Source organism: Lysinibacillus sphaericus (assembly GCF_005217585.1).
GTDB classification, from domain to species: Bacteria; Bacillota; Bacilli; order Bacillales_A; family Planococcaceae; genus Lysinibacillus; species Lysinibacillus sphaericus.
In genome coordinates, this window is record NZ_SZPT01000006.1 from 57,672 (window position 1) to 115,342 (window position 57,671).

Genomic DNA, 57,671 nt, shown 5'->3' on the forward strand with positions numbered 1-57,671 from the left:
CTTCATACTATGTTATAAATCAAGCCCTGAAAGAATGGAGGGAAGGCTATCAACATTTTAGATAAAGTGAAGAGCTATCGCGAAGAAGAAAATCGACTGAAGTGGGAAGGTACATTTGCAGATTATTTACGCATCATAAAGGAAAGACCTGAAGTTGCTCAAACAGCCCATTCTCGCGTCTACAATATGATTAAAAGCGCAGGTGTAGAGGAACGCGATGGGCAAAAGATGTATCAATTTTTCGGAAAAGAAATTTTTGGGCTTGAATCAGCAATTGAAAGACTGGTGGAGGAATATTTCCATCCGGCAGCAAGAAGATTAGATGTTAGAAAACGGATTTTATTATTGATGGGGCCTGTAAGTGGAGGAAAGTCAACGATCGTAACATTGTTAAAGCGAGGACTTGAACAATTCTCGCGCACGGAAGAGGGAGCAGTTTATGCAATTAAGGGATGTCCAATGCATGAGGACCCTCTGCATTTAATTCCACATCATTTACGTAATGACTTTTTTGAAGAGTATGGAATACGAATTGAGGGCAGCTTATCGCCTTTAAATACGATGCGTCTTGAAAAAGAATACGAAGGACGTATTGAAAATGTCATTATTGAGCGTATCACTTTTTCTGAAGACAAACGTGTGGGCATAGGAACCTTCACACCTTCTGACCCAAAATCTCAAGATATTGCAGATTTAACGGGGAGCATTGATTTCTCGACTATTGGCGTATTTGGCTCAGAGTCGGACCCTCGTGCTTATCGCTTTGATGGAGAGTTAAATAAGGCGAACCGAGGAATGATGGAATTCCAAGAAATGTTGAAATTAGACGAAAAGTTTTTATGGAATCTGTTGTCACTGACGCAGGAAGGGAATTTTAAGGCAGGAAGATTCGCTTTAATAAGTGCCGATGAATTAATTGTTGCCCATACAAATGAAACGGAATATCGTTCCTTTATTTCGAACAAAAAGAACGAAGCGTTACATTCCCGTATTATTGTGATGCCAATTCCATATAACCTAAAAGTGAGCGAGGAAGAACACATTTATGAAAAAATGATTAATGAAAGTGATATGGCTCATGTTCATATTGCACCACATGCATTGAAGGCCGCAGCAATCTTTTCGGTCCTAACAAGGCTAGAAGTTCCGAAAAAACAAGGTGTGGATCTTATTAAAAAAATGCGCTTGTACGACGGAGAAAATGTGGAGGGATTTAATTCCGTTGACTTAGAGGAACTGAAAAAAGAGTTTCCTAACGAAGGCATGAACGGTATTGATCCACGGTATATTATAAACCGTATTTCATCAGCAATCATTCGCAAAGAAATACCATCTATTAATGCATTGGATGTGTTGCGAGCACTGAAAGATGGTCTTGATCAGCATGCTTCTATATCTCAAGAAGATCGAGAAAAATATATGAACTATATTGCTGTTGCAAGAAGAGAGTACGATGAAATTGCGAAAAATGAAGTGCAAAAAGCGTTTGTCTACTCGTACGAAGAATCTGCCAAAACATTAATGAATAATTATCTCGATAATGTAGAGGCATTTTGTAATAAAAACAAAATATTTGATCGCTTAACTGGCGAAGAAATGAATCCAGATGAAAAACTAATGCGTTCCATTGAAGAGCAAATTGGCATTTCTGAAAATGCGAAAAAAGCGTTCCGTGAGGAAATATTAATTCGCATTTCAGCTTACGCAAGAAATGGCAAGCGTTTTGACTATAATTCTCATGAAAGATTACGAGAAGCAATCCAAAAGAAACTGTTTGCTGATTTGAAAGACATCGTAAAAATTACAACGTCTTCCAAAATGCCTGATGAGTCACAACTGAAGAAAATCAATGAAGTTGTAGCAAGGCTTGTTGATGAGCATGGCTATAACACAACATCGGCGAATGAATTATTACAATATGTAGGTAGTTTGTTAAACCGTTAACCAATGCCAGTGACAATTATGCAGGGGCGTAATGAATCGTCGGAATAGGAGTGTCCCATTTTTTAGGGCACTCCTTTTATTTCTCTAAAAAAGTTCAAGAAAGCTGACTGCTAGCATAGGATAGAAAAAGCGAATTTGATAGATGGGTGAGGATAAAAATGACTGAAAACGAAAATAAGCGATTTGTCATCTCTCAGGAAAATTGGTCCCTCCATCGTAAAGGGCACCAAGACCAACAACGTCATATGGAAAAGGTTAAAGATGCGATAAAAAACAATTTACCCGATTTAGTAAGTGAGGAAAGTATTGTTATGTCAAATGGCCGAGATGTTATCAAAATACCTATACGCTCCCTCGATGAATATAAAATTCGATATAACTATGATAATTCAAAGCATGTCGGTCAAGGACAAGGTGATAGTAGCGTGGGGGATGTTGTCGCACGCGACGGTAGCAAGAGCAATCAAGGCAATGGCAATGGAAAAGAAGCTGGTGACAAGCCTGGTCAAGATTATTATGAAGCAGAAGTCAGCATGGAAGAAGTTCAAAATGTGTTGTTTAAAGAGCTAGAACTCCCTAATTTACAGCAAAAAGAAAAAGCAGATATTAAAACCGAAAAAATCGAATTCAATGATATAAGGAAAAAAGGGCTTATGGGCAATGTTGATAAGAAGCGTACCATTTTAAATGCGATCAAACGCAATGCCATGGAAGGGAATGCTCAAATTACGCCCATTCATAACGATGATTTACGCTTTAAAACATGGGATGAAGTGGAGAGGCCTGAATCGAAGGCAGTCGTACTTGCAATGATGGATACAAGTGGTTCCATGGGCACTTTTGAAAAATATTGTGCAAGAAGCTTTTTCTTTTGGATGACGAGATTTTTACGTTCGAAATATGAGACAGTGGAAATTGAATTTATTGCACATCATACAGAGGCAAAAGTGGTGACAGAAGAAGAATTTTTCACAAAGGGAGAAAGTGGCGGAACGATTTGTTCATCTGCGTATATAAAAGCGTTAGAGTTAATACGCGATAAATATAACCCAAGCCGTTACAATATTTACCCAGTTCATTTTTCGGATGGCGAGAACATTTCGATGGACAATGAGAAATGTTTAAAACTAGTGAGTGAATTGATGGAAGTATCGAGTATGTTTGGCTATGGAGAAGTAAATCAGCATAATCGTTTCTCGACGCTAATGTATACGTATAAAAAAATTGATGATCCAAAATTTAGGTATCATATTTTAAAGAAAAAAGGCGATGTCTACGATGCCTTAAAAAGCTTTTTCCAAAAAACTGAATTGCAAAATGAAAATTAAATTGGAAGGTGTTAAGCCATTCATTTCCGAAAGGAGGAGGCTGAAAAATGGAGAAGGAGCTTCACCGTGCGATTGATGAAATAACAGAGATTGCAACAGGATTTGGTTTAGATTTTTTCCCGATGCGTTATGAAATATGTCCTGCAGATATTATTTATACATTTGGCGCATATGGTATGCCTACTCGTTTTTCCCACTGGAGCTTTGGAAAGCAATTTCATAAGATGAAGCTGCAATATGATTTGGGATTAAGTCAAATTTATGAGCTCGTTATTAACTCCAATCCGTGCTATGCATTTTTACTTGATACGAATTCACTTACACAAAATAAGCTAATTATTGCGCATGTATTAGCACACTGTGACTTCTTTAAAAATAATGTGCGATTTTCAAATACAAGACGCGATATGGTTGAGAGTATGACAGCGACAGCAGAACGTATTGCCAGTTATGAAAGAGAATATGGAAAAGAAGAGGTGGAACAGTTTTTAGATGCAATTTTAGCCATTCAAGAACATATCGACCCTTCCTTATTAAGGCCAAAGCTGTCATCCGAAGATGAGGAACAAGATGAAGAAGACGTGATTACTTCCAAATCACCGTACGATGATCTTTGGAATTTAGATACGAAAGAAAAAGAGCAGAGACCTGTACGTAGAAAAATTAAACAGTTTCCATTAAAACCGGAAAAAGATTTATTACTGTTTATAGAGGAGCATAGTCGGGAGCTTGAGGACTGGCAGCGAGATATTTTAACGATGATGCGTGAGGAAATGCTATATTTTTGGCCGCAATTAGAAACCAAAATAATGAACGAAGGATGGGCTTCTTATTGGCATCAACGCATTATGCGTGAACTGAATTTAACAACAGTGGAGACAATTGAATATGCCAAATTAAACGCAGGTGTTGTGCAACCATCAAAAACATCGATTAATCCTTATTATTTAGGTTTGAAAATATTTGAGGATATTGAAAAACGCTATAATAACCCAAGTGAAGAGATGCGCAGATTAGGCGTTCTACCGAACACGGGGCGTGAAAAGATGTTTGAGGTGCGAGAAATTGAATCGGATATTTCCTTTATTCGCAACTATTTAACAAAGGATTTAGCAAAGCAAGAGGATTTGTATTTGTTTCAAAAAAAGGGCAATGAATATCGTATAACAGATAAAGATCATGAAATGGTGCGGGACCAGCTTGTATCGATGCGCGTCAATGGAGGATTCCCATATATCGTTGTGAAAAATGGCGATTACCTACGAAATGGTGAATTATATTTGGTTCATGGTTATGAAGGAATGGAACTAGATCCACATTATTTAGAAAATGTCTTGCCGTATATTTATCAATTGTGGGGGCGTCCGGTGCATTTAGAGACGTATGTTGATGGAAAGCCCATGCTTTATTCGTATGATGGTACAAAAAATTATAAGCGTTCTGTTTAAAGCAAAGCTTCTATCAGGTAGGATGAAACAACCTACAGATAGAAGTTTTACTTTTTTAGGCAATGAATTTGAAATTTTATTCATTGTGGTCGCTGTTAGATCGTTCTTCTTCAGGTACTGTATCTAGTAGTCCTTCTTCAATATCTTGAGACTGACTAGCGTGTGAATGGATATCACTATCGATAACTAAACTATCCCGCACCTTGATACCTTGTTGTCCACCCGCCTCATCGTTATCATCTCCAGCAATTCCACTTCTGCCATTACCATCCGCAAATTGAGAATTAAGATTTCTTGTTTGACTGTGATTTAGCGCGTTTTGCCCACCTTGGTTAGCATTTGTTCCAACATCTTTATTAATTTGACCGCCACCTTCAGCCCTTTGTTCAAAGTGGTTTTCGGTATTGCCAATATTAAATGTAATATTAATTGTGATGTTATTTTTCGCTTGTTTATTAGAACTTTCTCTTTCAGGTTCCTCCGAGTGATTCGAGTGTTTTGGAGAATTATAAAAACCTGTCATAGTTTCCACTCCTTTCTTTTAAGTATTATTATTAAAGTATTAAATTATTAAAAGTTTACTTGTACGTGTAGCCTTATATTGACAGAGAATATGAAGAAAATTATTTGTTGCCATGTGTGAAAGTAGTAAAAAGTCATGAGAGCAACATTACATTTAGGGTATCCAACATGAATTTCTGCGCGCTATCACGAAAATTTGTTAAAATGAATAAGATTATATGAATATCTATGGAACTGGAACGGTGAATAAACGTTGAAAACATTTAAAAAGGTTTATATAGAAATAACAAGTGTTTGTAATTTAGCTTGTAGTTTCTGCCCGCCAACTGAGCGTGCTAAGGGACTTATTAAAGTTGAACAATTTAATAAAATATTGGATGAAATACGCCCACATACGAAATACATTTACTTGCATGTAAAGGGTGAACCACTTTTACATCCACGTATTCATCAGCTTTTGGATGCGGCTCATGACAAGGGCTTTAAGGTCAATATTACAACGAATGGTACGCTGATTAAAAAAAATCGCGAAAAGCTATTAGGTAAGCCTGCATTACGCCAAATCAATTTTTCATTACACAGCTTTGATGGGCATGAGGGTTCTGAAAATCGTGAAAAATATTTAGGGGATATTTTAGAATTTGTGCGTGAAGCAAGTAAATTTAATACGATTATTTCGTATCGTTTGTGGAATTTACAACAGGATCATGTTACAGATTTGGCCGCAAGAAGAAACCGTGAGACGCTTGAAATTATAGAAAATGAATATAATCTCGATTTTCGAATCGAAGAAAAAGTACAGCCTGGTAAGGGTGTAAAAATTGCGAATAATATTTATTTAAATCAAGACCATGAATTTAGATGGCCAAGTCTACTTGCTCCAGAGGATGAAGGAAAAGGCTTTTGCCATGCGTTACGCAGCCAAGCAGCTATTCTGGTAGATGGCACTGTTGTACCTTGCTGTCTTGATGGAGAAGGTGTTATTAACTTAGGCAATGTTCATGAGCAATCCTTTAGTGAAATTGTAGAAGGTGAGCGTGCCAATAATATAGTAGAAGGCTTTTCAAGACGAGAAGCGGTCGAAGAGCTATGTAGAAAATGTGGCTATCGACAGAAGTTTGGGATGGAAGGAGAATAGGGGAGGGATTAGAGTACTGTGACCGTTGCTGTCCCCTACTGACGGTAGTTTTCCGCGGGCACGACTTGAGCTAATTTTTGCTGCTCGTGCTGTTCATGCTGGAGTGTCGCGCCTTCCACTCCTTTCCGCGGGCACGACGTAAGCCGCAACCCTCGCTAACGCGCGGAATGCCAGCGTCTTACGTTCTGTGCGTTCCCGCAGGAGTCTACGTGGATTTTTACTTAGTAAAATTGTGTGAGTGACTGGCACCCAGATGCAAACTTTGCGATTGTAGTGAAGGGTTGCTCGACTCCTGCGGGATAAGCGTGAGACTTAAGACCCCGCACGTAGCGAAGCGGAGGAGGAGGCTTAAGCCACGCCCGCAAAAAAGCGAGCAACCCGTAGCGGAAATCAATCAACACTTTAAATCTTGGCAACCCGCGTTTACAGTCAAACAGCTCTAATGTTATTCAACATTAGAGCTGTTTTTCTTTGTTTGCGCATCGATGGTATTTAGAAAATCTCTGGTGATGCGTACTACATATTTTACTTCGTCTAAATTGCGCTCTCTTAATAATGAGCGATGAATGTCGAGCATAAGATTTTTCTCTTCAATATCAGTAACACCCGATAATCGTTGGAAATTAAAGAGTTCTTCAGGTGCAATATCTAACGCCTTCATAAGCATTTCCAATGTACTTAACGTAATATTAGATTGCCCATGCTCAATATTTGAAATGCGACCTTTACTAAAACCTAACTTCCCCGTTCTCTCTGCAACTTCTTCTTGACTAAGCCCTTTGGAAACTCTAATGATACGGAGTTGTTCACCTACTAGCTTTAAAAAGTCTGACATATCATTCACCTCTATGTAAAAAGCTAGTGAAAAACAATGAAAATGCATATACCATTAAAGTTATACAATGTAGATAATATTACATTAAAATGGTACAATAATCACTATATGAATGCTAAGTGAGAAAATATCTACCATTTGACTCACTAAAATCAGGCGTTAACAATTATTTATGTGAGGATGGCATATTGTGAAGAATGGAGGATCTAAATGTGTTGAAGCGTTATAGACTAGATGAAATAGCTCTTATTGTTGCTAGTTTAACAACACCTCATATTCCAAATTTCTCAAAAGTAGATCAACCACTTATTACCGCAGAAAATTTAAAATGGTTGTCTCTTGGCGAAGATATTCGTCGATTCTCTCAATTGGATAGTGCGATAAATCAATGGAAATGGGCGAAGGTTCCCGCAAAAACAATTGTATTTGAAAAAAATAGCCTAGATGGTGCTAACAAGCATATATTTCAATGTGAAAGTGTTGCGTATATAGCACATGACGTTGTCGCGATTATTCCAAATGAGTCCATTATTTTAAGCGATTATTTATACTATTTTTTTAGTTGGTATCAACCAAATATAGACTGGAGACAGTTGCATCATATTCTAATAGATATACCTTCACTTGACATGCAAACGAGCATTGTCAAACTATTAAAAACAAGTCAACAACTGTTGAAAAATAAAAAATCCTTACTAACTGCTGTAGAGGAGTTACCACTGCATATTCGTAATATTGCGCAGCAAACAGAACAACATACTAGACAGTTAAATTACGGCTTTGACCAACTTCAAATGTATTATAATTTCACACTGCATAAAATTTTTACTGGAGAGCTATTTCAGTTAAACAATAAATCCTGATTGGCAAATAAAATAAAATACAAAGTCGGTGTAATCGCAAAAGAAGTGAAGCTTACACCGACTTTTAAATAGTTAAATTTCAATAATAATAGGCAAAATCATTGGTTTACGTTTCGTTTGTGAAAAAAGATATTGGCCGACAGCCTTTTTAATTTCTCGTTTTAAAACAAACAGTTGCTGCTTGCTTTCCTCTTGTAATTCACTAATGGTTGCTTTTACGAGGACATTTACTTTGAGGAGAAGATCCTCTGATTCTTTCGCATAAACAAATCCCCGTGAAATGGTATCAGGTTCTAAAATAATCGACCCATCTGCTTTACTAAGCGTTAATACGATAACGAGCATCCCATCCTCTGATAGTTGTTTACGGTCACGTAATACAATTCCTTCAACTTCTCCAATACCAATGCCATCTACATACGTATCGCCAGATGGAATTTTTCGCGTTTGCCTCGCTTTAGCATTTTCAATATCGACAACGTCTCCGTTTTTGATAATAAAGGTATGCCCTCTTTTGACACCAACAGATTCTGCTAGCAAACGGTGTTGGTGTAACATGCGAAATTCACCATGAATCGGAATAAAAAACTTCGGTTTCATTAATGTCAGCATTAGTTTTAAATCTTCTTGATAACCATGTCCAGAAACATGCATGCCAGTGTTACTGGATGAACCATAAATCACTTTAGCCCCAAGCTGAAATAAATTATCGACAATTCGAGAAACACCTTTTTCATTTCCTGGTATGGGAGAGGCGGCTAAAATAACAGTATCCTCTGGTAAAATCTTTACTTCTCGATGGTTGCCACTAGCTAAACGGGCAAGAGCTGCTAATGGTTCCCCTTGACTACCTGTACATAAAACAACGACGTCTTCTGGTGGGAGGTACTTCACTTCACGGGCATCTATTAACAAATCTTCCGGGATTGTTAAATATCCACGCTCTAAAGCGACATCTACAACATTTACCATGCTGCGACCTAATAGTGCTAGTTTACGATTCGTTACGATTGTGGCATCTACAATTTGTTGAATACGATTCACATTGGAGGCAAAGGTAGAAATAATAACTTTGCGTTCAGCATGTAGAAAGGCTTCTTCAATATGATGACCTACCAGTTTTTCTGATGGTGTTAAGCCGGGTCTTTCAGCATTGGTACTTTCAGAAATTAATACTAATACACCTTGTGTACCAACCTCAGCCATCTTATGAATATCTGCAAATTGATTATTTACAGGTGTTAAATCAAACTTGAAATCACCCGTGTGTACAACATTTCCTTCGGGAGTTTGAAAAACGATTCCTAGACAGTCAGGTATACTATGATTTGTTCTGAAAAAACTAACGTCAATCTGACCGAAATGTAAAGCTGAATCAGAGCCAATCTCAATTAATTCCGTCTCTCTTAAAAGTTTATGTTCTTTTAGTTTTAGTTCGATTAAGCCTAATGTAAAGCGAGTACCATAAATAGGAACATTTATTTTTTTTAAGAGGTATGGAATGCCACCTATATGATCTTCGTGTCCATGAGTAACAATCAACCCTTTTATTTTTTCTTTATGCTCCTGTAAATAAGTGATATCTGGAATGATTAGATCAATACCAAGTAGGCTTTCATCCGGAAACTTCGCACCGCAATCGACAATTAACAAATCGTCAGCGTATTGTATAACATACATGTTTTTACCGATTTCGTTGATGCCACCAAGAGCAAAAATAGATAATGCATTTTTTGTTACAGTCAATGTGATTACCTCCATATAAACGTATTACGATAATTTTTAGTATTGCTTAAGTCTCCAATCTTATACTTTTGTAGGTATTCAAACTCGTCAGTAAAAGCTGACAGACAGAGGATGACGCATTCGAGATTGGATATGATAAGTGCATGAATGAAGGAGTTGTTTATAATGAAAGAATTTAAAATAACCTATTTCTTTGATGAGCTGCATTATGTAAGACGATTTATCCATATAGAGTCACAGGAAAAAGCGCAACAAATGGTTGAAAGTGAGCGCGATCAATATATTACCTTTACGGATAGCAGAGGGATTTATCATGAATTGCATACAAGGGATGTTCGGGTCGTTCAAATTTCCGAATATTATCGTGTAGATAAAACAGTCAAAATATAAAACGCATAATCTTTGCATGTTTACACACATTAATGGAAAAGGAGTGAGCAAACATGGACAAAGAAAATGTGCCACATGAGAAGAGAATATTTATGAATTTATCAAGTAAGGACAAGCCAGATATGGTTGATTCGGATACAATTAGCATTTTTGACTTGCATGAAGATATGCAAACGGTTGATATTATCCCAATTGAAGAACTCAATAAAAGAGTGAAAAGAGAGGGAGACGAACTGATTGAAATGCAGCCTGATGAATTATAGGAAGGATGGGTTTACTTGCATAATATAAATGAAGAACAGCTTACGGTGTCCGGTACAAATAGTAGTGATGTAAAACGTAAAAATGCTCAAGCGGGTTTATCTTATAACGAAGTAAAAGAGAGATTAGCTAAAAACGGTGGGTTTGGTACTGCCATATATAGTGATACAAACAGTGAAGAAGTAAAGGCGGAAATAAATCAATCTATGCGTAAGTAATGATAATAAAGGGAGTGCGAACAAAAAATGTATGTCGCACTCCTTTTCTTGTACAGTACAATGGAATGGAAAGGAGTGTGTTGAAGTGCAATATGAAGAACAGCGCTGCCCAATATGTGGGAAAGAAAATCATTGTGGAGTAGTAGAAGGTCAAAAGACATGCTGGTGTATGACGGAAAAATTCCCAGAAGGTATCATAAAGGCAATCTCTGAGGAACCTAAAAACTAAAAAGTGCATTTGTCAAAATTGTTTACATACATATAAAGAGATATAGATAATCCTTGGCATTATTACCGATTTTGGTGGTACAAATGTCTATCACACAACAACCTATTTGGCATACATTACTCTGAAAGGAGTGTGTCTAATGACCAAACCAATTCCACTTAGTAATGTAACACAGGCATATTTAGAGGAAAACAAAAGAATAATCAACAAGATGATGCAAGGGATGACGTATGTCACGATAACATGTAGCATATCCGAAAACTTCATTAAACAAATTATTCCATATCAAGTAGCCGCTATTAAAATGTCCGAAAATGTTTTGCAATATACAACGAATATCCCCGTTCAAAATTTCGCATTAGAAGTGATCAAAACGCATACTGAAATAGTAGATAGTTTAGAAGCAATACAAAACAGATGCTGTATCGTCCAAAATTCAGAATATGAATTATATGAATATATGTGTACATTTAAAGATATTGCTGAAACAATGTTCCAAGCATTATGCTCACCACCAACTTCTAATAGCATCAATGTAAATTATCTACAAGATATGATTGTTCACCATCAAGCAGGTGTACGACTTGCCCAAAATGTTTTAAGATTTTGCATATGCCAAGAGTTAATACCAATACTTCAATGCATGATTCAAACACTATGTTGTCAAATTGATGAAATGCAAAAATTACTTGATGGGCTACAAGATTGCTAAATATTAAAACGCTAAAATTGTTTGCAATTTTAGCGTTTTAAAATATTATAAATTTCTAAAATAAACTAGAAAAGAAATTCTTCGCAGTATTGGCAATCGACTTGAAAGAAGAAGCGATATAATCAATAGCTTTACTAATAGCTTTAGTTACAGTTGCTATTACACTAGTGAAAACTTCCATAATTTTATTCATAATCTCATTCATAAATTCCCCAACTTTTTGTGCAACTAAAAGAATTACTGTTTGTTGATTAGGGTTTTTATTTCCTATATCTTCTATTTTGTCATAATATTTATCAATCATTGCATTTGCATTTTCTTTCGCTTTTGCTCGGTTTTCATTCATTTTACGCATAAACGATGATTGATCTTTATCATTTTCTAATGATTGAACATTTGTTAACAAATCTGCTTCTTGTTGTAGATGAAAATTATTCAAATTTTGCTCATGGTTTTTTGTTGCTTCGATTATTTCTGCAGATGCATCTGATAATGAAATAGATTGAAGTCCAATAAACTCTGCTAAAGAAAAATCTTTTAGTGTATCTCCTTTATAATTGTCTCTCATTTGATTTAGAATACTACTAAAATTATTTACTGCAACTGACATAAAAAAATCCTCCTAAAAGTATGTTTTATTTTTTGAATGAACTATGACTTTACTAATAACTTAAGCTAGGTTATAACATCAAGTTTTTACATGACGATTTCCCAATTTTTTTGATTTTAAGTTATCCTGCTCACTTCCTACTATAAAACAGAAAAAATATTTGCAATATTGATAAATGTTAATATCTTGAAATTAACATTTGTTGATATATTACATTTACTAATAAGCGGCAAATAGATTCCTTTTTGATTTAATTTCAGTAGACGTTTTTCGCAAAGCAATGAAAGCACTTGTTGTTTCTATCTAGTTCTAAACAAACGAAAAAATCATACGTCGAAGAATATTCTGTGACATCTCTTACATATTTTGAATGTGTAGAAAATTGCTTCAACGTCACCAGCTTGTTAAAATAGTTTGTGTAATCTAAATTTTCTGAATTTTGTTAGTGTAATTTTCTGAATTTTGTTAGTGTAATTTTCTTTTATTACTTGTGAGGGAATGGACAAGATTAGTAACGAAAAATAATGAGGGGGTTTATGATGACGATGTTTATGACGGATATTTTACAACATTATGCTACACAGCAACCAGATGCTATTGCGACAATTTATGCACAACAAAAAGTAACGTATAGTGAGTTTTATAAGCATACAGAAAGATTTGCTGCGTATTTGCAACAACAGGGCTTTGAAAAAGACGATGTCATTGCATTATATACACTTAATTCTGATTTATTTTTAATTGCTTACATGGGTATTCAGTTAGCCGGTTTTGTTGTAATGCCTATTAATACGAAGTTAGCAGCACGGGAAGTAGACTTTATTGTCAAACACTCTGAAGCAAAAGGGCTTATTTATGATGAGCGCATAGCCGAAGTATTAGCAGATGTTAGCTATTCATTTCAACATATAATCGGTTTAAAGGAAATGAAAGAGGTTATCGAAAACTGTCAGGGACAAAGAACGATTACCCCATTACATGCGAATGATACGGCAGTTGTTATGTATACGTCCGGTACGACAGGCAAGCCGAAAGGTGTCATGCTAACGCATCAAAATATAGCATCGACGGCGGCTATTTGGTCAGCATCGATGACTATGACAGCTCAAGATAGGATGTTTATTTGTACGCCATTGTTTCATTGTGCGGGACTGCATGTATTTGCGATGCCGATGTTTTATAAAGGTGGAACCGTAATGATAGAGGAAAGCTTTTCACCTATAAATACATTAGAGCAACTTGCTAAAACGCAGGCGACAATATTCTTTGGTGTCCCTTCCATGTATACAATCCTATTAAATACACCTGCATTTAAGAATCATAGCTTTAACGATTTACGTCTATTATGTTATGGGGCGGCTCCGATGCCATATGAACTTGTCAAGCAAGTGAAAGAGGCATTACCAAATGTAAACGTGCAAAATTTATATGGACAAACTGAAAATTCACCAGCTGCTACATCACTGTTAGACGCTGATGCATTGACGAAAATCGGTTCAGTCGGCAAACCGTTAGCACAGACAGAAGTTCGTGTAGTTGATAGTTTGGGAGAAACTGTACCAGCAGGCGAGGTTGGTGAAATTTGCGTGAGAGGGCCACAGGTGATGAAAGGGTATTTACGCAATGAGGAAGAAACGGCTCGAACAATTCGAGATGGCTGGCTCTATTCAGGTGATTTAGGAAGGTTCGATGAAGAAGGTTACTTATATATAGTGGATCGCAAAAAAGATATGATTATTCGTGGTGGGGAAAATATTTATCCAATTGAAATTGAAGAAGTTTTATATCAACTGCCAGAAATTTTAGAAGCAGCAGTTGTCGGATTACCACATGAAGTATACGGGGAAGTACCAAAAGCCTTTGTTGTATTAAAGGAAGGAAAGGTGTTAGAGGAGGCTACGATTTTAGCCTATTGTCAAACACAGCTTGCCAAATATAAAGTACCTTTTGACATTGAATTTTTAGCGCAGCTACCGCGCAATGCATCTGGAAAGGTGTTAAAACACACACTACGACCTAAAATAGCAACTACTTAAAGTAGCAGTAAGTGCACTAGTTTTGTCTAATCATTGAAAAGTAGCAGGATAAAATATGAACACCTACTAAATTAGCGTATAATGAGACTACGACAAATAGTAAAAATAGTATAGAAGATTGACTAATTCTTCGAAAGATAGGAGCGGAATTTGTCTTGTGGAGGGATTATAAACGTCTTTTAATCGTAGGGATTATGATTATCATGCTACTTTCTGGTTGTAATCAATTTACAAAGCAGAGTCGACCTAAAAATGAATTAACAGTTTTGACGGTAGAATTTAATAGTGGTGCACCGATTCCTAATTTATATATAAAACTGACAGATGTGGAGTCTGGTAAGAAAATCGAAGAAGCGATGGGCTCTGATGAGGGAGAAGCTACTTTTACAAACCTTGTAGAAGGTAGGGAATATACGATTACTGCAACAACGCTCAATAACGTAGGTGACAATGATGGCTATACGACAATCGAAAAATTCACGTATGACGTGACCAAGCCCTATTACCGATTGCCAGCACATTCATCTAGAGCAGAACAGGAGCTAGCAGTTCCAGTCATTATGCAAAAGCCAGAACTTCCCCAAGGTTGTGAAATTACCTCACTAACAGCTGTTTTAAATTATTATGGTATGGATGTGACCAAGCTTGAAATGGCTGATACCTATTTGCCTAAACAGAATATTTATACAGCAGGTGGTCAGCGATATGGGCCGAATCCAGCTGTTGCCTACGCAGGAAATCCGCGTGATAAGGCCAATGGTATGTATGTCTTTGCTGCACCAATTGTGAAAGCGGCAGAAGCGGCGATTGCAGATAAGCAATCCAACTTGCGGGTAACGAATATGAGTGGTGCATCACAAAGTGATATTTTAGAGCTTGTTGAGGAGGGGGTACCGGTTGTTGTATGGGTAACGCTTGATTTATCGACACCTAAAACAACTGGCAATAAAGGATGGGTTTATGAAGGAGAAACGTTGAAACGTGATGCGTACATAAATTTACATGCTGTCGTATTAACCGGTTATTCAAATAAACAAGTTGTCGTAATGGATCCATTGCAGGGCAATGTTTCATACAATGTAGATGAATTTTTTAAGAGCTATCAGGAGCTAAATATGCAAGCGGTAGCGGTTCATAAATAATGTTTTGAGGAGTGCTATAGAGCGCAGCTTGGATTGCACAAAAGTATGTTACACTAATAAATAAAAAGCTAAAGTGAGTTGAGTAGCATGGCCATTGAGCACACTTTTTTACCAGTTTTATTAGGCGATGAAATGAATGCTTACGGCATGGCACGAGCATTTTACGAGTCCTATGGCGTTAAACCACTTGCATTAAATCATACGAATATGGAAAAAATTCACCAAAGTGATTTATTAACTTTTCGTGAAGTACCAAGATTACATATTGAAGAGCGCTTTGTTGTTGCTTTACAAGCCATTGCAGAAGAATTTTCCGAAAAGAAGTTATTGCTTTTAGCCTGTGATGAGTTTTACGTAAAGAAAATCGTGCAGCATAAAGAGGAGCTATGTGATGATTATGTAATTCCCTATGTCGATGCACCGCTTGCCAATCAATTATTAACACGAGAAAGCATGTATCAGTTGTGCGAACAGTATGGTTTCCATTATCCTGATATGCATGTATGTACGGTAAATGATTACGAGGAATTGAAGACACTTGACTATCCAGTTGTCATTAAGCCAATGAATATGACGAAATACGCAAGTTGTATTTTCCCTGGTAAGAAAAAGGTATATATTGCACAAAATGAAGAAGAAAAAGATGCTATTTTCCAAGCAATCTATAAGGAGTCAGCATATCGCGATGACTTAATGGTTCAGCAATATATTCCAGGCGAAGATGCTAATATGCGTGTTGTGAATGCTTATGTTGGACAAGATCACAAAGTCAAGCTACTATCTGTAGGGAACCCCATTTTAGAAGAGCATTCACCGGATGGTATTGGGCGTTATGTCGCCATTATGACCACTTACGACAAAGAACTAATGGAGTGTGTGAAAACATTTCTAGAGGCGCTAAAATTTCAAGGCTTTGCTACATTCGATATGAAATTTGATGAACGAGATGGGTTGTACAAATTGTTAAGTATAGAATTACATAATGAACTATCGAATTATTATGTGACAGCAAGCGGCTATAATTTAATGCAGTATGTAGCGGATGATTTTATTCGAGGGAGTAAACAACAGCTTACATATGTGCAGAACAAGCACCTCTGGACGATTGTGCCAAATGGTATATTATTTAAATACGTATTAAATGAAAAGCTTGTGATGGAAGCAAAGAGTTTAATTCGCCAAGGTTTAGCAACGGATTCTATTTTTAATTATAAAGATATGAATGCGAAACGTTGGTTAAATGTAACGCTTGAAAACTTAAGCTTTTATCGCAAATATAAGAAATATTTTAACAACAAAGGTCTGTCTAACTCATGAAAAAACAAACTCTAGGTATAATTGGTGGCGTTGGTCCACTTGCAACAATGTTTATTGGCGAAATGATTGTAAGACGTACAAAGGCAACAAAAGATCAGGAGCATGTCCATACTATTATTGACAATGATACAAATATTCCAGATCGCACGGCCTTTATTTTGGATAATACAAAGGAAAACCCTGTTCCAGTATTAGTTGAGGACGCAAAAAAACTAGCTTCTGTCGGAGCGAATTTAATTGCGATTCCGTGTAATACGGCGCATACCTTTTATGATGAATTAGCGCAAGGCTCTCCAGTTCCTGTGTTGCATATGATTCGTGAAACGGCGAAACGTGCGCATGATTTAGGGGCAAAGCGCGTTGGTATTTTAGCGACAACCGGTACGTTAACTTCAGGTATGTATCAAAGCGCTTTAGAGGAATATGGTATTACACCAGTTATACCAGATAATCCTATGAAAGAAAAAGTGATGTCAATCATTTACGATTATGTGAAAGCTGGCAAAGATGTAACAAAAGAAGATTGGCTGCCTATCGAAGAGGCAATGTTGGCTTTAAATTGTGATCGTATCGTACTAGGATGTACAGAGTTATCTATCGTCAATCGAGATTTAAAATTATGTGATAAATATATAGATTCATTAATCGTTTTAGCGGAATGTGCTATTGTAGCATGTGGTTATGAATTAGTGGATTAACATGTGGCTCACCTGTTGAAAAAGGGTGAGCCTTTTCCATACAGGTGTTACATAAAAATAACGCGAACAATCTATTTAGCAGGAAAATGCTTGTGCACAGTTAGTGTGTTAAACTAGTGTCAAGCAGGATAATAAGGTGGGAATTAACATGTCAGTAATTAATTTATTAAAAGAAGAATTGCAAGCAAAATGGAACTTTGAAGAAGCGATGAAAATTCAAGAAGAAATGATTCCAGCAATGCTTGAAGGCAAAGATATTGTAGCAGAATCACCGACAGGCTCAGGTAAGACATTGGCCTATGTGTTGCCATTACTAAATAAAGTAAATGGGGCGAAAAAGCAAACACAAGGACTGATTGTTGCGCCGTCTCAAGAATTAGCAATGCAAATTGTCGAGGTTATCCGTGAATGGATTGTAGGTACTGATATTACAGTACAACAACTAATTGGTGGAGCAAACTCTGCAAGACAAATCGAGAAGTTAAAGAAGAAACCGACAATCGTAGTTGGTACACCCGGTCGCCTAAACGAATTAGTGCGTTCAGGGAAATTAAAGTTAAAAGAAATTGAAACAGTTATTTTAGATGAATGCGATCAGCTATTGAGCCGCGAGTATCGCGTTGTCGTAAAATCTTTTATCGAAGGTGCTGCTTACGGGCGCCAAGTAGTTGTGGTTTCTGCGACAATTACGGAGGAAATTGAATTAGTCGCTAGCCGCATGATGTTTGAACCTTTACGTTTCAAAATTAAACCTGAAGATATGGTGAAGGTTGGCAAAGTTGTCCATTCATTTGTGAAAGTAGAAGAACGTGATAAAACAGACTTATTACGTAGAATGGCGCATACAGAAGGGTTACGTGCGCTTGCTTTCGTCAATAATATCGATCAATTATTAATGAAAGAAACGAAGTTACAATATCGTTCAGCGCCAATTGTTACTTTACATTCTGACATGAAAAAAGAAGAGCGTAAAAAAGCATTAGATGCATTTCGTAAAGGTGAAGCGCGTATTTTAATCGCCACTGATATAGCTGCACGTGGTTTAGATATTGCCGGTTTAACACATGTTATTCATGTCGATGTACCACGTACAATTGAACAGTATTTGCATCGTTCAGGCCGTACTGGTCGAGCGGGAGCAGATGGTGAAGTCCTTACGTTGTTATCATACAACGATGAAAAAACATATAAAAAGTGGACGCGTGAAGTTCCTGGCAAACCTGTGCAAAAAATATGGCACGATGGCAAGCTAGTAGAAGGTAATTCAAAAACAATTGGACAAAAGCGAGGGAAATAATATGACATTTGAAGAAAAATTACAAGCATATGCCGAACTTGCGGTGAAGGTTGGTGTTAATATTCAACCTGGGCAATACTTATTAGTTAATACTTCGGTGGAAGCAATAGACTTTGCGCGTTTAGTAGTGAAAGAGGCATACAAGGCTGGAGCTGGTCGTGTTCATGTGAATTTTTCAGATGATGAAATGGATCGCGCTTATTTCGAGCATGCGTCTGATGAAGAATTTAATCGTTTCCCCGAATGGGTTGTTAAAATGCGTGATGAGTTAATCGAACGCAAAGGGGCATTATTATGGATTGATGCTGCAGATCCAGACAAATTAACGGGTATTTCAGCTGAGCGATTAGCCACACACCAAAAAGTATCAGGTGCTGCATTGAAAAACTATCGCAATGCCGTGATGAAAGATTTAATCGCTTGGTCGATTGTAGCTGTACCATCAGCCAAATGGGCAGGAAAAGTATTCCCGAGTTTAGACGTGGAAAAACAAGTACCAGCGCTATGGGAAGCAATCTTTAAAACGGTGCATATTGGTGAAGGCAATGCGGTTGAAAACTGGCGTACACATGTTGCAAACTTAGAATCACGAGCTGCATTATTAAATAATAAAAAATATGCAAAACTACATTATACTGCACCAGGCACAGATTTAACGATTGCTTTAGCACCACAGCATAAATGGTTAACGGGTGGGAGCAGAACACCTGAAGGTACTGTATTTATCGCTAATATGCCGACGGAAGAAGTGTATACCTTACCAATGAAACAAGGTGTCGAGGGGTATGTAAGCAATACCAAGCCATTAGTATACCAAGGCAATATTATTGATGGCTTTAAGCTTACCTTTGAAGAAGGAAAAATTATTGATGCACAAGCGCAAGTTGGGCATGATTTATTGCAAGAGTTAATCGCTGTCGATGAAGGATCTTGTTATTTAGGAGAAGTTGCACTTGTCCCACATGAATCCCCAATTTCAGCTTCAGAGATCTTATATTTTAATACATTATTTGATGAAAATGCATCCAACCATTTTGCGATTGGTGAAGCGTATCCAACTTGTTTAGAAGGTGGAAGAGATTTAGAAAATGGTCAACTTGAAGCATTAGGTGCCAATATTTCAGTAACACATGAGGACTTTATGATTGGTAGCGGCGACATGGATATTGACGGTATTTTACCAGATGGCACTGTGGAGCCAATTTTCCGTAAAGGTAGCTGGGCTTTTTAATAGATTAACGACATTTATTGTGAGGTGAGCAGATGAAACGACTAATAAGCCTAGTAAGTATAACTGTACTTTCGTTAACACTTGGTGTTTCATCTGCCTTTGCACGTGGTGAAAATTATGTAGCACTTGGAGATTCCTTAGCGGCTGGTCAAACACCGTATCAGGAAATTGATGCAGGTTATAGCGATTTGGTTGCGATGCGATTAGGAATGATTGGGCAATTGAATCACTATACAAAGCAGCTCGCTTTTCCTGGTTTCACAACGGCAGATGTTTTAGAGCGTGTTCAGTCTGAAGAAGCAAGCGCGCTACTAGCCAATGCAACGCTAATTACTATTTCCGCAGGTGCCAATGATTTACTACGTCTTGTGCAGGTTAACCCATCAGCTGGTACGTTAACATTTTCACAGCTTCAAGTAGATTTTGCGTTAAATAGTGCGCGAAAAAATATGGCGGATTTATTAGCTGAGTTGAAATTACGTGCACCCAATGCAAAAGTCTATGTCATGGGCTATTATTTTGCCTATCCCACTGTACATGCAACACAAAAAGAGGGAACGAATGCACAACTCTTAAAGTTAAATACGATTTTAGAACAACAAGCTGAGCAGGCAGGGATGACTTATGTTAATGTCTACGATGCTTTTGGCTTGCAAGCTACTCACTACTTGCCAAATATAGCAGATGTCCACCCTAATTTTGAAGGATATCGTCAAATGGCAAATGCCTTTTTAAAATCGTATAGCGGTAGTGATGGCTTAGCTATTTCTACTACAGAGTTGCCTAAGCCGAACCCCATGACATTTCAGGAAATAATGGAGAAACAAGCAGAGTCCAACGAAAAACCTGTAGTGGAACAACAAGAGAAAGTCGCAACCGTCAGAAGCATCCAAGGTTTTATTGGCTATGCTACTTTTATAGAAAAGGTCAAAGCCAATCAATCCATACAGCCACAACGAATTTAAGTGGAAAAACACCAAGAACAAAAGTATGCTAAGTACATAAATTGCCACCTATTAGGAGCAATTTAAATAACTTAGCATACTTTTTTAGTGCCACTGTTTGTGTGCCTTGTGCGGGTGCCAGTCACCCAAACGATTCTGAATTTAACGGGTGTCTGGCACCGAAACAATTCTGAATTTAACGAGTGCCAGTCACCCAAAAAGGAATATAGTTGCATGCATGATAAAATAAAAGAAAAGCAAAACAAAACAGGAGGTGCATAGACAATGAAAATATTCCATACAGCCGATTGGCATTTAGGAAAACTTGTACAAGGTATCTATATGACCGAGGATCAGCGTTATATTTTACAGCAATTTTTGCAAGCGATTGAAGAAGAACAACCTGATGCAATTATTGTAGCAGGCGATTTATATGATCGTTCAATGCCACCTGTAGAGGCCGTTAACTTATTAAACGATGTTTTCGCAGAAATTGTACTTGAAAAGAAAATTCCGGTGTTAGCAGTTGCCGGAAATCATGACAGTGCAGGACGATTAAATTTTGGTAGTCGTCTTATGAGAGATAGTGGGTTACATATCGTAGGGCAATTCACAAAAGAACATTCACCAATCGTACTAACAGATGAATTCGGTGAGGTGCATTTCCACCTAGTGCCATATGCAGAACCTGCCTCCGTACGCACTATTTTAGAAGATGATACGATTCAGTCACATCAAGATGCCATGCAAAAAATCATCGCCCATATTCAACAAACGATGGATACAACAAAGCGGCATATTTTTATTGGACATGCTTTTGTGACGAAATATGGCTTTGAAGAAGATAATACAAGTGATTCGGAACGACCGCTATCCATCGGTGGGTCAGATTGCGTGGACGCTGCCTTATTTGAACATTTCAACTATACGGCACTCGGTCATTTGCATAAAGCCCACTTTGTACTGAATAACACAATCCGTTATGCAGGTTCACCGTTGAAATATTCGTTGTCGGAACATTTGCAGGAGAAAGGCTTTTTAATTGTAGAGCTAGATGCTAATGGACATGTAGAGGTTAACAAACGTAAGCTTGTGCCAAGACGTGATCTACGAGTGGTGGAAGGCTTTATGGATGATTTATTACAACTACCACCATGTGATGATTATGTCTTTGTACGATTAACAGACACGACACCTGTAGCTTCACCGATGGAGCGAATCCGTACTGTTTTTCCACATGCAATGCATATTGAACGTAAAGCATCACGAATACAAGTAGCCCAAGAAATACAAGCTGTTGAAACGGAAAAAGTAGAGGATATTGACTTGTTTCGTGGATTTTATGCAGATGTTTTGGGCGATCAACCTGATCCAGAAACCGAGCGTTTGTTTTTAGAGATGCTACAAGAATTATTAGATGAGGAACGGGAGGCAGTGCGATGAAACCACTCAAGTTAACGATTACTGCTTTCGGTCCATATAAACATACAGAAGTGATTGATTTCCAACAGCTTGGAGAGTACCGTTTATTTGCTATTTCAGGCAAAACAGGCGCTGGGAAAACGACGATTTTTGATGCGATTTGTTATGCGTTGTATGGTGCAGGAAGTGGTGAAGATCGTCAGGATACAGCTATGCTTCGGAGTGGCTTTGCTGCGGATGATGTTTACACCGCAGTAGAATTGGTATTTGAAATGCGCGGTAAAGTGTATCACATTTTACGCCAACCAGGTCATATTAAAGCAAAAAATAAAAGTGTCACTGGAAGAAAAGTTGAATTAGCAGAAATAAAGGATGGTAAATTTGACTTTAGTATAGTGGAGAAGCAGCAAACAAATGAAGTAGATAAAAAACTGCTTGAAATTATAGGGCTAACAAAAGATCAGTTTAGTCAAATTGTGATGTTGCCCCAGGGGGAATTTCGCAAATTATTAACTTCTGATTCCTCCAATAAAGAAGTTATTTTACGTAAAATTTTTAAAACAGATCGTTTTAATGCAATGACCAAAAAACTAGATATCAAAAGAAAAGAAGCCGAAAAGGATGTCGAGCGTGCCCAGCAATTGAAAGAACATTTACTTGGACAAATTGCAGGTGCATTACCACAACGGTCATCAACACTATTTACTTGTATAAGCAATAATACGGATAATATGCATCAACTAAAAAATGCCCTTGAAGAAGAGCAATTCTTTTATAATGCTAGTATCCAAACGGAACAGCTCCGCTATGAAGAAGCCTATGCGCATCATCAAAAGGAACAAGAATATTACAGTATGGCGAAAGCGCTGAACGAGCAGTTCGAACAACAGGAGCAACGACAAGCCCGTTTGCAAATGCTGTTACAACAACAACATTTATATACAGCGAAGGAACAGGAAATACAATTAGCTGAACAAGCGGAGCGTCTTCTTACTTTTGAACAACAGTGTGTAGAATTACGGACAGAGCAAAATCATAAGGAACAACTTTATCAGCAAGCGACAATAAATCATCAAAACGCTTTAGCACAACTAGCAATAGCCCAGCAATTATTTTCAGAGGAAGAAGCGAAAGAACCAGCGCGTCAGCAAATATTGCAACAAGAAATGCAGCTATTAGCGCTGTTACCAAAGTTTGAGGCATTTGAGCATAATCAGCAACAACTAGAAATAACGCAACAACTTGTTGATAATGCTAAACGTGCAGTAGCAGATAATCTAAACATTTTAGAAAAAGAGCAAACCCAACTTCAAGAGTTAACAACAACCATTGAGCAATATGAAAAACAAATGGAGCCCTATGCGGGTTATTTAGAACAACTTCCTAAGCTTAAAGAACAAGTCACATTATTAGCTCAATTGGAAAAATATGAGCAAGCGAGTGAGCTAGCTGAGCAAGCGTTTCAAAGGGCGCAACAGCTCTATCAAGAAAGTAATAAAGCGCAACAGACTAAGGAACAACAATGGATTACCAGTCAGGCAAGTATTTTAGCAGCCAAGTTAAAAGATGGCGATGCTTGTCCAGTTTGTGGCAGTACAACACACCAATTAACACATAGTGAGCCACTAGCAGTCGTGGATGAAGTGGAGCTGGAAACAATCCGCGCAACAGCTCATGCAAATGAGAGAAATTATTACGAAAAAGAAGCGACAGTCAAAACAACAAAGCAATTGCTTCAAGAGGTGGCTGAACAGGTAGAAGCTAGCCAAATATCATTAGCTGATCGAGTAGAACTTACAACTTCATTACAATTCATTGAGCAACAAGTTACTGTTTTAAAAATCGTTAACGATCAACTATCTATCGCACGGACTAAGCTAAAAGAGCAACTGGCAAGAAATGAACAATTACAACACAAACAAGTCCAATTAGAGCACTATTTTGCCGAGCAGTCGAAAGAATTAATTAAACAACAAGCAATTGTGGAAGAACAACAAAAGTACATTCCTGAACATGTAAAGTCATTGCAACAATTAAAGCAAACAATGGAAGATATAAAATCGCAAAAGAATGCATTACAAGCAGCATGGAACGCAAGTCAGCATAATCTACAAGCAACAAAAGAAGCGTCACATAAAGCAGCTATAGCAGAAGAACTGGCAAAAAAAGCCTATGAGGAATTGCAAAACAAACTGAATGAAAAACGAGAACAATTTGTCACAAGCATGAACAATGTAGGTTTTACAACATATGAAGCATATGCGGCGGCAAAGCGAAGTGTTGTACAAATCGAGGAATTACGTAAAGCGTGCCGTGATTACGCTTTACAACAGCACTCTTTACAGCAACAAATCTTAGATGGAGCACAACATCTTGAAGGAAAAGAGAAGCAAAATTTAACGATATTAGAAGACAAGCTTGAGATGCTGCGAGCTACATCTGAAGAAGCATTTAAAATATTGCAACAGACGAAAAATTATGCAACAGCATGTGCTGACTTTATTGTTAAAGTTGATGAAACGGCGAGGGAAATACGGATACTCGAAAAAGAAGCAGGCCGTGTAAAAGAACTTTACACCGTGTTGAATGGTCAAAATCCTAAAAAACTGTCATTTGAGCGTTATATTCAAATCAATTATTTAGATAAGATTACAGCAGCAGCCAATCTTCGTTTATTCCATTTATCAAATGGACAGTTTGAATTGCGGCGCTCTGATCGCTTGGAGAAGCATGCCAAGCAAAGTGGGTTAGGGTTAGATGTGTATGATGCTTATACGGACCAATTAAGAGATGTAAAAACATTATCTGGTGGGGAGAAGTTTAATGCATCATTAAGTCTTGCATTAGGTATGGCAGATGTTATTCAAAGCTTCCAAGGAAATATTCAGATTGAAACGATGTTTATCGACGAGGGCTTTGGTTCTTTAGATGAGGAAGCGTTAAATAAAGCAATTGATACGTTAATTGATTTACAAGATTCAGGAAGAATGATTGGTGTTATTTCACATGTAGCCGAGTTAAAAGCCGCAATGCCAGCCGTTTTACATGTTGAAAAAACGTTAAGTGGGCATAGTACAACACACTTTGAAGTAAAGTAGTGCCAGTCACCCAAACAATTCTAAATAAAACCCACTTGCACTGTGTGGTGTAAGTGGGTTTTGTGTGCCAGTCACTCAAACAATTAAAAGAAGTCAGTGCACCTATTTTCTGCGTGTTGATACGTAAGGTGTTGTCCCTTTTTTTGCAGCAACTACTTTTTTGACAATAGGAATGACAATAGGTGCAAATTTTATAGCGGTTTTCACTACTTTTGATACTTTCATGAATACGACATCTCCTTAGCACTAAATTTTAACGTATAACTCGTACAGCTTGCACAATATTCCAAATGACAATACCTAATGATACGAGTAAATAAATTGCAAATGAAGCAAACCAAATGATAATGAATGTATTCCCATTTGAAGAAGGATCAAACGTGTTCAATGACATTGAAGAAAATATAGAGATAGCAAAGAAAATGATACCCAAGACTAATGGAATCAAGTGAGAAATAAGTGCTCGAATGGAATGTCTTTTGACTTCACTATCTTTTGAAACAAAGTAAACGACTAATGGAACGACAAATGGTGCAATAAAAACACTGAGATAACTAAACGCAGATAAAACTTTTTGATTCTCCATAATTGTTCCTCCCTTTTTAATATTTACGCATAGAAAGCGTAAAAGTTTCAAAAAAATAATTGAGGAAAAGGTTGTAATACCAAAGGTGTTTGCGTACAATGAGGGTGTTCAATAAAAATGAGATGTAACGACCACAAGGGGAGCTGATGATGTCAGCTGAGACTGGGCACGTAATGCCTTTACTCTTTGAACCTGTAAGTTAACACTTGCGTAGGGATGTGGATAGAAACCGACACTTTTACGATGTGAGGCTCTGTCCTGGCATCGTTTTTTTATGCCGGATTGAGGTGCACATCCAAATAATTGTTTTCTATTCCTGCTCTTGTATCCTACATCGGAACAAAGGAGAGAATAATAGTATGGACAAAAAAAGATTACTCATGCTGGTGGAGATTGCAATTTTTGCAGCGGTAGGGCTTGTGCTCGATCAAGTTTCTTTTAAAGTATGGGCACAAGGTGGCTCGGTAAGCTTAGTCATGATACCAATTATTTTAATGGCATTTCGTTGGGGGCTTTTGTCAGGGCTCACAACAGGTCTATTAATTGGTGTGTTACAAACAATGTTTGGTGCTTATATTGTGCATTGGCTTCAAGGATTACTAGATTATGGGGTAGCCTTTACTGTAGTAGGTTTAGCGGCAATCGTTCGTGAACCTGTATTAAAAGCCGCAACAGCACTCAACAAAAAGAAAATGGCTCTGTACATAGTGATGGGAACAGTGTTAGCTGGTTTTTTACGCTATCTTGCACACACGATTGCAGGTGCAGTATTCTTTGCGGAGTATGCGGGCGATCAAAATGCATGGATTTATTCAATTATTTATAATGGAACATATATGCTACCAGCAACTATTTTAACAGCGATTGTCGGTGTTCTATTATTTACAGCAGCGCCACAATTAATGCAACGAAAATTATAAATGAATGGAAATAGTATGCTAAGAATCACTTAGTATACTATTTTTTTTATATCGAGAACAATCAGTTTAAATGAACTGTAGAGAAAGGCTGTTTTAATGTCTAAAGACTTTTAAAATCGTCTGTTTTTTCTATGAGTAGCACTTATGAAATTCTATTGGCATAGAATAATTAAAGCTTTTGGCGTTATGCACATAAAAAGTTATGTTATATTAAAGAGTAGATATTAGATGAAAGGGACGTTAAAAATGATTGTAAAAACCCAAGAAGAAATTGAAGCCTTTAAAAAAATTGGTCGCATTTGTGCGGAAATTCGTGAGGCGATGAAAGCAGCTACAAAGCCTGGTGTGACAACACTTGAATTAGATGAAATTGCAGGACGCATGTTTGCTGAAGCAGGAGCTATTTCAGGTCCTAAGGGAGAGTATGATTTCCCAGGTTACACTTGTATTAGTGTCAATGAAGAAGTTGCCCATGGTATTCCAGGACAACGTATTATTAAAGAGGGAGATATTGTTAATATTGATGTATCTGGCTCTTTAAATGGTTACTTTGCAGATACAGGTATTTCTTTTGTAGTAGGGGAAGGTTATGAGGATAAAGAAAAACTTTGCCGCGTAGCAAAAAGCGCTTTTGATCGTGCAATGACAAAAGTAAAAGCTGGTTCGAAATTAAACCAAATTGGGAAAGCGGTAGAGCGTGAGGCTTATGCCAATGACTTAACAGTTATTATGAACTTAACGGGTCATGGATTAGGTCGTTCATTGCATGATGAACCAAACCACATTTTAAACTATTACGATGCGTGGGATTCAACAATTATGAAAGAAGGCATGGTGTTAGCTGTAGAGCCATTTATTTCAGCAAAAGCAGAGCATATCGTTGAAGCTGGTGATGGCTGGACATTTATCACGCCTGATAAATCTTTAGTTGCCCAAATTGAGCATTCGATTATTGTAACAAAAGACAAACCAATCATTTTAACTTCATTAGATGAGCAATAAGACGAAATAAAAAACCTGCTTACCGATTTATTTTTGGTAAGCAGGTTTTTTTTTGACGAATAGAATACCAACAACAAGTACCCCACATAAAAATAAGGCTGCTGTCGTCACAAGCAACTCGTCAAGATGATTATGAAATGCAATGCCAACGAATGCCCAAATGAAAACGCTAGGATAGACAATATCAAAATGATGATAACGTATATGTAAGGCAATCACGACACCAATTGTCAGTAAAATAACTGCCCAAAGTGGATTGCTAAGACCAAAGCCATTCCATTCATAAGAAGTTAACGTAAAACTCGTATTTGTCATCAATAAAAATGTAGACCAAGCAAAGTAAAGTGAAATCGGTAGGCGGCCAGATAATGCATTATTGGAATGTGAGTACGTATTGTAAAGGAAAAATAAGTATAGTACTAACATTACTGTACAGATGAAAAATACTATGAATAATTCATAATGCCAAAATAAAATAGAAATCGCTTGTAAAATACATACATTGCTAAAGAGAACAGTCTGTTTTATAGTTGTCTTTTTAAAATTCATAACTAACCAATAAGCGAGCAAAATGTAAATGACTATCCATATCATATAACTAATATTAATAGGTGCAAACATTACGGGAAAACGATTTGAGATTTCTAACGAAGATTGACCATTTATTTTTATAAAATAGGATGAAAAGGTTAGGATGAGTGAGACAATATACGTTATTGTCATTAAAATAAACTTAGGCAAGGTTTCCTCTCCCTTCGTGTTAAATTGTATAGGGAAAAGACAAATAAGTATAGGACTGTCACAGAATATCTATTTTATTATAGCGGAAAATCCTTACAATGTATCAAGTGAATTTGTTGAAATTATCTACAATTTACCATTTGGATATGCATCCAAATACTTCTTTAGTACAATAGAAATATCCAATTTGAAGGAGTGGAATTTTAATGGCCCAAAATCTAAAAAATCTTGACCTATCGATTGAACTAGATAAAAAAATGTATAAAAAGAAATTAAAAGTACTCCAATATGAAATGTTAAATGCACAGCAATTTTTACTAAATAATAAAATCGGACTTATTCTAGTATTTGAAGGAATGGATGCTGCTGGTAAGGGAGGCGCCATTAAACGTCTTATTGAACGGGTAGACCCTAGGGGTTACGTTGTTCATCCAATTTCAGCACCACAGCCTCACGAATTACGCTATAACTACTTGCAACGTTTTTGGAGAAAATTACCTCAGCATGGTCAGATTGCCATTTTCGACCGCTCTTGGTATGGACGAGTGCTAGTAGAGCGTATCGAAGGATTTGCAAATAAGGAAGAATGGTCTCGCGCGTATGAGGAGATTAACAACTTTGAGAAGATTTTAACGGCTGGAGACTACATTGTTATAAAATTCTGGTTACATGTGTCAGATGAGGAGCAATTGAAGCGCTTTAATGAGCGTGCGCAAGATCCATATAAATCATGGAAGTTAACAGATGAGGACTGGAGAAATCGCGAAAAAACACCAGAATATATCGCAGCAGCGAATGATATGTTTGAAAAAACAGACAAGAAAAATGCGCCATGGGTTTTGGTAGCAGGAAACGATAAAAAACATGCACGTGTACAAGTGCTACAAGAAACGCTTGCACATATTGAACGCGAGGCGCAAAAGCGAGGTTTACATTTAACAAATGTTTTAGACAAGTCCCAATTAGAGGATGCAGAATCATCTAGTATGGAACTGTTAGAAATCCAATCAAAAGAACAAGTGAAAAATAAATAAATAATATGATTGATGCTGTGATAACAAGACAGGAGCTGTTTTGGTTGTAGCAGCATCTTTTTTTACATACAATGAACATGTACTGACAATTATCGGAAGGCTAGTGGAGAGAAATGGTGCTAAAAATTTGGAATTTATTAAGGAAAAAGGGTGGAAATGTGGTCTCGATTCAGGGGGAGAAATGCTACGTTCGCACATTCCAAGAAAAAGATGCACAAAGTTTAACGGGTCTTGTAAGTCGAAACAAATATTTTTGGTCTACATATGAACCGTTACAGCGACCTGAATACTATACAGTTGATGCACAGTATAAAAAAATTCAAGAAAGTTTATATTTAATGAGCTCAAAGAGAGAATTTACTTTCGGCATATATGAGCAAGGTACAAATAATTTAATAGGTCACATCGCGTTGTATGCTATCAAACGTTTACCGTATTCAAGTGCCTTTGTTGGTTATGCGATGGATGAAATCTATATAGGAAAAGGAATTGTAACAGAAGCAGTAGAATTGGTTGTACAATTTGCCTTTGAACAAATAGGGCTACATCGTGTGGAGGCGTATGTATCGACTGAAAATAACGCTTCGATTCGGGTGTTGGAGAAATCAGGATTTCAACGAGAAGGCTTATTAAGAAAATTATTGTATATCAATGGACAATGGGTAGATCATTATATGTATGCTCGCCTAGAGCCATCATCATGAATACACAACGAGTTATAATAAAGTGCAAAAAGTGTTAGATGACTGCTATCAATCTAACACTTTTTTGCTGCGCCATTGTTGTCCGCTTCGGCTGTGCTTTCCGCTCAGCACAGTAACCCACAACCCTCTGCTTGCGCGCAGAATGCCCGCGTCTTACGCTGTGTGCGTTCTGAGCAGGAGTCACCGCCTATGCTACCAACAATTAATGCTCACTTCTAATTAAAGAATGAATAGCTAAGGTTTCGTTAATTGTACTAACACCTTTGCTACATTTTCATTTTTTAGAACCTAAACTAGCAAAATCATTTAACAGCTTCAAAGGTGATGGTTTGATTTCGGTCTGTAGGATATTGCTTATAACAATAATCCGATGAAATAACGATATCTTTAAAGCCAATTTGCATTAAAAGCCTTTTAAATTCTTGAATTCCATACCATTTTAAGGTAAAAATTTCAAATTCGCTTTCGATACATTTGCCTTCTTTCCATTTATCATAACGATGGTGGGTAGTTGTCGTTTGTTCAATATAATTGATTGCAGATTGTGTTATTTGCAATGTAATCAATTCATCTTGCTTATTTGTAAACGTTCGATATTGAGAGCTACCTTCATGAAAATCTGGTTGCAAAAATATATCGACTATCAATCTTCCATTTGGTTCTAAATGATGATAAAAATTAGATAGACTAGTCATAGCTTTTTCATCATCAGTAATTAATAAAAATGTTCCAGTAGGGATAATGATTGCTTCATAAAGTTGATCTGATTGGAATGTCTCCATATTTGCTTGATAAATAGTTGCTTCTTTCTGTGCCTTTTTTAGATTGCCTCGACAGTAGTCTAACATTTCCTCGGATAAATCAAAGCCTTCAATAGCAAAACCTTGTTCAAGTAAAGGAATTAAAATACGTCCTGTTCCAACAGCTGGTTCTAATATTTTTCCTTTGACATGCTGAAGTCTGTCGCTATAATATTCGACATCACCGAATGATGTGCCGATTGGTTTATCTAGGTTATAAACTTCTGCTGAAATCGAATGATAAGTATACATATTGTCCTCCAATTATTATTTACTTTTTATAGTATTATTACATAAATTTACCTAATTATTGTGTGAAACGCAAGATATGTTCAATAAAAGGAATGTCTACTACATTATTTACAGCGATATAATTTGCGAAAGCATTAAAAAATGTGTCTATCATTCGATTATTCGATACGATAGACACATTTTTAATTATATAGAAAGCTTTTCTGCCAAAAACGATGCCTTCGGCTTTAACGTTTTATTTACTACCGTCGTCAATTAAATCAAGGCGACCAGTATTTGGATCAATAACTAAACCGTGAACAGGCACACTATCAACCATTAACGGGTGATTACGAATTGTATCGACACTTTTCTTCACGCTAGTCGCGACATCACCGAAACCGCGTAAGAAATCTTTTAAATCAATACCAGAGTACTCCATCATCTTAATGGTTTCTTCTTTAATACCTCGGTCTACCATTTGGTTAAGCATTGCATCTGGATCAACTGCGCTCATACCACAGTCATAATGCCCAACTACATACACCTCATCAGCTTGCAGTCCATAAACCGCAACGAGTAAACTACGCATTACTGCACCGAATGGGTGACTTACTAAAGCACCAGCACTTTTTACAATTTTTACATCGCCGTTTCTTAAGTTCATCGCTTTAGGTAATAGCTCTACAAGGCGAGTGTCCATACAAGATAAGACAACGATGCGCTTATCTGGGTACTTCGTTGTAATAAAAGGCTCATATTTTTTTTCTTGAACGAAATCTTCATTAAACTGTAAAATATCTTTTAACATTGTCATGAAAGTTTGCTCCCTTCCCTAATGAAATATTTTAGAGCAAAAATGTAAATATGCAAATAATAATGACAATATTCGCGCAATTTTTATGAAAAAAAAAGAAGTTTGGTAAATTATTTAGCGAATCTACTATGACATATTTATAAACGAAAAAAAACAGCTACATAAAGTAGCTGTTTTTATATGATTAATATTTTTCTTTTGGTTGTGGATCTACAGTTACAGAAGATTTGCTATCTAAACCAACTTGTAGATAGTGGATAAAGAATCCCATAGAAATTAATAGTACGGCTGAAAAGCCAAGTACAGTTGTAATGAACATTATAAAAGCTCCTCTCTACTTAAATAATCTACTATATGAACTACTCTAATTATACAATAGGTTGCTAGGAAAATGTAAGGATAATTTATGACATCCATAAGATACCTAGCCTAGAATAATAGTAATAGGACTGACTATTTACTTAAAAGGCCCAGTTGCCATTGCGGAAAATTGGTTCGATTTGACCATCAGCAGCAATGCCGTCAATATCCATATTAGCACAGCCAATCATAAAGTCAACATGCGTTAAACTTTGATTTAGACCGTGAGACAGCAAATCTTTTGCTGACATTTCTTTACCACCTTCTATACAAAAGGAATAGGCATTGCCTATAGCTAAATGATTAGAGGCATTTTCATCGAATAATGTATTGTAAAATAATAATCCGGATTGTGAGATAGGCGATTGGTGGGGAACAAGTGCTATTTCCCCAAGATACTGTGCACCTTCGTCTGTTGCAACAAGGGATGCTAATATATCTTGTCCTTGCTGTGCTTGTATATCGACAATACGACCATCTTTAAATGTTAATGTAAACTGATCGATAATATTTCCACTATAGCTTAAAGGTTTTGTACTTGAGACAAAGCCATTGACACCTGTTTTGAGTGGGGCTGTAAAAACTTCTTCTGTTGGCATATTTGCCATAAATGCATTGCCATATATATTGACACTACTGCCACCTGTCCAAATATGCTTCTTTGGTAACTCAATCGTTAAATCTGTTCCGGGAGCTTGATAGCGCAAGAACTTGAATTGTTTCTTATTTAGATAGTCGGCTTTGTTATGTAACTGTTCGTCGTGAGTTTTCCAAGCATTAACCGGTTCATCTTGATCTGTGCGTGTAGCAGCAAAGATTGCTTCCCATAATGCTTCTACTTGCTGTTCTTCTGGTAGTTGAGGGAATACTTTGGCTGCCCATTGTTTAGAAGGAGCAGCAATAACTGTCCAGCTAAATTTATCTGCTCGCATCATAGTATAGTAGTTAGCGAGTGCTTGACCTGAGGCTTTTTGGAAAGTCATAATTTTTTCATGATCGATATCCTTTAAAAGGTCTGGGCTTTGTGAAACGATGCTTAAAAAGGCAGCACCTTGTTCTGCAAGCCATTCACGCTCTTGAATTTTCCATGGAGGATAAAAATCAAATGAGTCTTTTGGAGCTTTTTCATAACGTGTGCGCACAAGTCGATCATCTGATAAATCAACAAAAACCTGTTTTGCACCATTTTCATAAGCAATTTTAGTAATTATTTCAGCTAATTTTAAGTTATCGGTCGAACAACTCACATAAAGGAATTGATTTTTCTGGATATTTACTCCTATTTTCACGGCTAATTCGGCATATCTTAGTAATTTTGTGTCAAATGATAATAACAAATTCTTAACTCCTTTCGATAAAAGACAATTTCGTGTATTATTCTTAATTCAATATAATCAAATATGGTCGAAATGTGAATAAAAAGCATTTATTTCATCGAAAAATTAGTGAAATACATTTATACTATATAATATGTTTATTTAAAATATGGAAAATAGGACGAAAATAAGTAAGTATAGAAGATTTGGAGGTTCTAAAATGGATTTATCGTCAGTAGTAGGGATAATTTTAGCGTTTATCGCACTGTTAACAGGGATGGTGTTAAAGGGTGTAAACTTAAGTGCCTTTTACAATCCAGCGGCTATTTTAATTATCATCTTCGGTACAATATCAGCTGTAACAATTGCCTTTCCTATGAAGGAACTAAAGCGGGTACCAAAGCTATTTAAAATTCTTTTTAAAGAAACAAAATTAGCAGATGATATTGAAATTATTAAGATGTTTTCACAATGGGCTGATTTAGCACGTCGTGAAGGATTGTTAGCCTTAGAAAGTAAGGCTTCAGAAATTGAAGATCCATTTTTAAAAAATGGTCTTACATTAGCAATCGATGGTCAAAACGCCGATTATATCCGTGATGTATTAACGGAAGAAGTAGAAGCGATGGAAGACCGACATACAAGTGGTGCAGCCATTTTTACACAAGCAGGTACATATGCCCCGACATTAGGGGTACTCGGTGCGGTAGTAGGGTTAATCGCAGCGTTAGCAGATATGAATGATATTGATAAGTTAGGACATGCCATATCGGCTGCATTCATGGCAACATTATTAGGTATCTTTACAGGTTACGTACTATGGCATCCATTTGCCAACAAGTTAAAACGTAAATCAGCAGTTGAAGTAAAGCAAAAACGTATGATGATTGAAGGCATTCTTTCTGTATTAGAAGGGGAAGCGCCACGTGTTATTGAACAAAAATTATCTTCTTATTTAACGATGGAAGAGCGTCGTCAAATTTCGGGTGAAAGCGGGGCGGGCGGCCTTGGCAAAGAAAGCTAAGAAAAAAAAGCATGAAGAACATGTTGATGAGTCTTGGTTAGTACCATATGCTGATATTTTAACGTTATTATTGGCGTTATTTATCGTACTTTTTGCATCTAGTTCAGTTGACCAAGAAAAATTAGATCGTATGTCGGCAGTGTTTAATCAAGTATTTGATGGTGGGACGAGCTTTTTAGAACAACCATCTCCAATGCAAACACCAAATGCAAATAATGATCAAACACCACAACAGCCACAGCAAAACTCAGCGTATTTAAAGGATCAACAGGATTTAGCTGAAATTAAAGATAGTGTCGATAATTTTATTGCAGTCAATGAGATGGAAGGTCAATTCGCAACGGAAATGACAGATGAAGGTTTACTTGTTACTATTCGCGATAGCATTTTGTTTGATCCAGGACGAGCTACTATTAAACCTGAGTATAATAAAATTGCTAGTGAACTTGCAGGCGTATTAGTGTCTGACCCAGCACGTAGTATTGTCATTACTGGTCATACAGATAACGTACCGCAAACAGGTCCTGAGTTTGCTTCAAACTGGGAATTATCGGTAATGCGAGCAGTGAACTTTTTAAAAATTTTAGTGGATAGTAATTCAAAACTTGATCCGGTTTATTTTAGTGCAAAAGGATATGGTGAATATAAAGCCATTGCACCGAATAATACGGCTGAAGGGCGCGCGAAAAATCGTCGTGTGGAAGTATTAATTCAACCACTTGTTGCTGAAGATGGCTCTGCTGCGAAAAATACGCAGTAGTCAAAAGAAAAAGCTATTAGCAAATGACTTAAAGGTCCTTGCTAATAGCTTTTTTAATGTAGAGAGGTAAGGTTATAGGGCATTGCTATTATTTGCGTAAAGAGCCCAATTCAGCAACGATAGCCTGCATTTCACTAGGGCTAAATGTGTCACGTTTCATAACCATTTCGTATAGATAGACTAAATCTTCATAATTTGCTTCATCAAAATTCTCTGATTTCATGGCATCTACATTGACCATGCGAAGCTTATCTTTCATTTGATCGACCATATAAATAACGTTTTCTTTTGACGATATAGATAAATCCATTCAATTAACCTACCTTTCATAATCCTAGCCAATATCATTTCATTGAATAAAAAAAATGTCAACACTGTAATTGGGCGTTGCTTTAAAAATAGACTGTAATTGGGTAGAATAAGGGCAGTAAGCTGTTTAATTATAAGAAAATAGGGAATAAACATTACACAAGCAGGGGGTATATAAAATATGGGACAAAGTAAATTATTAGCATCCATCGTCGTAGGTGCTGCTGTAGGTGCTGCATTAAGCATGTTTGATCGTACTACACGAGAGAAAACGGTCGCTACTACTAAAAAAATGAAGGAAGCAGTATCCTATTACGCATCGCATCGTAATGAACTGCAAGATTTAATTGAGGAAAAGGTAATCGCAGCTAAAGTACTTTGTGATAGCGTATCAGAAAATGTCAATACAATAGCTGAGAAAGTCGATGAATTTAAAGAATTACCTTCCACTATTCAAGGCATGATTAGCGATACAAAAACAGCCTTTACCTCACCAGAAAAAGAATAGGCTGTAGTTCAAGGAGGGAATTAAATGGAAAAGAAAAAGGCATCCATACGTTCTTCATTTGCGGAAGTAAAAGCATTTTTTTCGCCAAATGAAGATATGGTAGATGTGATGACATCGAAAGGCTTTATCCAAGATTTAATGCTTCGCATACAACGCGTTGAAATATCGGCGCTTGGGGCGCAACTTGCTTATTTCTTTTTGCTATCTTTCTTCCCCCTACTCATTTTCCTTGTAACGCTATTGCCGTATTTAAATTTAGAAACAACGCAAGTGTATTCGTTTTTAGTTAATTTAATGCCTGATGAAGTATACAGGTTGATTGAAAGTACATTAAATGAAGTGCTAACGAACCGTAATAGCAGCCTATTATCAATTGGGGTACTTGGAACGATTTGGTCTGCGTCAAAAGGAATCAATGCGTTATTAAGAGCTTTAAATAAAGCGTACGATACCGAAAATAGGGTGAGCTTCATAGATCGAGGGCTCTCTCTTGTATTTACTTTAGCTTTAGTAATTGTAATAGCAGTGGCACTTTTATTACCTGTTTTTGGACAGCAAATTGGTCATTTTTTATTTTCAATCGTTAGTATTGAAGATGAGTTTGAATCCCTTTGGCGCAATATTCGCTGGTCGATGCCACCGTTGCTTATTTTTGTAGTGTTGATGGCAATTTACTGGTTAGTACCGAATACGACACCTCGATTGAAATTAATGGGTGTTTGGCCAGGCGCAATGTTTTCGACGCTCGCATGGTTGCTTGTGACATATGGTTTTTCTTTCTATATTAGTAATTTTGGAAATTATTCTGCTACATATGGTAGTATTGGTGGCGTTATTATATTAATGTTGTGGCTGTATTTTACAGGGATGATTTTAATTTTTGGTGGTGTCTTAAATGCCACGATGCAAAAGAGAGCATTGCTTAAAGCGGAAGGTGCTATTAAATAATGAAAGGGTGGTCTCAGTTTGAGATCACCCTTCAGCATTTGTACATTTAACTACTGATAATTTTCGTTACGGGAGGACTTTTCTCGTGTATAGAGTTCTGCTCCTATAGCGTAAAAATCCACTACGCTTTCCGCGGGCACAGTGTAAACCGCAACCCTCGCTATCGCGCAGTCTGTTGCGTCTTACAACTCGTGCTGTTCCCGCAGGAGTCTATGTGGATTAATTCGTAAAATGCATAGTAAATTGTGTGAGTGACTGGCACTTTTTCTGCGGAAAGGGAGCGCCTGGAACGGAAATCAACGGTTTATCGACACTTTAAAAGGTGGTCTCGGTTTGAGACCACCTTTTTTATACATTTTTATTAAGCATTCGTAAGCCGTTTAAAATAACGAGAATTGTACTGCCTTCATGACCGATAACACCTAGTGGTAAATCGACAACTTGTAAAAAGTTAGAGGCAATCAATAAAACAATGATACCGATAGAGAAGAAGATATTTTGTTTCACGATTCGTTGCATTTTGCGAGAAAGACGAACCGCATAGGCAATTTTAGATAAATCATTTTTCATTAATACGACATCTGCTGTTTCTAAGGCAACATCTGTCCCTTCTCCCATTGCAATACCAGTAGTGGCTGTTGCTAATGCTGGTGCGTCATTGATACCGTCACCAACCATCCCTACGTATTTATGTTGATCGAGGAGGCGTTTCATTTCCGTCACTTTTGTTTCAGGAAGACATTCTGCCACATATTCAGTAACGCCTGCCTCTTTTGCGATCACTTTAGCCGTTTTCTCATTATCGCCAGTCAGCATAATGACATCAATTCCTAATTCTTTTAACAATGCGACAGCTTTTTTTGCTTCATCACGAACAGTATCTTTTAACGCAGCAAGTGCGACAACACCTTCTTTGTCACGTATGAAGATTACTGTTTTACCTTCAGCAGAAAGCTTTGATAATGCGTTATTTGCGAAGGTGTTAGCTTCTTCACTTCCAACAAAATCTGGTTTACCTATTAGATACTCTGTTCCATTGACAAAGCCTTTCATGCCCCAACCAGGGATATCTTCAATCGTTGCTTGTGCAAACTGAGATATGTGTTGTGCTTTAGCATAGGTAGTAATCGCTTGTGCTAATGGATGGTTTGACTGTGCTTCAATACCTGCAAGAATAGCTAATGTTTCTTCTTGATTTAAGCCATCACGTACGATGAAGTCTGTAACGACTGGTTTACCTTGTGTTAAAGTTCCTGTTTTATCGACCGCTAATGCACGTAACGCACTTAAATGTTCGAGGTGTAAGCCACCTTTAAATAGTATCCCGTTTTTCGCGCCATTCGAAATAGCTGCTAATGTGGCAGGCATAATGGATGCAACTAGTGCACATGGAGATGCCACTACTAAAAGTACCATTGCTCGATAAAACGTAGTCGTCCAGTCCCAACCGATTAAAAAGTGAGGAAGGAACATCATAAGTGCAACAGATAGTAACACTAATTTTACATAAGTACCTTCAAATTTTTCGATAAATTGCTGTGAAGGTGATTTTTCACTTTGAGCATTTTGCACAAGCATAATAATTTTTTGGAATAATGTTTCGGAATTCGGTTTTGTCATTTCCATAGTAATCGCGCCATTTAAATTAACTGTCCCTGCAAATACTTCGTCACCTTCAAATTTGGCAATCGGTAATGGCTCACCACTAATAGCAGATTCATCGATAGAAGACTGTCCTTTAAAGATAATACCGTCCGCTGGGACACGTTCACCAGGTTTAATCAGTAAATGGTCTCCAATTTTTAGTGTTGAGACAGCGACTTTCATCGGTTCAAAACCGCCACGTACTAACCAAGCTTCCTCAGGTTGTAAATTCATGAGAGCAGAAATTTCACGATGACTTTTGTTCATTGCATATGTTTCTAAAGCGCCACTGACAGCAAAGATAAAAATAAGGATGGCTCCCTCTGTCCAATAGCCAATCGCTGCTGAGCCGATCGCAGCTAAAATCATTAGTAACTCTACATTTAATTTTTTTTCTTTTATTGTTTCTTCGATGCCTTCTTTTGCTTTTGCAAATCCTCCAACACAAAAAGCAACAATATATAAAAGAACTGAAGCCGTTGTTTGATCATTTGTATCTAAACGCCATGCAAGCAAAATAAATAAACCAGCCATGATAGCAGCAATTAGTTCTGCATGCACTTTGATATTCTCAATTAAACCAACATTTTCTCGATTAGAGTACTCCATCTAAATCCCCCCTGATAATGAAAATCAATATCAAAAACCTTATAAATTAAAGAAAAACAAGCGTTTCTGTAGTTGATAACCACTTTCATTCAAGTCCTTCTTAATTTAGAATTATTATAACAAAGCTGTTTGGAAAAAGAAAGGAATAAATTTAAAATAGAATAAAAAGTCCTTTGAAATATTTGGTTTAGAGGAGTTGCAAATCAATATACTGATAAAATAGTGAGCTTGTTCAAGAAAAAAGAGGGGTTTATATAGCGAAGAAAAAGACACAGTATATTCACTAGGAATATTCTGTGCCTTTATATTTTGTGTTCGTTAAAGGTAAATCTTTTCGTTAAAAATATGCTATTGGCTTAGAAAACTCTTTCTGCATGTAGGGCAAGTTTTTCTAGAGAAGATTTATCTACATCAGCGTGAAGCGAGTTACCGTGAGAGTCCATTGTTACTACAGCTGTGAACCCTTCAACGTTTAAATGCCACATAGCTTCTGGAATACCGAATTCCATTAAGTCTACACCATCTACACCTTTAATGCAGTCTGCGTAGTATTGAGCAGCACCACCGATTGCATTTAAGTAAACCCCACCGTGTTCACCTAAAGCAGCAAGTGTTTTTGGACCCATACCGCCTTTACCAATTACAGCACGGATACCAAATTTTTTCATGATATCGCCTTGATATGGCTCCTCACGGATAGAAGTAGTTGGGCCAGCAGCTTTCACTGTCCAGTTACCTTCTTCATCTTTAGCCATTACAGGGCCACAGTGATAAATAACTTGTCCGTTCAGATCAACTGGTGCATCATGACTCATTAAGTGATGGTGAATTGCATCGCGACCAGTGTACATACGACCAGTAATAGATACAACGTCACCTACTTTAAGTGAACGAATTTGTTCTTCTGTAATAGGTGCAGTTAGTTCTACAACATTTGTAGAAGTCTCTTCTGTTGTTGCAGCAACTTCATCTTTAAATGTAATTTTTTCGCCTTCTTGATAGTGCCAGTTAATGATTTCGCCAGTTTCTGGATTAATATCAACTGCCATACGACGGTAAGCCCAGCAGTTATAGGCTACTGATACGTAGAATGATGCAGGAATACGGTGCATAACGCCAATTTTACAACCAAGTAAAGTTGCTTCACCGCCGAAGCCCATTGTTCCAATACCGAAAGTGTTAGCAGTTTTTACAACATATTCTTCTAATTTTGCAAGATCAGGATTTGCATTCGTATCTTCCACATGACGGAATAATTGCTCTTTTGCTAAATCATAACCAGAAGAGCGGTCGCCACCGATACCTACGCCGATGAAGCCTGCAGAACAGCCTTGACCTTGAGCTTGATATACAGAGTGTAGAATACATTTACGGATACCGTCTAAGTCACGACCAGCACGACCAAGACCTTCTAACTCACATGGTAAGCTGTATTGGATGTTTTTATTTTCACAGCCGCCACCTTTAAGAATTAATTTAATCGTAATATAGTCTTTTTCCCATTGCTCGAATTTCATAACTGGTAGTCCATCACCAAGGTTGTTGCCACTGTTTGCGCCAGTTAAAGAATCAACAGCATTTGGACGTAATTTTGCATCGGCTGTTGTATCGTTAATTGCTTTTTTGATTGCTTCTTTAATCTCTAATTGGTTTACACCTACAGGAGTGTAGATTTTAAATGTTGGTAGACCAGTATCTTGGCAGATTGGTGATACATTGTCTTCTGCCATAATAATATTATTAGAGATTGTTTCCAAACTCATTGCTGCACGAGTGCCTGCATTTTCAGCTTCTTTCGCTTTTTTAATGGCACGACGTACGTCTTTTGGTAAGTTTGTTGACGTTTCTGTAATTAAATCATATAGACTTTTCTCCAAAGTTTGAAGATTCATTTTGGTATTGCCCCCCATAGAAAATTTAATTATTTCCACGAACCATTATACTCTTTTCCACTAATGAAAAAAAGAGTGCATGTAATTGTAGTAGGAATTAGCGAATAACTATAGAATTCTAATGTTTCGTAATTTGCCATTAAATGTTTAAAGAGAGTAATTGCTTATCGGGAACATTTGTTCTATAATGGAATTAACTTTAATTCAAGGAGGATATTTCATGTCAGAAACAAATTCGTTGAAGTTACCAAAGGAAGTTGAACCATATCGAAATATAATAGAAGGAACAATGAGTCCTGTTGTTGTAATGGAAGCGCATGAAAAGGAAACGACTTTATTTGCAAGTAAATTAGCAGGGAATCCATATTTTCCACTGACTATGGAATATCCTAAAAATGAGGAACAACAACCATTAAAGCTTTTAGCACAAATTAATTTTGCGGATGTTCCTAAGCACGTGCCTCATTTACCAGAGCAGGGGATATTGCAGTTCTATATTGATGGTTATGATGATGTCTTAGGGATGGATTTCGATAATGGGAAAAATCAAGCGGGTTTTCGCGTTATTTTCCACGATACAATCATCGATGATGAATCGCAACTTGTGCAAGACTTCTCATTTATCGAAAATGAGGATGAAGAAATGTATTTTCCTGTAGAGAAAGAACTGGCATTAAGCTTTAAAGCAAAATTTGAACCTTTATCAATGGGTGATTTTCGAAGCGAGGAAAAGTACACAAGTCTCTTAGCGGTTATTGAAGAAAACGAAGAATTAGCAGATGTATTGTATGATGTATTATCTGGAGCTGGGCATAAAATAGGGGGATACCCTTTCTTTACACAGGATGATCCTAGAGCTTATGGCGATTATAACGATTCAACAACGTTGTTATTGCAAATAGATAGTGAAGGAGATCATATACTGTGGGGAGATTGCGGTGTTGGCAATTTCTTTATTACAGAAGAAGAGCTTAAAAATAAAGATTTTAGTCAGGTTGTTTATAATTGGGATTGTCATTAAAAAGCAAGCGGGCAAATTATTTGCTCGCTTGCTTTTGCGTGTCATTATTGTTCACGAGCGTTGAATTGCTCCATTTTCTCTTCTAAATCATCCATCATTTGAATTAGACGATCAATATCCTGTAATTCAGTCGTTTCTGGGTCGATGGCATCTAATACTTCTAAAAACATTTCAAGACGTTCTTTTAAGTAAGTTACTTGTTGCTCTTTATCAGTGATTGGCTTTGACATACATACACCTCATTTCGTCCCTTACATCGTAGCTGATTTAGGACTAAATTTCAATGCTTAGGTAAACACCTAGGACTTAGAGATTATTTTGAAAAATTAATAGACAGAATATTTACAATATTGATGTTGTATGTTAAAGTTGTTTTAAGAAATAGTAAAGGAGCTGATGGTACTAAACGGTGAACTCTAACTCGAAAAGGAGGGAGTTTAAACAAGTAATCGGCAAATAAAAAGCCGAAAATCGTGTTTATACAATTGAATGGAGATAAGTGTTAGTTAAGCCTTAGCGTAAAATCACATGTGGTGAGCGCTAAGGCTTTTTGGTATGCTGTTATGTGGAAGATGACTTGATGTTGGAGGAAAAAATGACTTACTTCTCAGATTACAGCAAAAAAAGGTTTGCAATCCTAGTGTTAATTGTATCTATATCAGGATTTTCACAAGGAATGCTACTGCCACTTATTTCTATTATTTTTGAACGTGACGGTGTATCCTCTGCATTAAATGGTTTAAATGCGACAGGTCTATACATAGGAACTTTATTAATCTCACCGTTTATCGAACAACCTTTACGAAGATGGGGCTACAAACCAATTATTTTAATAGGTGGTGCACTTGTATTTGTCTCACTCCTTGTATTTCCTTTATGGAAAAGTGTTACATTTTGGTTCGTGTTGCGTTTGCTGATAGGTGTAGGCGATCATGCGCTACATTATGCAACTCAAACATGGATTACAAGCACAGCCGATCATAAAAGTTTAGGTAAAGGTATGGCTATTTATGGTTTGTCTTTTAGTACGGGCTTTGCGGTAGGGCCATTGATGGTAAAGCTTATACAGATTGCTGAACCATTGCCTTTTATTGTGTCGTCGATTATGTGCTTATTTGCATGGTCATTTGTATTTTTATTACGCAACGAGAAGCCAGAGCGTCTAACTGGTGATATGAATGCAAGAGGATGGAAGCGCTATAAGGTGGCTATTGTATTTGGGTGGATTGCATTTTTAGGCCCTTTTGTTTACGGTTTTTTAGAATCGTCGTTAAATGCTTTATTTCCAGTATACGCCTTGCGTAAAGGCTTTGATGTTGATATCATTCCCATTATTTTATCAGTCTTTACTTTTGGAGGTATTTTAACGCAAGTTCCTCTTGGCGCACTGGGCGATAAAATTGGACGGCGAAACATCTTGATGACTGGAGCATTTGGGGGAGCTATCCTTTTTAGTGTGGCTAGTTTTTTAGAGCATTCACCATTAGCGGTAGCAATCGTATTTTTCTTCGCAGGTACATTGGTCGGTTCGATGTTTTCTCTTGGAATTACTTACATGGCGGATTTAACGCCGAAAGAACTGTTACCGACTGGCAACTTACTTTGTGGAATTGCCTTAAGTATCGGTAGTTTAACAGGACCGTTTTTAGGCGGGGTTTATTTAGAGTTTGTAAAAAATTATAGCTTCCTTTTACTTGTGTCGTTGCTCTTACTAACTGTGGCAATCGTTTTACTTGTATTCGGGAAACATAAAAATAAGCGACCAGTGACGGTTTAATGTCATGGTCGCTTTTATATGCAAAAATAAAAGAGCGGGGCTCATCTCCCGCTCATAAAACAAAAAACGCCCAGCAAATCCGTGCTGTAATGGCGTTTTTCGGTGTGACACGGATGTTTAAGTCCATGCCACGTAGGTTTGGCACCTAACAATATATTATACAGATAAGCTATTATAAAAGCAATGAGATAGTTGATAGATATATAAGGAATTAAATGGAATTCCCGCATAATGGGGGAGAATCCATTTGATCAATAGTGATACCCGCGAAATGGTGTGGAGTACCCGCGAAGTGGAGCGAAATATCCGCGAAATTAGAGTGAATACCCGCGGAGTGAAGTGAAATACCCGCGAAAGCAGAGTGAATACCCGCGGATGCAGGAAGTGATTTTGCGGAAGCGAGTGTGGAATAGGGGGAGAATTGATAATAGTAACAAGAATTAACTAGTAATTGGTGGTATTATGGTTAAAAGATTTAATTAAGAATAAGGAGGAGATTCCTTGAAAATTATGCGTAACTCAGACCTTTTAAATGACAGTGAGATAATGGATTTATTAGATGATTCTCAAAGGACGATTAAATCTTTTAACAAAGAAGAACTTACAGAAACAGCTAGGGCTATATTAAGAGAATCGTTAGAAAAATCCATAGAAATATATAAACAAAATAAAGATTTTGGAAGTGTTGAAACCTTTAGCATTATATTGTGTAATTTTGAGAGCTTAAAATTTTATTTAGAGTTTGATCATGAAAATGCTATTGCATATTCTTTTGAATGTAATAAAGAGACTGAGCATTATGCTTTAAAAGATAGTGGTTTTTTTACCTTGTTAAAATAAAAAGAAACTCTAAAAGTAAAAATAATGCTAACAATTTTGATATTTTACATAGTAGAGAGTAAAAAATACGACAATCTAGGAAAACTGCATGATAAGTTTCTTTCCAGCGTTGATTTCTGAAGAGGATTAGGAACCTAGAGGAGAGATTATCTATACAAGAGGCAGTCTACACCTACCTTCTGAAGTTGTAGTTTTAAGGAGTGAAATCATTTTTTGTATACGGGAAAGGAGAGTTGATTCTTTGGGGGAGACTTGAATTCTGCACAAGAAGCTCTTTTTCTTATTTAAAATAAAAGAGCATCTCAAAAAACTTTGAGACGCTCTAACTGTTTATTTTCTTAACGCAAGCTTTGCAATACACGCAACTTGCATGTTTTTACAACATAGATTTAAGCTATGATAAAAACGTCCAATCTATAGTAATATTAACGCTGGAAACTCCTCGTTATTCCAAACGAATGTGGCTAACTGAGAGACTGTTTTCTATCTCATCATAATTTTTTAATTCGAAGATGCTGCTAAAGTGACTGGAGAATATGCATCACCTTACTAGGTTCTATGCGTTTTTTATAGTCTGCTTCGGCGCTAGCAAAACGGATAATGCCTGCTTTATCAATTACATAAGTAGCTGGTACTGGAAGTTCCCAAGAATGATCACCATTAAATGTTTCGAGTGAAATATCAAGCGATCTGTAGATAGGATATACATATTCAGGTAATTTAAATTTAAGATTATATTGTTCTGCTGTTTTATTGTGCAAGTCGCTTAAAACATGAAAATTTAATTCGTTCTTTTCTTGTACAGATGCAGAATAGTTTGGAGTTTGAGGGCTAACTGCAATCAATTGGCCCCCAATTGCCTTAATGTCATCATTCATTCGCTGGTATGCTTTCAACTCAAGGTTACAGAATGGACACCATGTACCGCGGTAAAATATCAGAACAACAGGCCCTTTCAAAAGTTCTTCAGACAAAGTTATCTTTTGACCTGTAGAATCCACTAAAGTGAAGTCAGGCGCTTTGACTCCAGCTCTTAAACCCCTACCGGAATCAGATGTACGTAAATCCTGAATCGATTTTTCGAATGCATCCAGCACTTCCTTTGGGAGCACCTTTTCCATATGTGTAGCTGCTATTTCTAAATCTCTTTGCAATTTTTGAAATGGCGTGTTTTCCATTATGTCATCTCCGTATCGTATTATATTTTGTATGTAGTTATACGATACATCTTTTTCTAGAAGGAAGATGTAATGTTGTTTACAACTCATTTTGAAAATCTCTTTGCTACTTGATACGCTCCAGCATTTTTCAGTCTAAGAAATGTTTCTCTCCAAAAGCTTTCCGATGGATATAGATTGTTTTAAATCCTGTCTTAATGACTTCTTCTTTAACAAGTTCTTGTAAAACCACAGTTACAGCTTCTCTAGTTGCACCAACTAAATTGGCGATTTCTTGATGCGAAAGAGGAAAATCTATTTTGTAATACTCATTATCACCCGTAAGTCCAAACTGATCAGATAGTTTAATAAGCGCATATAAAACTTTGTCATGTAGTTTCCCAAGAGCTAGATTTTGCGTTAACTGACTCATACCGATAACTCGATTACTAAGTACTTTTAACAATGTCATCATAAATTGAGGCCGCTGAATTAAAAAATTTTCAAATCTTTCCTTATTCATCAAACATATATGGCTTTCCTCTATCGTTTCAATAAAATTCTCTCGGGTACCAAATGATATGATATCCATTTCCCCAAATACATTACCTTCGTTGAGTATATCCGAAGTAAATTGCTTACCTTGAGCATTTACCTTATACAGGCGCAACTTCCCCTTTTTAACAAAGTAAAGCCCCTCCGAAAAAGTTTCTGGTGTTTGAATAAAAGTGTTTTTCGGAAAAGTCGTTATTAATGTTAATTGTTCCATTTCTATTAAATCTTCCATCGAGAGCGAATTAAGCAGATTAAATTGCGATAAGTATTGAATGTTATCCATTTTTCCTCCTTATAATTGCATGGGCTCTACAAGACTATAACACATGAAATCAATCGACAATCGTGACAGTACCTCAGCTTAAGCAGAACTGTAAAAAAAACGCAGTCTACAAAATGTAGACTACGCTTAATCAAGATCAACAAAATTTTAAAAGTATATCATTTTCGATGTTCCGCTTTAAGAACCAAGGAGCAAACGCACTCCACTTGGGCAGTTTGTGCGAACATGTCAACGGGCTGAATATATTCCACATCATAAAGTTTTGATAATTCCTGTAAATCTTTAGCCAGTGTAGAGGGGTTACAAGAAGTATAGACAAAACGTTTTGGCTTTAGTTTTAGAACAGTGCGAATAAATTCTGGAGCAAGGCCTGTGCGCGGCGGATCGACAGTAATCACATCCGGCGTAAAGCCTTCTTTGCGCCATTTCGCTAAAACACTTTCGGCAGTGCCCACCGCGTATTTCGTATGTTTAAAACCATGCTTGCGTGCATTAGTTCGAGCATCTTGAATGCTTTCTGGAATAACATCCATACCACGAACTTCTTTTGCTTGATCAGCTAGCCATAAACCAATTGTTCCTACACCACAGTAAGCATCAACAACCGTTTCTTTACCTGTTAATGCCGCTGCTTTTTTAATTTCATTGTATAAATGTACGGTTTGCGTTGGATTCAATTGAAAGAACGCGCGAGCCGAAAGGTCAAATGCTAATTCCCCAAGTTCCTCATGAATTGTTTCCTTGCCGTCTAGTACAATCGTTTCATCACCGAAAATTAGTGAAGTTTTTTCACGATTAATATTTTGTGCAATTGATACAATACTTGGGTCGATTTTTTTAATGCGTGTTATAAGCTCAGCAAGGTGGGGGATTTCTTTGCGTGTCGTTACAAGCACGACTTGCGTTTCACCTGTACGAATCCCCGTACGTACAACAATCGTACGCACTAAACCATCGAGCGTACGACCATCGTAAATTGTAATATTTAATTTTTGTAAAATTTTACGTGTTGCTACTGTAATTTTCGATGTGATTGGATGTTGTACAAGACAATCATTAATATTCAGTAGCTTGTTGCTGCCTTCAGTAAAAAGACCTGCATAAACACGTTTGCCTTCTTTGCGTACTTGGAACTGGCTTTTATTGCGATAATGCCATGGGTTATCCATACCCAGTGTATGGCGAACTTCTACAGATGCAGCTAACGGCTTAGCATAGCGTTCTAAAGCTTGCATCACAATATCGCGTTTTTCAAGAAGTTGTTTTTCATATGTCATATGTTGAAGTTGACAACCGCCGCATTCATTGTAAACAGGGCAAGGTGCTTCCTGACGATACGGCGATGCTTTGCGAATCGCCAGTATGTCAGCCTCTGCGAAATTTCGTTGTGTTTTTGTGACTTGGGCAGTAATTTCTTCTCCTGGTATAGCGCCTTTTACGAAGACAACGTTGCGTTTATAAAAGCCCACGCCTTCCCCATTAATACCAAGTCTCTTTATCGTTAATGGGAATTTTTGTCCCACTTCCATCGTTGTTTGTTGCGTCAAGCGATCCACGTCCTTTAACTTTGTACAGCACGTAGTTACTGATAACATGCTGATATCATCTCCCCATTATAACTAAGGAGTGGACGATTGCATAGTGACAGGGAAATCTTCATACTCCAATACTAAATCATCGAGCGATAAAAATGTATAGCCTTGCTTTTTCGCTTCGGCAATAAATAAAGGAAGTGCTTCTGCATTATCTTGCGCTACGGTATGCATTAAAATGACTGCACCAGGGTGAAGTTGTTCCATCAATGCATTATACGCATAATCTGCTCCACGACGTTCATCCTTTAGCCAATCTTTAAAAGCGACAGACCAGAAAATATGACGGTAGCCTTCAGCATTGCCGACTTCCAACAACTTCGCATTAAAAATGCCTTCTGGTGGGCGGGCATATGTTGTACGGTCAATACCGGTTAATTCACGTAATTTCCCATCAAATTTACGCCATTCTGCACGCATACCATCTCTCGTTAACCTAGCCATATTAGGATGACCATAGGAATGGTTGCCGATAGTATGACCATCTTGTACCATACGTTTAACAAGGTCACTAGCACTTTCTAAATAATGACCGGTTAAGAAGAAAGTTGCTGGCGCTTTTTCTTTTTCTAACGTATCCAATATACTTTCAGTAAAGCCATTTTCGTATCCATTATCGAATGTTAAGTAAACAACTTTTTTATCGGGTTTTCCTTTATAAATTGCTCCATATTGGTCGAGTAGCTTGTCAAGTTGTGCTCCTGCTTGTGCTGGTTCGCCATTCTGTGCTTTTTTAATGCCCCAATGATATTCATCTGAGCCTGAAGCAAAGTATGGATTAAAGCTAATTGCTGCGGCAATAATAAATGTAGCAATTACCGCACCTACAATATGTTGTTTCCACATAAAAAACGCATCCTTTCCTTTTCGTTTAGGATGCGTTACTTTTTAAAATTTATCCTACTTCAAGTCGCACTTTGCACACGGATTTTATAATAAATTTTCAAGTGCTTCTTGTAAATGTGGGAATTGAAATTCGAAGTTGTGCGCTTGTAAAACTGTTGGTAATACATGCTGGCCTTCTAAGACAAGCATACTTTGTTCGCCAAGAGCTAAACGCATGGCAAAACTCGGGACTGGCAACCAATGACGGCGATTCATTACCTGTGCGATAGTTTGTCCGAATTCCTTCATGCGTGTAGCATAAGGAGCTGTGACATTAAATGGTCCGCTGATGGACGCATTTGTAATTGCAAAATAAAGGGCACGTGCCACATCCTCGATATGGACCCATGATAGCCATTGCTCACCCGAACCAATCGTTCCGCCTATATGCAATTTATAAGGCAATAGCATGGAAGGCAACGCGCCATTGTCACGACCTAAAATAACGCCAAAGCGTGCGAGTGCTACACGAACGCCTAGTTTTTCAGCTCGCAAAGCATGGCGTTCCCAATCATGAACGGTCCATCCTAAAAAATCAGTTGCATAATCCTTAAAATTTTCACTATAGGTTGTCGCTATGGAAGGTGGATAAATGCCAACTGCACTGGCATTTACAAGTACTTCAGGCGTTTTATCTAGTTCCTCTATAATCCGAACGATTTCTAATGTAGCATCCATCCGACTCGTATAAATCGCCTTCTTTTGTTTTTTTGTCCAACGGCCGTCATTTAGTGATACACCAGCCAAATTAACGAATGCATCAATATTGTCTAATTCTTTTTCTGGTCGTGCGCCATCTTGTAGCCATTGGACATAATGAATGCCATTTTCGTATTTAGAATTGCTGCGTGACAAGACAAATAGTTCATGGCCTTGCTCTTGTAACAATTTGGTTAGCGCTTTCCCGACAAAACCAGTACCGCCCGCAATAACGATTTTCATAAGAACCCCTCCTTTTTCCAAATAGATGTAACTCAACTATACACAAAGATAGAAAAAAAGAAAAAGATGTTATAATGTTTAGGCAAAGGAGTGGTTTCATATGCGTGTTATTACAAAAATTGCACGTCAAAAAAACAATCCAGAACGTTATAATATATATTTGAACGAGGAATACGCTTTCCCAGTAGATGAGGCAATTCTCATACAATTTGGTTTGACAAAAGGGAAGGTACTCGAAGAATTTGATATTCAGGAAATTGCCTATGAAGATGAAATTCGTAAGGCGTTTAATAAAGGGCTGAATTATTTATCCTATCAAATGCGAAGTGAGCATGAGGTGAAGAAAAAGTTAAGCTCACTAGAGTTCGGCGAAGCAGTCATATTAGAAGCTATCCAAAAGTTAAAATCATATGGCTTTTTAAATGATGAATCTTATTCAAAAGCATTGCTAAACACCAAAAAAGCTACCATGAAAAAAGGCCCGCGAGCTATTCGACAAGATCTTATGAAAAAGGGAATCGATAAAAGTTTGCAAGATGAAGTACTGGAAACATTTAGCCATGAGGAACAAGTAAAGCTTGCCACACAGCTTGCTGAAAAAGTAATTCGTTCTGAAAAAAAGAAAACACCATCGCAAATAAAGGCCAAAATTCAAGATTTTTTAATGCGAAAAGGGTATTCATTTACTATTGTAGATGAAGTACTCGGACAGATAGAAATCGAACAAGCAGAAGATGAATGGCAGGCATTGCTTGATGCACAAGGCGAAAAAGTTTGGAAAAAGTATGCCGCGAAGTATACTGGTTATGAATTAAAAATGAAAACGAAGCAGGCGCTTTATCAAAAGGGATTTCCTGTAGAAATTATAGATCGTTTTATTGAAGAGAAGGAGAATGAAGAATGAATGACAAAAACTATGCTGCAATGACAGAGCATGAATTACGTGAAGAAGTAGCTAAGCTTAAAGAAAAGGCTCGCAAAGCGGAACAACTAGGCATACTCAATGAATTTGCAGTTTACGAACGTAAAGCTTTAATGGCAGCAGCTTATTTAGTCGATTTAGATACGATTGTTCCAGGGGAAATGTACCGCATTGATGGCTCTGATAACAACTTTTTCCAAGTGGATTATTTAAAAGGACGATTTGCTTGGGGGCATCGTCTTGGCGGCGATAAGTATCAGGAAGCATTACCTGTTTCTATATTATCACCAATAAAGGTGGGCAAGTAAATGCAAGAAAAAATTGACAAACTAACAACAGAATTACTGGCAAAAAACCCTGAAATGTCTGTAGGTCGTGCGCGAGTTTGGGTGGAGCTTCTTTGGAGTGATTTTGAATCCTCGTCTGCCAAAGCGGGCTACAATTACCGAGGAGCTGACTATACTGAAACGTTAGTGCGCCAATTAATCGTTAGCTATGGTGATAAGCTTCATCTATTTGCAGGGCGCAATCCTAAATACGCTCATTTACTGGATACAAGTGACGATATCGTACAATAAATCGAAAACGGAATAGGTTAAAAAAGAAAAATAAAGCCGGTGTTCCTTAGTAGGATACCCCGGCTTTATTAGCTTTGTGTAGACTCTTTAATTGCTAGCGCCAATTTGTAATTTCTTCTGAAGTTTATCTTCGGTGAAAATCCAACCAGTGTAAGAGGTAATGATTTCATCGGCATCGTTTAAATGAGCGACTGCAACGAAAGGATAGCGATTGTCACTACGGTAACGAAGATCAATTAACCTTACTTCTGTTAAGCCGTTTTCAAGCTCTGAAATTTCCCATCGATATAATGGTGAGAATGACACAAAGGCATCGAGATTCGGGTCTTTCATAGCAGCTTCAACAGTCGGTGTTTTCGGTAATGGTTTGATTTCAAATTTATCGTAAATATTAACTGTTCGCCCATACGCACGGCCAACATAGTAATGCGTTTTAGATTTTGCAGCGATGCGCCAGTGAAAAAATCGCATTGTAGGAGCTACAATAACATAATCTTCATCCTGTATGGTATTATGAACGGCTCTTTTAACCGCTTTTTGCACAGCAAATCGTAAAATATAATAGACGATAATAATGCCATACATGACGCTAAATGTCCAAACTGGATTTGCCCCAAATGCCCATAGTAATATACCAAGGCAATGGAGAGTGAATATTATCGGATCGAATGTATTAATAACACCAAGTGCAACCCATTTTCTAGAGAATGGACGAATGGCCTGTGTTCCATATGCATTAAAAATATCAACGAAAACGTGAATGGCTACTGCAAGAAATGTCCAAAGCCATAAATGCAACACATTCGCGTCTTGAATAATTAGTGATAGCACGATTGTAATTAAAATTGGCCAGATGACTACAGCTGGAATTGAATGGGTGATACCGCGATGATGTCGAATATAAATCGCATTATTGCGAAGCTTTAAGACCGTATCAACATCAGGTGCTTGTGAGCCGATAATGGTACCAGCCATAACGGCGGTAAAGGTCATTGAATGATTTGCAACTACTGGGTCAGCTAAAGCGAGACCTCCGAGTGCTATGCCCATAACGAAATGTGTACCTGAATCCAAAATTATCCACTCCTAGCATGCGTGAAAAAGGCGTACAATGCATACATGTATATTTCAATATTGGTATCGTATTGCTTTATACAGTTTACCTTTCTATCGCTAAGTATTCATTCACATAATACGGTAAATGATACCGTATTTAAAATACGTTTTTGTCATATTATGCGAATTAGCTTTTCTTAATTGTATACCCTTTTTATCATAAATTAAATCGTAAAAACACGGGAGGTCACTGTGAATTATCCATATGTAACAGAATTTCGACAATCTTTAGTCGAATGGTTCGAAAAAGAAAAACGAGATTTACCATGGAGGCATACAAAGGACCCTTATAAAATTTGGGTGTCTGAGGTCATGCTACAGCAAACACGAGTTGACACAGTAATTCCTTATTATAATCGCTTTATGGAAAGCTTTCCAACGCTAGAATTATTAGCAGAGGCTCCACAGGAATATTTATTAAAGCATTGGGAAGGCCTCGGTTATTACTCACGAGCACGGAATTTACAAGCAGGTGTGCGTGAGGTATTAGAAAGTTACGGGGGAATTGTACCTGATAACCGGCATGAAATTTCAAAACTAAAAGGAATTGGTCCTTATACTGCAGGAGCTATATTAAGTATTGCCTATAATAAGCCCGAGCATGCAGTTGATGGTAATGTTATGCGTGTTTTAAGTCGTGTCCTTAATATCCATGATGATATTGCACTTCCAAAAACAAAGAAGATTTTTGAAGCGGCTGTTGAAGAACTAATTGATCCTGAAAATGCATCTTCTTTTAACCAAGGCTTAATGGAACTTGGGGCGCTTATTTGTTCCCCAACTTCACCAAAGTGCTTATTATGTCCCGTCCGAGAATACTGTACAGCTTTTAACGAGGGTGAACCCGAAAATCTGCCTATTAAATCTAAAAAAGTAAAGATGAAGCATATTTCATATGATGTCTTTGTTTGTGAGGATGAAGATGGACGGATATTGATGGAACAGCGTCCAGAAGAAGGATTACTCGCGAATATGTGGCAGTTTCCAATGGTGGAACAAGAAGATGATTCTTTGATAAAATTTGCTCACCATCATGAATTAAATGTCCAAGCACACCAGCCAATTTTAACATTTAAGCATATCTTCTCTCATTTAACTTGGCATGTGAATGCTTATTATATGAAGAGTAAAACAGCTGAGAAGGGTGAATGGCTGACACGTGAGCAAATAGAATTATTACCGATGCCTGTACCTATGCTGAAGATATGGCAAGCGATTAAATAGTGGAAATGAAAATTTAAAAAATAAGAGCATAAAAGTAATCACCTCTGTACACAATAATTAGCGTGGAGGTGAATGACTGATGAAGAAAAATCAAAACAACAACCAACAAGCAAATAAAAACATGCAACGCCAAAGTGAAGAGTTTGGTTATGAAACAGACTTCAACGAAGTGCAAAAGCAAAATGCTAAAGCTGAGCAGAATAAAGCTCAAGCTTCAGGCAAATACGCTAAGAATAACCAAAACGCGAGCGAGTAATCTCTCACTTTGTAACTGCATAATTGCATTTACCTTCTAAGGGGCTGTCTAACAATCGAAAAGATGAAAAGGACAGCCCTTTTCTATATCTTGTGACACGTATAATATAGAAAGATAAAAAATTCCTAAGGTTTTTGTTATGATGGAAATTGCTATTAATTTACGAAAATTTGTACATAAATAACATGACACAGTGAAATTTGTAGTTTTCAACTACACCTTTCGCGTACAGATTGCTATAATATACTAGAGACTGCTAGATTTAGGTAGCATAGACGAAAAGGTGGGCTTCAAAAATGGCAATACCGGTAGAAGGAGAAACGATACAAATACATAGTTATAAGCACAACGGCCGCATCCACCGTGTTTGGCAAGAAACAATGGTTTTAAAAGGAACGAAAAACATTATAATCGGTGCGAATGAACGGACACTTGTGACAGAATCCGATGGTCGTACGTGGCTAACGAGAGAGCCTTCTATTTGTTATTTCCATGCGGAGCACTGGTTCAACATCATCTGCATGCTGCGTGAGGACGGTGTGTATTATTATTGTAATCTAAGCTCACCATTTGTTTTCGATAATAATGCCATTAAATATATTGACTACGATTTAGATATTAAGGTTTTTCCGGATATGTCGTATACCCTTTTAGATGAAGATGAATATGAACAACATCGACAGGAAATGTCTTACCCAGATGTAATCGATAAAATTTTAAAGCGCAATGTCGAAAAATTAATTAGCTGGATACAACAAAAAAGAGGGCCTTTTGCACCTGATTTTATCGATGCTTGGACGAATCGCTATAAGTTTCAGCTCGATATGCAAGCAGATGATTGTCAGTAACACCTATTAGTTTAACTAATGGGTGTTTTTTTTCATGTAAAGGGTATTTTATAAAGAGAGGCTTCAATGAAAGTGAAAAATAGTTAGCACAAAAGTTTTACTAACTGTACTTCATGCTAAATATTGCTATAATACGTAAGGGCATTCAATATTGAATGTCTGTTTCTTTTTGAATGTATAGAAAGCCATTTAAGCAGAAATGGCTTTCAAATAAGGAAGTGAAGATAATTGGGTAGCGTAAAGCGTTATATGCGTTTTGTAAAACCATACACATGGGAAATACTTTTAACCGTATTCATTGGTATTGTGAAATTTGCGATTCCGTTATTTATTCCATTGCTTATAAAAATAGTACTTGATGATATTATTGGTGCTGATGATTTAACGGATACAGAAAAAACAAAGGAATTGTTTTATTGGCTAGGTGGAACAATTATTGTATTTTTCGTGATACGACCACCAATAGAATACTACCGTCAATACTTTGCACAGCATGTGAGTAATAAGGTACTTTTTGATATCCGAAAAGAAATTTATGCCCATCTACAGCGACTAAGCCTGAAGTATTACGCAAATACAAGAGCTGGCGAGGTCATTTCACGTGTTATTAACGATGTGGAACAAACGAAAAACTTTGTTATGACTGGTTTAATGAATGTTTGGCTTGATTTTGCAACAATTGTCATTGCGGTCGGTATTATGCTAGCAATGGATGTCAAACTGACGCTTGTTGCACTAATTGCATTCCCATTCTATGCAATTAGTGTAAAGTTCTTCTTTGGTAAACTACGAACTTTAACACGTAACCGTTCACAGGCACTTGCAGGTGTGCAAAGTTATTTACATGAGCGAGTGGCTGGGATGAGTATTATTAAAAGCTTTACGCTAGAAAAGCATGAACAACAACTATTCGATGAAGCCAATGGCGAGTTTTTTGAAAAAGCGCTAGATCATACGAGATGGAATGCCAAGTCCTTTGCAGTAGTCAATACAATTACGGACGTGGCACCATTGCTTGTTATTGCTTATGCCGGCTATCAAGTGATTAATGGCTCATTATCGCTTGGAACAATGGTTGCTTTTATCGCTTATATTGAGCGACTCTATGGACCGCTTCGTCGTTTAGTAAGTTCATCCACAACGTTAACACAATCTATCGCTTCGATGGATCGTATGTTTGAACTAATGGATGAGCCTTATGAGGTAAAAAACAAGGAAAATGCCCTTCCATTACCGCGAGCTACAGGTGAAGTACGATTTGAAAATGTAGCCTTTCAATATGAAGTGGATGGTTCGCCAATTTTAAAAAATATGAACTTTACCATAAAACCAGGGGAGACGGTTGCATTTGTAGGAATGAGTGGTGGTGGGAAATCTACTATTATTAGTTTAATCCCCCGTTTTTATGATGCGACAGCTGGAGCGGTTTTTGTAGATGGACATAATGTTAAAGATGTCACAATCCATTCATTGCGCTCACAAATTGGTATTGTGCTTCAAGATAATATTCTCTTTAGTGATTCAGTTAAGGAAAATATTTTGATGGGGAAACCAGGTGCGTCTGATGAGGAAGTAATGGCGGCTGCAAAAGCAGCTAATGCACATGACTTTATTATGAACTTACCAAATGGTTATAACACAAAGGTAGGAGAGCGAGGCGTAAAATTATCAGGTGGTCAAAAGCAACGAGTGGCCATTGCCCGTGTATTTTTAAAAAACCCACCGATTTTAATTTTAGATGAAGCGACATCAGCGCTAGATTTGGAAAGTGAAGCACTTATTCAAGAATCATTAGATGCCCTTGTGCATGATCGCACAACGATTATTATAGCGCACCGACTTTCAACCATTACACATGCTGATAATATTTTTGTTATTGAGCATGGACAATTAATAGAAGAAGGTAATCATGAACAACTAATGAAGAAGCAAGGCACTTACTATAATTTATTCCAAGTACAACATTTAGATTAAGTATCACACAATATACGAATGCCGATGATTTGCACCGTATGGGGTTTTAAGTCCCAAATTGTTTGCG

At 37.2% G+C, this 57,671-nt stretch carries 58 protein-coding genes and 1 riboswitch; of the genes, 37 read left to right on the forward strand and 21 right to left on the reverse strand.

Annotated elements, in window-relative coordinates; translation table 11 throughout:
• The first annotated feature begins 48 nt into the window (after window positions 1–48).
• From FC748_RS18760 to FC748_RS18770, 3 genes are all read left to right on the forward strand, one after another.
• Complete coding sequence (locus FC748_RS18760; RefSeq protein ID WP_024364498.1) at window positions 49–1,944, forward strand: ATP-dependent protease PrkA; 1,896 nt, start codon at window positions 49–51, stop codon at window positions 1,942–1,944.
• A 158-nt stretch (window positions 1,945–2,102) separates the two neighbouring features.
• Window positions 2,103–3,272 (forward strand): sporulation protein YhbH, encoded by a 1,170-nt coding sequence (gene yhbH / locus FC748_RS18765; protein ID WP_108031127.1) that lies wholly within the window; start codon window positions 2,103–2,105, stop codon window positions 3,270–3,272.
• 47 nt (window positions 3,273–3,319) lie between these two features.
• Window positions 3,320–4,720, forward strand: coding sequence for a SpoVR family protein (locus FC748_RS18770; protein WP_107896915.1), 1,401 nt, complete (start codon window positions 3,320–3,322; stop codon window positions 4,718–4,720).
• Between the two features lie 76 nt (window positions 4,721–4,796).
• Here FC748_RS18770 and FC748_RS18775 read toward each other — a convergent pair whose 3' ends face one another.
• Window positions 4,797–5,243 (reverse strand): hypothetical protein, encoded by a 447-nt coding sequence (locus tag FC748_RS18775; protein ID WP_108031126.1) that lies wholly within the window; start codon window positions 5,241–5,243, stop codon window positions 4,797–4,799.
• Between the two features lie 252 nt (window positions 5,244–5,495).
• Here FC748_RS18775 and FC748_RS18780 point away from each other — a divergent pair, with 252 nt between their 5' ends.
• The gene (locus FC748_RS18780; RefSeq protein ID WP_024364502.1) at window positions 5,496–6,380 is read left to right on the forward strand and encodes a radical SAM/SPASM domain-containing protein; all 885 of its coding nucleotides are present in this window, start codon (window positions 5,496–5,498) and stop codon (window positions 6,378–6,380) included.
• A 445-nt stretch (window positions 6,381–6,825) separates the two neighbouring features.
• Here FC748_RS18780 and FC748_RS18785 read toward each other — a convergent pair whose 3' ends face one another.
• Entirely contained in the window at window positions 6,826–7,215 is a 390-nt protein-coding gene (locus tag FC748_RS18785) for a type II toxin-antitoxin system RelB family anti-toxin (protein WP_024364503.1), read from the reverse strand.
• 212 nt (window positions 7,216–7,427) lie between these two features.
• On the opposite strand from FC748_RS18785, the gene FC748_RS18790 reads away from it, so the two are divergent.
• Window positions 7,428–8,078, forward strand: a complete 651-nt coding sequence (locus FC748_RS18790) for a restriction endonuclease subunit S (protein ID WP_167492702.1) — start codon at window positions 7,428–7,430, stop codon at window positions 8,076–8,078.
• Window positions 8,079–8,150: 72 nt separating this feature from the next.
• Here FC748_RS18790 and FC748_RS18795 read toward each other — a convergent pair whose 3' ends face one another.
• Window positions 8,151–9,824 (reverse strand): ribonuclease J, encoded by a 1,674-nt coding sequence (locus FC748_RS18795; RefSeq protein ID WP_025220634.1) that lies wholly within the window; start codon window positions 9,822–9,824, stop codon window positions 8,151–8,153.
• A gap of 165 nt (window positions 9,825–9,989) precedes the next feature.
• Here FC748_RS18795 and FC748_RS18800 point away from each other — a divergent pair, with 165 nt between their 5' ends.
• The 5 genes from FC748_RS18800 (at window position 9,990) to FC748_RS18820 (ending at window position 11,634) form a co-directional block, all read left to right on the forward strand.
• The gene (locus FC748_RS18800) at window positions 9,990–10,214 is read left to right on the forward strand and encodes a hypothetical protein (protein ID WP_108031124.1); all 225 of its coding nucleotides are present in this window, start codon (window positions 9,990–9,992) and stop codon (window positions 10,212–10,214) included.
• Between the two features lie 53 nt (window positions 10,215–10,267).
• On the forward strand, window positions 10,268–10,477 hold the full coding sequence (locus FC748_RS18805) for a YczO family protein (RefSeq protein ID WP_024364507.1): 210 nt from the start codon (window positions 10,268–10,270) through the stop codon (window positions 10,475–10,477).
• Between the two features lie 15 nt (window positions 10,478–10,492).
• Complete coding sequence (locus tag FC748_RS18810; protein ID WP_108031123.1) at window positions 10,493–10,693, forward strand: gamma-type small acid-soluble spore protein; 201 nt, start codon at window positions 10,493–10,495, stop codon at window positions 10,691–10,693.
• 85 nt (window positions 10,694–10,778) lie between these two features.
• The gene (locus FC748_RS18815) at window positions 10,779–10,922 is read left to right on the forward strand and encodes a cysteine-rich CWC family protein (RefSeq protein ID WP_238600225.1); all 144 of its coding nucleotides are present in this window, start codon (window positions 10,779–10,781) and stop codon (window positions 10,920–10,922) included.
• Window positions 10,923–11,061: 139 nt separating this feature from the next.
• Window positions 11,062–11,634, forward strand: coding sequence for a DUF305 domain-containing protein (locus tag FC748_RS18820; RefSeq protein WP_024364510.1), 573 nt, complete (start codon window positions 11,062–11,064; stop codon window positions 11,632–11,634).
• A gap of 55 nt (window positions 11,635–11,689) precedes the next feature.
• Here FC748_RS18820 and FC748_RS18825 read toward each other — a convergent pair whose 3' ends face one another.
• Complete coding sequence (locus tag FC748_RS18825; RefSeq protein WP_025220629.1) at window positions 11,690–12,244, reverse strand: hypothetical protein; 555 nt, start codon at window positions 12,242–12,244, stop codon at window positions 11,690–11,692.
• Window positions 12,245–12,783: 539 nt separating this feature from the next.
• Between FC748_RS18825 and FC748_RS18830 the strand changes: the two genes are divergently transcribed.
• The 9 genes from FC748_RS18830 to FC748_RS18870 all read left to right on the forward strand — a co-directional run bounded on the left by FC748_RS18830 (window position 12,784) and on the right by FC748_RS18870 (window position 25,429).
• Window positions 12,784–14,280: a class I adenylate-forming enzyme family protein gene (locus tag FC748_RS18830; protein ID WP_081769928.1), complete on the forward strand. Its 1,497-nt coding sequence runs from the start codon at window positions 12,784–12,786 to the stop codon at window positions 14,278–14,280.
• A gap of 155 nt (window positions 14,281–14,435) precedes the next feature.
• Window positions 14,436–15,422, forward strand: coding sequence for a C39 family peptidase (locus tag FC748_RS18835; RefSeq protein ID WP_036205547.1), 987 nt, complete (start codon window positions 14,436–14,438; stop codon window positions 15,420–15,422).
• 87 nt (window positions 15,423–15,509) lie between these two features.
• Window positions 15,510–16,739, forward strand: coding sequence for a carboxylate--amine ligase (locus FC748_RS18840; protein WP_024364513.1), 1,230 nt, complete (start codon window positions 15,510–15,512; stop codon window positions 16,737–16,739).
• A complete protein-coding gene (gene cuyB, locus FC748_RS18845; protein ID WP_025220626.1) occupies window positions 16,736–17,437 on the forward strand; it encodes a cysteate racemase in 702 nt (233 codons plus the stop codon). Before FC748_RS18840 ends, cuyB begins: the two co-directional genes overlap by 4 nt.
• 148 nt (window positions 17,438–17,585) lie before the next feature.
• Window positions 17,586–18,734 (forward strand): DEAD/DEAH box helicase, encoded by a 1,149-nt coding sequence (locus FC748_RS18850; RefSeq protein ID WP_108031122.1) that lies wholly within the window; start codon window positions 17,586–17,588, stop codon window positions 18,732–18,734.
• Window position 18,735: 1 nt separating this feature from the next.
• Window positions 18,736–19,965, forward strand: coding sequence for an aminopeptidase (locus tag FC748_RS18855; protein ID WP_108031121.1), 1,230 nt, complete (start codon window positions 18,736–18,738; stop codon window positions 19,963–19,965).
• A 32-nt stretch (window positions 19,966–19,997) separates the two neighbouring features.
• Window positions 19,998–20,930, forward strand: coding sequence for an SGNH/GDSL hydrolase family protein (locus FC748_RS18860; protein WP_108031120.1), 933 nt, complete (start codon window positions 19,998–20,000; stop codon window positions 20,928–20,930).
• A gap of 264 nt (window positions 20,931–21,194) precedes the next feature.
• Window positions 21,195–22,352 carry an exonuclease SbcCD subunit D gene (locus FC748_RS18865; protein ID WP_108031119.1) on the forward strand — a complete coding sequence of 386 codons (1,158 nt, stop codon included), beginning with the start codon at window positions 21,195–21,197 and terminating at the stop codon, window positions 22,350–22,352.
• A complete protein-coding gene (locus FC748_RS18870) occupies window positions 22,349–25,429 on the forward strand; it encodes an AAA family ATPase (protein ID WP_108031118.1) in 3,081 nt (1,026 codons plus the stop codon). Before FC748_RS18865 ends, FC748_RS18870 begins: the two co-directional genes overlap by 4 nt.
• A gap of 102 nt (window positions 25,430–25,531) precedes the next feature.
• Here the strand turns inward: FC748_RS18870 and FC748_RS22495 are convergent, their stop codons facing one another.
• Both FC748_RS22495 and FC748_RS18875 read right to left on the reverse strand, forming a co-directional pair.
• A complete protein-coding gene (locus FC748_RS22495; protein WP_255313776.1) occupies window positions 25,532–25,654 on the reverse strand; it encodes a small protein YxzF in 123 nt (40 codons plus the stop codon).
• Window positions 25,655–25,682: 28 nt separating this feature from the next.
• Window positions 25,683–26,015 carry a magnetosome magnetite crystal formation protein family gene (locus tag FC748_RS18875; RefSeq protein WP_029747430.1) on the reverse strand — a complete coding sequence of 111 codons (333 nt, stop codon included), beginning with the start codon at window positions 26,013–26,015 and terminating at the stop codon, window positions 25,683–25,685.
• A 126-nt stretch (window positions 26,016–26,141) separates the two neighbouring features.
• Window positions 26,142–26,249: riboswitch (TPP riboswitch) on the forward strand.
• A gap of 125 nt (window positions 26,250–26,374) precedes the next feature.
• Here FC748_RS18875 and thiT point away from each other — a divergent pair.
• Together thiT and map are read left to right on the forward strand one after the other, a co-directional pair.
• Window positions 26,375–26,935, forward strand: coding sequence for an energy-coupled thiamine transporter ThiT (gene thiT, locus FC748_RS18880; protein ID WP_024364521.1), 561 nt, complete (start codon window positions 26,375–26,377; stop codon window positions 26,933–26,935).
• Window positions 26,936–27,181: 246 nt separating this feature from the next.
• Window positions 27,182–27,937, forward strand: coding sequence for a type I methionyl aminopeptidase (gene map, locus FC748_RS18885; protein ID WP_024364522.1), 756 nt, complete (start codon window positions 27,182–27,184; stop codon window positions 27,935–27,937).
• A gap of 27 nt (window positions 27,938–27,964) precedes the next feature.
• Here the strand turns inward: map and FC748_RS18890 are convergent, their stop codons facing one another.
• Complete coding sequence (locus FC748_RS18890) at window positions 27,965–28,678, reverse strand: TspO-related membrane protein (RefSeq protein WP_024364523.1); 714 nt, start codon at window positions 28,676–28,678, stop codon at window positions 27,965–27,967.
• Window positions 28,679–28,884: 206 nt separating this feature from the next.
• On the opposite strand from FC748_RS18890, the gene FC748_RS18895 reads away from it, so the two are divergent.
• A complete protein-coding gene (locus FC748_RS18895; RefSeq protein ID WP_108031117.1) occupies window positions 28,885–29,712 on the forward strand; it encodes a polyphosphate kinase 2 family protein in 828 nt (275 codons plus the stop codon).
• Window positions 29,713–29,825: 113 nt separating this feature from the next.
• The gene (locus FC748_RS18900) at window positions 29,826–30,416 is read left to right on the forward strand and encodes a GNAT family N-acetyltransferase (RefSeq protein WP_051147783.1); all 591 of its coding nucleotides are present in this window, start codon (window positions 29,826–29,828) and stop codon (window positions 30,414–30,416) included.
• A 302-nt stretch (window positions 30,417–30,718) separates the two neighbouring features.
• Here the strand turns inward: FC748_RS18900 and FC748_RS18905 are convergent, their stop codons facing one another.
• The 4 genes from FC748_RS18905 to FC748_RS18915 all read right to left on the reverse strand — a co-directional run bounded on the left by FC748_RS18905 (window position 30,719) and on the right by FC748_RS18915 (window position 33,961).
• A complete protein-coding gene (locus tag FC748_RS18905; RefSeq protein WP_024364526.1) occupies window positions 30,719–31,468 on the reverse strand; it encodes a class I SAM-dependent methyltransferase in 750 nt (249 codons plus the stop codon).
• Between the two features lie 235 nt (window positions 31,469–31,703).
• Window positions 31,704–32,264, reverse strand: a complete 561-nt coding sequence (locus FC748_RS18910; protein ID WP_024364527.1) for a beta-class carbonic anhydrase — start codon at window positions 32,262–32,264, stop codon at window positions 31,704–31,706.
• Between the two features lie 184 nt (window positions 32,265–32,448).
• A complete protein-coding gene (locus FC748_RS22500) occupies window positions 32,449–32,583 on the reverse strand; it encodes a hypothetical protein (protein ID WP_255313775.1) in 135 nt (44 codons plus the stop codon).
• Between the two features lie 142 nt (window positions 32,584–32,725).
• Window positions 32,726–33,961: an aminopeptidase gene (locus tag FC748_RS18915; RefSeq protein WP_108031116.1), complete on the reverse strand. Its 1,236-nt coding sequence runs from the start codon at window positions 33,959–33,961 to the stop codon at window positions 32,726–32,728.
• Window positions 33,962–34,160: 199 nt separating this feature from the next.
• Here FC748_RS18915 and motA point away from each other — a divergent pair, with 199 nt between their 5' ends.
• The gene (gene motA / locus FC748_RS18920; protein ID WP_024364529.1) at window positions 34,161–34,964 is read left to right on the forward strand and encodes a flagellar motor stator protein MotA; all 804 of its coding nucleotides are present in this window, start codon (window positions 34,161–34,163) and stop codon (window positions 34,962–34,964) included.
• Window positions 34,948–35,724, forward strand: a complete 777-nt coding sequence (motB, locus tag FC748_RS18925) for a flagellar motor protein MotB (RefSeq protein ID WP_024364530.1) — start codon at window positions 34,948–34,950, stop codon at window positions 35,722–35,724. The genes motA and motB overlap by 17 nt, the downstream gene beginning before the upstream one ends.
• Window positions 35,725–35,812: 88 nt before the next feature.
• On the opposite strand, the gene FC748_RS18930 is transcribed toward motB, so the two are convergent.
• A complete protein-coding gene (locus tag FC748_RS18930; protein WP_024364531.1) occupies window positions 35,813–36,034 on the reverse strand; it encodes a DUF1128 domain-containing protein in 222 nt (73 codons plus the stop codon).
• Window positions 36,035–36,214: 180 nt separating this feature from the next.
• Between FC748_RS18930 and FC748_RS18935 the strand changes: the two genes are divergently transcribed.
• A complete protein-coding gene (locus FC748_RS18935; RefSeq protein WP_024364532.1) occupies window positions 36,215–36,541 on the forward strand; it encodes a YtxH domain-containing protein in 327 nt (108 codons plus the stop codon).
• Window positions 36,542–36,565: 24 nt separating this feature from the next.
• Entirely contained in the window at window positions 36,566–37,489 is a 924-nt protein-coding gene (locus FC748_RS18940) for a YihY/virulence factor BrkB family protein (RefSeq protein ID WP_024364533.1), read from the forward strand.
• Window positions 37,490–37,837: 348 nt separating this feature from the next.
• Here the strand turns inward: FC748_RS18940 and FC748_RS18945 are convergent, their stop codons facing one another.
• Window positions 37,838–39,742, reverse strand: a complete 1,905-nt coding sequence (locus FC748_RS18945) for a heavy metal translocating P-type ATPase (protein ID WP_108031115.1) — start codon at window positions 39,740–39,742, stop codon at window positions 37,838–37,840.
• A 356-nt stretch (window positions 39,743–40,098) separates the two neighbouring features.
• Window positions 40,099–41,634 carry a fumarate hydratase gene (locus FC748_RS18950; RefSeq protein ID WP_024364535.1) on the reverse strand — a complete coding sequence of 512 codons (1,536 nt, stop codon included), beginning with the start codon at window positions 41,632–41,634 and terminating at the stop codon, window positions 40,099–40,101.
• 220 nt (window positions 41,635–41,854) lie between these two features.
• On the opposite strand from FC748_RS18950, the gene FC748_RS18955 reads away from it, so the two are divergent.
• On the forward strand, window positions 41,855–42,655 hold the full coding sequence (locus FC748_RS18955; protein WP_108031114.1) for a YwqG family protein: 801 nt from the start codon (window positions 41,855–41,857) through the stop codon (window positions 42,653–42,655).
• A gap of 44 nt (window positions 42,656–42,699) precedes the next feature.
• Here FC748_RS18955 and FC748_RS18960 read toward each other — a convergent pair whose 3' ends face one another.
• Window positions 42,700–42,885, reverse strand: coding sequence for an SE1561 family protein (locus FC748_RS18960; RefSeq protein WP_024364537.1), 186 nt, complete (start codon window positions 42,883–42,885; stop codon window positions 42,700–42,702).
• Between the two features lie 365 nt (window positions 42,886–43,250).
• Between FC748_RS18960 and FC748_RS18965 the strand changes: the two genes are divergently transcribed.
• On the forward strand, window positions 43,251–44,432 hold the full coding sequence (locus FC748_RS18965; RefSeq protein ID WP_108031144.1) for an MFS transporter: 1,182 nt from the start codon (window positions 43,251–43,253) through the stop codon (window positions 44,430–44,432).
• Between the two features lie 501 nt (window positions 44,433–44,933).
• The gene (locus FC748_RS18970) at window positions 44,934–45,272 is read left to right on the forward strand and encodes a hypothetical protein (RefSeq protein WP_108031113.1); all 339 of its coding nucleotides are present in this window, start codon (window positions 44,934–44,936) and stop codon (window positions 45,270–45,272) included.
• Between the two features lie 518 nt (window positions 45,273–45,790).
• Here the strand turns inward: FC748_RS18970 and FC748_RS18975 are convergent.
• The 5 genes from FC748_RS18975 to FC748_RS18995 all read right to left on the reverse strand — a co-directional run bounded on the left by FC748_RS18975 (window position 45,791) and on the right by FC748_RS18995 (window position 50,686).
• Window positions 45,791–46,450, reverse strand: coding sequence for a peroxiredoxin-like family protein (locus tag FC748_RS18975; protein ID WP_024364541.1), 660 nt, complete (start codon window positions 46,448–46,450; stop codon window positions 45,791–45,793).
• A gap of 130 nt (window positions 46,451–46,580) precedes the next feature.
• Window positions 46,581–47,267 carry a Crp/Fnr family transcriptional regulator gene (locus FC748_RS18980; RefSeq protein WP_024364542.1) on the reverse strand — a complete coding sequence of 229 codons (687 nt, stop codon included), beginning with the start codon at window positions 47,265–47,267 and terminating at the stop codon, window positions 46,581–46,583.
• 158 nt (window positions 47,268–47,425) lie between these two features.
• Window positions 47,426–48,814, reverse strand: coding sequence for a 23S rRNA (uracil(1939)-C(5))-methyltransferase RlmD (rlmD, locus tag FC748_RS18985; RefSeq protein ID WP_024364543.1), 1,389 nt, complete (start codon window positions 48,812–48,814; stop codon window positions 47,426–47,428).
• Window positions 48,815–48,886: 72 nt separating this feature from the next.
• On the reverse strand, window positions 48,887–49,705 hold the full coding sequence (locus FC748_RS18990; protein WP_029747431.1) for a polysaccharide deacetylase family protein: 819 nt from the start codon (window positions 49,703–49,705) through the stop codon (window positions 48,887–48,889).
• A gap of 84 nt (window positions 49,706–49,789) precedes the next feature.
• On the reverse strand, window positions 49,790–50,686 hold the full coding sequence (locus tag FC748_RS18995; protein ID WP_024364544.1) for a TIGR01777 family oxidoreductase: 897 nt from the start codon (window positions 50,684–50,686) through the stop codon (window positions 49,790–49,792).
• Between the two features lie 100 nt (window positions 50,687–50,786).
• On the opposite strand from FC748_RS18995, the gene recX reads away from it, so the two are divergent.
• Genes recX through FC748_RS19010 form a run of 3 tightly spaced genes read left to right on the forward strand, consistent with a single transcriptional unit; the run spans window position 50,787 to window position 52,186 of the window.
• Window positions 50,787–51,590: a recombination regulator RecX gene (gene recX / locus FC748_RS19000; RefSeq protein WP_025220611.1), complete on the forward strand. Its 804-nt coding sequence runs from the start codon at window positions 50,787–50,789 to the stop codon at window positions 51,588–51,590.
• Window positions 51,587–51,916, forward strand: a complete 330-nt coding sequence (locus FC748_RS19005) for a YfhH family protein (RefSeq protein WP_024364546.1) — start codon at window positions 51,587–51,589, stop codon at window positions 51,914–51,916. The genes recX and FC748_RS19005 overlap by 4 nt, the downstream gene beginning before the upstream one ends.
• On the forward strand, window positions 51,917–52,186 hold the full coding sequence (locus tag FC748_RS19010; protein ID WP_024364547.1) for a YfhJ family protein: 270 nt from the start codon (window positions 51,917–51,919) through the stop codon (window positions 52,184–52,186). It begins immediately after the preceding gene.
• Between the two features lie 87 nt (window positions 52,187–52,273).
• On the opposite strand, the gene FC748_RS19015 is transcribed toward FC748_RS19010, so the two are convergent.
• Window positions 52,274–53,260 carry a metal-dependent hydrolase gene (locus tag FC748_RS19015; RefSeq protein ID WP_024364548.1) on the reverse strand — a complete coding sequence of 329 codons (987 nt, stop codon included), beginning with the start codon at window positions 53,258–53,260 and terminating at the stop codon, window positions 52,274–52,276.
• A gap of 234 nt (window positions 53,261–53,494) precedes the next feature.
• On the opposite strand from FC748_RS19015, the gene mutY reads away from it, so the two are divergent.
• The 4 genes from mutY to FC748_RS19035 all read left to right on the forward strand — a co-directional run bounded on the left by mutY (window position 53,495) and on the right by FC748_RS19035 (window position 57,604).
• Window positions 53,495–54,526, forward strand: coding sequence for an A/G-specific adenine glycosylase (gene mutY / locus FC748_RS19020; RefSeq protein WP_108031112.1), 1,032 nt, complete (start codon window positions 53,495–53,497; stop codon window positions 54,524–54,526).
• A gap of 79 nt (window positions 54,527–54,605) precedes the next feature.
• On the forward strand, window positions 54,606–54,782 hold the full coding sequence (locus FC748_RS19025) for a gamma-type small acid-soluble spore protein (protein ID WP_080653394.1): 177 nt from the start codon (window positions 54,606–54,608) through the stop codon (window positions 54,780–54,782).
• A 296-nt stretch (window positions 54,783–55,078) separates the two neighbouring features.
• A complete protein-coding gene (gene ntdP / locus FC748_RS19030; RefSeq protein WP_024364550.1) occupies window positions 55,079–55,630 on the forward strand; it encodes a nucleoside tri-diphosphate phosphatase in 552 nt (183 codons plus the stop codon).
• A gap of 249 nt (window positions 55,631–55,879) precedes the next feature.
• Window positions 55,880–57,604 carry an ABC transporter ATP-binding protein gene (locus tag FC748_RS19035; RefSeq protein WP_172583052.1) on the forward strand — a complete coding sequence of 575 codons (1,725 nt, stop codon included), beginning with the start codon at window positions 55,880–55,882 and terminating at the stop codon, window positions 57,602–57,604.
• Window positions 57,605–57,671: the final 67 nt, after the last annotated feature.

Bases quoted from the DNA above. Each gene is read 5' to 3' on its own strand.
- yhbH (WP_108031127.1), top strand. From the start codon at position 2,103: ATGACTGAAAACGAAAATAAGCGATTTGTCATCTCTCAGGAAAATTGG.
- FC748_RS18770 (WP_107896915.1), top strand. From the start codon at position 3,320: ATGGAGAAGGAGCTTCACCGTGCGATTGATGAAATAACAGAGATTGCA.
- FC748_RS18775 (WP_108031126.1), bottom strand. From the start codon at position 5,243: ATGACAGGTTTTTATAATTCTCCAAAACACTCGAATCACTCGGAGGAA.
- FC748_RS18785 (WP_024364503.1), bottom strand. From the start codon at position 7,215: ATGTCAGACTTTTTAAAGCTAGTAGGTGAACAACTCCGTATCATTAGA.
- FC748_RS18800 (WP_108031124.1), top strand. From the start codon at position 9,990: ATGAAAGAATTTAAAATAACCTATTTCTTTGATGAGCTGCATTATGTA.
- FC748_RS18805 (WP_024364507.1), top strand. From the start codon at position 10,268: ATGGACAAAGAAAATGTGCCACATGAGAAGAGAATATTTATGAATTTA.
- FC748_RS18820 (WP_024364510.1), top strand. From the start codon at position 11,062: ATGACCAAACCAATTCCACTTAGTAATGTAACACAGGCATATTTAGAG.
- FC748_RS18825 (WP_025220629.1), bottom strand. From the start codon at position 12,244: ATGTCAGTTGCAGTAAATAATTTTAGTAGTATTCTAAATCAAATGAGA.
- FC748_RS18830 (WP_081769928.1), top strand. From the start codon at position 12,784: ATGACGATGTTTATGACGGATATTTTACAACATTATGCTACACAGCAA.
- FC748_RS18840 (WP_024364513.1), top strand. From the start codon at position 15,510: ATGGCCATTGAGCACACTTTTTTACCAGTTTTATTAGGCGATGAAATG.
- cuyB (WP_025220626.1), top strand. From the start codon at position 16,736: ATGAAAAAACAAACTCTAGGTATAATTGGTGGCGTTGGTCCACTTGCA.
- FC748_RS18850 (WP_108031122.1), top strand. From the start codon at position 17,586: ATGTCAGTAATTAATTTATTAAAAGAAGAATTGCAAGCAAAATGGAAC.
- FC748_RS18855 (WP_108031121.1), top strand. From the start codon at position 18,736: ATGACATTTGAAGAAAAATTACAAGCATATGCCGAACTTGCGGTGAAG.
- FC748_RS18860 (WP_108031120.1), top strand. From the start codon at position 19,998: ATGAAACGACTAATAAGCCTAGTAAGTATAACTGTACTTTCGTTAACA.
- FC748_RS18865 (WP_108031119.1), top strand. From the start codon at position 21,195: ATGAAAATATTCCATACAGCCGATTGGCATTTAGGAAAACTTGTACAA.
- FC748_RS18870 (WP_108031118.1), top strand. From the start codon at position 22,349: ATGAAACCACTCAAGTTAACGATTACTGCTTTCGGTCCATATAAACAT.
- FC748_RS22495 (WP_255313776.1), bottom strand. From the start codon at position 25,654: ATGAAAGTATCAAAAGTAGTGAAAACCGCTATAAAATTTGCACCTATT.
- FC748_RS18875 (WP_029747430.1), bottom strand. From the start codon at position 26,015: ATGGAGAATCAAAAAGTTTTATCTGCGTTTAGTTATCTCAGTGTTTTT.
- thiT (WP_024364521.1), top strand. From the start codon at position 26,375: ATGGACAAAAAAAGATTACTCATGCTGGTGGAGATTGCAATTTTTGCA.
- map (WP_024364522.1), top strand. From the start codon at position 27,182: ATGATTGTAAAAACCCAAGAAGAAATTGAAGCCTTTAAAAAAATTGGT.
- FC748_RS18895 (WP_108031117.1), top strand. From the start codon at position 28,885: ATGGCCCAAAATCTAAAAAATCTTGACCTATCGATTGAACTAGATAAA.
- FC748_RS18900 (WP_051147783.1), top strand. From the start codon at position 29,826: ATGGTGCTAAAAATTTGGAATTTATTAAGGAAAAAGGGTGGAAATGTG.
- FC748_RS18905 (WP_024364526.1), bottom strand. From the start codon at position 31,468: ATGTATACTTATCATTCGATTTCAGCAGAAGTTTATAACCTAGATAAA.
- FC748_RS18910 (WP_024364527.1), bottom strand. From the start codon at position 32,264: ATGACAATGTTAAAAGATATTTTACAGTTTAATGAAGATTTCGTTCAA.
- FC748_RS22500 (WP_255313775.1), bottom strand. From the start codon at position 32,583: ATGTTCATTACAACTGTACTTGGCTTTTCAGCCGTACTATTAATTTCT.
- motA (WP_024364529.1), top strand. From the start codon at position 34,161: ATGGATTTATCGTCAGTAGTAGGGATAATTTTAGCGTTTATCGCACTG.
- FC748_RS18930 (WP_024364531.1), bottom strand. From the start codon at position 36,034: ATGGATTTATCTATATCGTCAAAAGAAAACGTTATTTATATGGTCGAT.
- FC748_RS18935 (WP_024364532.1), top strand. From the start codon at position 36,215: ATGGGACAAAGTAAATTATTAGCATCCATCGTCGTAGGTGCTGCTGTA.
- FC748_RS18940 (WP_024364533.1), top strand. From the start codon at position 36,566: ATGGAAAAGAAAAAGGCATCCATACGTTCTTCATTTGCGGAAGTAAAA.
- FC748_RS18945 (WP_108031115.1), bottom strand. From the start codon at position 39,742: ATGGAGTACTCTAATCGAGAAAATGTTGGTTTAATTGAGAATATCAAA.
- FC748_RS18950 (WP_024364535.1), bottom strand. From the start codon at position 41,634: ATGAATCTTCAAACTTTGGAGAAAAGTCTATATGATTTAATTACAGAA.
- FC748_RS18955 (WP_108031114.1), top strand. From the start codon at position 41,855: ATGTCAGAAACAAATTCGTTGAAGTTACCAAAGGAAGTTGAACCATAT.
- FC748_RS18960 (WP_024364537.1), bottom strand. From the start codon at position 42,885: ATGTCAAAGCCAATCACTGATAAAGAGCAACAAGTAACTTACTTAAAA.
- FC748_RS18965 (WP_108031144.1), top strand. From the start codon at position 43,251: ATGACTTACTTCTCAGATTACAGCAAAAAAAGGTTTGCAATCCTAGTG.
- FC748_RS18975 (WP_024364541.1), bottom strand. From the start codon at position 46,450: ATGGAAAACACGCCATTTCAAAAATTGCAAAGAGATTTAGAAATAGCA.
- FC748_RS18980 (WP_024364542.1), bottom strand. From the start codon at position 47,267: ATGGATAACATTCAATACTTATCGCAATTTAATCTGCTTAATTCGCTC.
- FC748_RS18990 (WP_029747431.1), bottom strand. From the start codon at position 49,705: ATGTGGAAACAACATATTGTAGGTGCGGTAATTGCTACATTTATTATT.
- FC748_RS18995 (WP_024364544.1), bottom strand. From the start codon at position 50,686: ATGAAAATCGTTATTGCGGGCGGTACTGGTTTTGTCGGGAAAGCGCTA.
- recX (WP_025220611.1), top strand. From the start codon at position 50,787: ATGCGTGTTATTACAAAAATTGCACGTCAAAAAAACAATCCAGAACGT.
- FC748_RS19005 (WP_024364546.1), top strand. From the start codon at position 51,587: ATGAATGACAAAAACTATGCTGCAATGACAGAGCATGAATTACGTGAA.
- FC748_RS19010 (WP_024364547.1), top strand. From the start codon at position 51,917: ATGCAAGAAAAAATTGACAAACTAACAACAGAATTACTGGCAAAAAAC.
- FC748_RS19025 (WP_080653394.1), top strand. From the start codon at position 54,606: ATGAAGAAAAATCAAAACAACAACCAACAAGCAAATAAAAACATGCAA.
- ntdP (WP_024364550.1), top strand. From the start codon at position 55,079: ATGGCAATACCGGTAGAAGGAGAAACGATACAAATACATAGTTATAAG.
- FC748_RS19035 (WP_172583052.1), top strand. From the start codon at position 55,880: ATGCGTTTTGTAAAACCATACACATGGGAAATACTTTTAACCGTATTC.